Annotated in this window: 55 protein-coding genes and 1 tRNA gene; 37 read left to right on the plus strand and 19 right to left on the minus strand. The window is 62.7% G+C overall.

All coding sequences use genetic code 11. The annotated features are described in order from the left end of the window. Nucleotides 1-463: recombination mediator RecR (gene recR, locus M6D32_RS12960; protein WP_298256687.1), on the plus strand; the 463-nt coding region annotated here is incomplete at its 5' end. A gap of 23 nt (nucleotides 464-486) precedes the next feature. Further along, nucleotides 487-930: a hypothetical protein gene (locus tag M6D32_RS12965; RefSeq protein ID WP_298256688.1), complete on the plus strand. Its 444-nt coding sequence runs from the start codon at nucleotides 487-489 to the stop codon at nucleotides 928-930. Nucleotides 931-935: 5 nt separating this feature from the next. Here the strand turns inward: M6D32_RS12965 and M6D32_RS12970 are convergent, their stop codons facing one another. Both M6D32_RS12970 and rmuC read right to left on the minus strand, forming a co-directional pair. Next, the gene (locus M6D32_RS12970) at nucleotides 936-2,294 is read right to left on the minus strand and encodes an MFS transporter (RefSeq protein ID WP_298256689.1); all 1,359 of its coding nucleotides are present in this window, start codon (nucleotides 2,292-2,294) and stop codon (nucleotides 936-938) included. Between the two features lie 84 nt (nucleotides 2,295-2,378). Continuing rightward, nucleotides 2,379-3,584, minus strand: a complete 1,206-nt coding sequence (gene rmuC / locus M6D32_RS12975) for a DNA recombination protein RmuC (protein WP_298256690.1) — start codon at nucleotides 3,582-3,584, stop codon at nucleotides 2,379-2,381. Between the two features lie 170 nt (nucleotides 3,585-3,754). Between rmuC and def the strand changes: the two genes are divergently transcribed. From def to truA, 3 genes are all read left to right on the plus strand, one after another. Next, entirely contained in the window at nucleotides 3,755-4,282 is a 528-nt protein-coding gene (gene def / locus M6D32_RS12980; protein ID WP_298256693.1) for a peptide deformylase, read from the plus strand. A 151-nt stretch (nucleotides 4,283-4,433) separates the two neighbouring features. Next, the gene (gene fmt, locus M6D32_RS12985) at nucleotides 4,434-5,366 is read left to right on the plus strand and encodes a methionyl-tRNA formyltransferase (RefSeq protein WP_298256695.1); all 933 of its coding nucleotides are present in this window, start codon (nucleotides 4,434-4,436) and stop codon (nucleotides 5,364-5,366) included. Continuing rightward, nucleotides 5,366-6,103 carry a tRNA pseudouridine(38-40) synthase TruA gene (gene truA / locus M6D32_RS12990; protein ID WP_298256697.1) on the plus strand — a complete coding sequence of 246 codons (738 nt, stop codon included), beginning with the start codon at nucleotides 5,366-5,368 and terminating at the stop codon, nucleotides 6,101-6,103. The genes fmt and truA overlap by 1 nt, the downstream gene beginning before the upstream one ends. Here the strand turns inward: truA and dapE are convergent. The 10 genes from dapE to rpmH form a co-directional block, all read right to left on the minus strand. After that, nucleotides 6,097-7,317: a succinyl-diaminopimelate desuccinylase gene (dapE, locus tag M6D32_RS12995; protein ID WP_298256700.1), complete on the minus strand. Its 1,221-nt coding sequence runs from the start codon at nucleotides 7,315-7,317 to the stop codon at nucleotides 6,097-6,099. The two genes, truA and dapE, sit on opposite strands and share 7 nt — an antisense overlap. A gap of 1 nt (nucleotide 7,318) precedes the next feature. Continuing rightward, entirely contained in the window at nucleotides 7,319-8,164 is an 846-nt protein-coding gene (dapD, locus tag M6D32_RS13000; RefSeq protein ID WP_298256702.1) for a 2,3,4,5-tetrahydropyridine-2,6-dicarboxylate N-succinyltransferase, read from the minus strand. A gap of 137 nt (nucleotides 8,165-8,301) precedes the next feature. After that, nucleotides 8,302-9,045, minus strand: a complete 744-nt coding sequence (locus tag M6D32_RS13005) for a pyrimidine 5'-nucleotidase (RefSeq protein WP_298256795.1) — start codon at nucleotides 9,043-9,045, stop codon at nucleotides 8,302-8,304. 2 nt (nucleotides 9,046-9,047) lie between these two features. Next, the gene (locus M6D32_RS13010) at nucleotides 9,048-10,049 is read right to left on the minus strand and encodes a DUF1036 domain-containing protein (RefSeq protein ID WP_298256703.1); all 1,002 of its coding nucleotides are present in this window, start codon (nucleotides 10,047-10,049) and stop codon (nucleotides 9,048-9,050) included. Between the two features lie 80 nt (nucleotides 10,050-10,129). After that, the gene (argB, locus tag M6D32_RS13015) at nucleotides 10,130-11,026 is read right to left on the minus strand and encodes an acetylglutamate kinase (protein ID WP_298256704.1); all 897 of its coding nucleotides are present in this window, start codon (nucleotides 11,024-11,026) and stop codon (nucleotides 10,130-10,132) included. A gap of 206 nt (nucleotides 11,027-11,232) precedes the next feature. After that, nucleotides 11,233-11,610, minus strand: coding sequence for a DUF423 domain-containing protein (locus M6D32_RS13020; RefSeq protein ID WP_298256706.1), 378 nt, complete (start codon nucleotides 11,608-11,610; stop codon nucleotides 11,233-11,235). Beyond that, the gene (gene yihA / locus M6D32_RS13025) at nucleotides 11,611-12,261 is read right to left on the minus strand and encodes a ribosome biogenesis GTP-binding protein YihA/YsxC (protein WP_298256708.1); all 651 of its coding nucleotides are present in this window, start codon (nucleotides 12,259-12,261) and stop codon (nucleotides 11,611-11,613) included. A 322-nt stretch (nucleotides 12,262-12,583) separates the two neighbouring features. Continuing rightward, nucleotides 12,584-14,455, minus strand: coding sequence for a membrane protein insertase YidC (gene yidC, locus M6D32_RS13030; protein ID WP_298256710.1), 1,872 nt, complete (start codon nucleotides 14,453-14,455; stop codon nucleotides 12,584-12,586). 23 nt (nucleotides 14,456-14,478) lie between these two features. Continuing rightward, complete coding sequence (gene rnpA, locus M6D32_RS13035) at nucleotides 14,479-14,838, minus strand: ribonuclease P protein component (RefSeq protein ID WP_298256712.1); 360 nt, start codon at nucleotides 14,836-14,838, stop codon at nucleotides 14,479-14,481. A gap of 189 nt (nucleotides 14,839-15,027) precedes the next feature. Further along, nucleotides 15,028-15,162 carry a 50S ribosomal protein L34 gene (rpmH, locus tag M6D32_RS13040; RefSeq protein WP_008542748.1) on the minus strand — a complete coding sequence of 45 codons (135 nt, stop codon included), beginning with the start codon at nucleotides 15,160-15,162 and terminating at the stop codon, nucleotides 15,028-15,030. Between the two features lie 465 nt (nucleotides 15,163-15,627). On the opposite strand from rpmH, the gene M6D32_RS13045 reads away from it, so the two are divergent. The 5 genes from M6D32_RS13045 (at nucleotide 15,628) to M6D32_RS13065 (ending at nucleotide 18,602) form a co-directional block, all read left to right on the plus strand. Continuing rightward, nucleotides 15,628-17,100: a HAMP domain-containing sensor histidine kinase gene (locus tag M6D32_RS13045; protein ID WP_298256714.1), complete on the plus strand. Its 1,473-nt coding sequence runs from the start codon at nucleotides 15,628-15,630 to the stop codon at nucleotides 17,098-17,100. A gap of 151 nt (nucleotides 17,101-17,251) precedes the next feature. Continuing rightward, a tRNA-Arg gene (locus M6D32_RS13050) sits at nucleotides 17,252-17,328 on the plus strand. A 173-nt stretch (nucleotides 17,329-17,501) separates the two neighbouring features. Beyond that, a complete protein-coding gene (locus M6D32_RS13055) occupies nucleotides 17,502-17,786 on the plus strand; it encodes a type II toxin-antitoxin system RelE/ParE family toxin (protein WP_298256716.1) in 285 nt (94 codons plus the stop codon). Nucleotides 17,787-17,799: 13 nt separating this feature from the next. Further along, complete coding sequence (locus M6D32_RS13060) at nucleotides 17,800-18,108, plus strand: HigA family addiction module antitoxin (protein ID WP_298256718.1); 309 nt, start codon at nucleotides 17,800-17,802, stop codon at nucleotides 18,106-18,108. Between the two features lie 215 nt (nucleotides 18,109-18,323). Beyond that, nucleotides 18,324-18,602: a hypothetical protein gene (locus M6D32_RS13065; RefSeq protein ID WP_298256720.1), complete on the plus strand. Its 279-nt coding sequence runs from the start codon at nucleotides 18,324-18,326 to the stop codon at nucleotides 18,600-18,602. A gap of 1,245 nt (nucleotides 18,603-19,847) precedes the next feature. Here M6D32_RS13065 and M6D32_RS13070 read toward each other — a convergent pair. Then, a complete protein-coding gene (locus tag M6D32_RS13070) occupies nucleotides 19,848-21,095 on the minus strand; it encodes a Tm-1-like ATP-binding domain-containing protein (RefSeq protein ID WP_298256722.1) in 1,248 nt (415 codons plus the stop codon). 25 nt (nucleotides 21,096-21,120) lie between these two features. Then, nucleotides 21,121-21,876 (minus strand): IclR family transcriptional regulator, encoded by a 756-nt coding sequence (locus M6D32_RS13075; RefSeq protein ID WP_298256724.1) that lies wholly within the window; start codon nucleotides 21,874-21,876, stop codon nucleotides 21,121-21,123. Nucleotides 21,877-22,021: 145 nt separating this feature from the next. Between M6D32_RS13075 and M6D32_RS13080 the strand changes: the two genes are divergently transcribed. From M6D32_RS13080 to M6D32_RS13190, 23 genes are all read left to right on the plus strand, one after another. Continuing rightward, nucleotides 22,022-23,419, plus strand: coding sequence for a transaminase (locus M6D32_RS13080; protein WP_298256725.1), 1,398 nt, complete (start codon nucleotides 22,022-22,024; stop codon nucleotides 23,417-23,419). Then, complete coding sequence (locus tag M6D32_RS13085; RefSeq protein WP_298256727.1) at nucleotides 23,416-24,219, plus strand: SDR family oxidoreductase; 804 nt, start codon at nucleotides 23,416-23,418, stop codon at nucleotides 24,217-24,219. Before M6D32_RS13080 ends, M6D32_RS13085 begins: the two co-directional genes overlap by 4 nt. After that, entirely contained in the window at nucleotides 24,216-24,989 is a 774-nt protein-coding gene (locus M6D32_RS13090) for an SDR family oxidoreductase (RefSeq protein WP_298256729.1), read from the plus strand. The genes M6D32_RS13085 and M6D32_RS13090 overlap by 4 nt, the downstream gene beginning before the upstream one ends. A 51-nt stretch (nucleotides 24,990-25,040) precedes the next feature. Next, the gene (locus M6D32_RS13095) at nucleotides 25,041-26,705 is read left to right on the plus strand and encodes an amidohydrolase (protein WP_298256731.1); all 1,665 of its coding nucleotides are present in this window, start codon (nucleotides 25,041-25,043) and stop codon (nucleotides 26,703-26,705) included. Then, complete coding sequence (locus M6D32_RS13100; RefSeq protein ID WP_298256734.1) at nucleotides 26,698-27,801, plus strand: GTP-binding protein; 1,104 nt, start codon at nucleotides 26,698-26,700, stop codon at nucleotides 27,799-27,801. Before M6D32_RS13095 ends, M6D32_RS13100 begins: the two co-directional genes overlap by 8 nt. 37 nt (nucleotides 27,802-27,838) lie before the next feature. Beyond that, nucleotides 27,839-29,017 (plus strand): ABC transporter substrate-binding protein, encoded by a 1,179-nt coding sequence (locus tag M6D32_RS13105; RefSeq protein ID WP_298256736.1) that lies wholly within the window; start codon nucleotides 27,839-27,841, stop codon nucleotides 29,015-29,017. 55 nt (nucleotides 29,018-29,072) lie between these two features. Beyond that, the gene (locus M6D32_RS13110) at nucleotides 29,073-29,942 is read left to right on the plus strand and encodes a branched-chain amino acid ABC transporter permease (RefSeq protein WP_298256797.1); all 870 of its coding nucleotides are present in this window, start codon (nucleotides 29,073-29,075) and stop codon (nucleotides 29,940-29,942) included. Next, a complete protein-coding gene (locus M6D32_RS13115) occupies nucleotides 29,929-31,641 on the plus strand; it encodes an ATP-binding cassette domain-containing protein (protein ID WP_298256738.1) in 1,713 nt (570 codons plus the stop codon). The genes M6D32_RS13110 and M6D32_RS13115 overlap by 14 nt, the downstream gene beginning before the upstream one ends. Then, nucleotides 31,638-32,345 (plus strand): ABC transporter ATP-binding protein, encoded by a 708-nt coding sequence (locus tag M6D32_RS13120; protein ID WP_298256740.1) that lies wholly within the window; start codon nucleotides 31,638-31,640, stop codon nucleotides 32,343-32,345. The genes M6D32_RS13115 and M6D32_RS13120 overlap by 4 nt, the downstream gene beginning before the upstream one ends. A 24-nt stretch (nucleotides 32,346-32,369) precedes the next feature. Next, nucleotides 32,370-33,746, plus strand: a complete 1,377-nt coding sequence (locus tag M6D32_RS13125) for an aminotransferase class III-fold pyridoxal phosphate-dependent enzyme (RefSeq protein ID WP_298256742.1) — start codon at nucleotides 32,370-32,372, stop codon at nucleotides 33,744-33,746. Further along, complete coding sequence (locus tag M6D32_RS13130; protein ID WP_298256744.1) at nucleotides 33,743-34,408, plus strand: HAD-IA family hydrolase; 666 nt, start codon at nucleotides 33,743-33,745, stop codon at nucleotides 34,406-34,408. Before M6D32_RS13125 ends, M6D32_RS13130 begins: the two co-directional genes overlap by 4 nt. A gap of 188 nt (nucleotides 34,409-34,596) precedes the next feature. Beyond that, nucleotides 34,597-35,754 carry a transporter substrate-binding domain-containing protein gene (locus tag M6D32_RS13135; protein WP_298256747.1) on the plus strand — a complete coding sequence of 386 codons (1,158 nt, stop codon included), beginning with the start codon at nucleotides 34,597-34,599 and terminating at the stop codon, nucleotides 35,752-35,754. Next, nucleotides 35,751-36,392 (plus strand): ANTAR domain-containing protein, encoded by a 642-nt coding sequence (locus M6D32_RS13140; protein ID WP_298256748.1) that lies wholly within the window; start codon nucleotides 35,751-35,753, stop codon nucleotides 36,390-36,392. The genes M6D32_RS13135 and M6D32_RS13140 overlap by 4 nt, the downstream gene beginning before the upstream one ends. A 127-nt stretch (nucleotides 36,393-36,519) precedes the next feature. After that, nucleotides 36,520-37,770 (plus strand): transporter substrate-binding domain-containing protein, encoded by a 1,251-nt coding sequence (locus M6D32_RS13145; protein ID WP_298256750.1) that lies wholly within the window; start codon nucleotides 36,520-36,522, stop codon nucleotides 37,768-37,770. A gap of 12 nt (nucleotides 37,771-37,782) precedes the next feature. Continuing rightward, complete coding sequence (gene urtB / locus M6D32_RS13150; protein WP_298256752.1) at nucleotides 37,783-38,706, plus strand: urea ABC transporter permease subunit UrtB; 924 nt, start codon at nucleotides 37,783-37,785, stop codon at nucleotides 38,704-38,706. Between the two features lie 13 nt (nucleotides 38,707-38,719). Further along, entirely contained in the window at nucleotides 38,720-39,859 is a 1,140-nt protein-coding gene (gene urtC, locus M6D32_RS13155; protein ID WP_298256754.1) for an urea ABC transporter permease subunit UrtC, read from the plus strand. Beyond that, entirely contained in the window at nucleotides 39,856-40,608 is a 753-nt protein-coding gene (gene urtD, locus M6D32_RS13160) for an urea ABC transporter ATP-binding protein UrtD (protein ID WP_298256756.1), read from the plus strand. The genes urtC and urtD overlap by 4 nt, the downstream gene beginning before the upstream one ends. Continuing rightward, nucleotides 40,601-41,293, plus strand: coding sequence for an urea ABC transporter ATP-binding subunit UrtE (urtE, locus tag M6D32_RS13165; protein WP_298256758.1), 693 nt, complete (start codon nucleotides 40,601-40,603; stop codon nucleotides 41,291-41,293). Before urtD ends, urtE begins: the two co-directional genes overlap by 8 nt. Before the next feature lie 39 nt (nucleotides 41,294-41,332). Next, a complete protein-coding gene (locus tag M6D32_RS13170) occupies nucleotides 41,333-42,370 on the plus strand; it encodes an aliphatic amidase (RefSeq protein WP_298256760.1) in 1,038 nt (345 codons plus the stop codon). A 99-nt stretch (nucleotides 42,371-42,469) separates the two neighbouring features. Then, on the plus strand, nucleotides 42,470-43,807 hold the full coding sequence (locus M6D32_RS13175; protein ID WP_298256763.1) for a cytosine permease: 1,338 nt from the start codon (nucleotides 42,470-42,472) through the stop codon (nucleotides 43,805-43,807). A 403-nt stretch (nucleotides 43,808-44,210) separates the two neighbouring features. Further along, complete coding sequence (locus M6D32_RS13180) at nucleotides 44,211-45,230, plus strand: alpha/beta fold hydrolase (RefSeq protein WP_298256765.1); 1,020 nt, start codon at nucleotides 44,211-44,213, stop codon at nucleotides 45,228-45,230. A 46-nt stretch (nucleotides 45,231-45,276) separates the two neighbouring features. Next, nucleotides 45,277-46,089, plus strand: coding sequence for a CbbQ/NirQ/NorQ/GpvN family protein (locus M6D32_RS13185; RefSeq protein ID WP_298256767.1), 813 nt, complete (start codon nucleotides 45,277-45,279; stop codon nucleotides 46,087-46,089). A gap of 13 nt (nucleotides 46,090-46,102) precedes the next feature. Then, complete coding sequence (locus M6D32_RS13190) at nucleotides 46,103-48,397, plus strand: nitric oxide reductase activation protein NorD (RefSeq protein ID WP_298256769.1); 2,295 nt, start codon at nucleotides 46,103-46,105, stop codon at nucleotides 48,395-48,397. Between the two features lie 64 nt (nucleotides 48,398-48,461). Here M6D32_RS13190 and M6D32_RS13195 read toward each other — a convergent pair whose 3' ends face one another. After that, complete coding sequence (locus M6D32_RS13195; RefSeq protein WP_298256771.1) at nucleotides 48,462-48,812, minus strand: type II toxin-antitoxin system PemK/MazF family toxin; 351 nt, start codon at nucleotides 48,810-48,812, stop codon at nucleotides 48,462-48,464. Beyond that, nucleotides 48,809-49,048: an antitoxin MazE family protein gene (locus tag M6D32_RS13200; protein WP_298256773.1), complete on the minus strand. Its 240-nt coding sequence runs from the start codon at nucleotides 49,046-49,048 to the stop codon at nucleotides 48,809-48,811. Before M6D32_RS13200 ends, M6D32_RS13195 begins: the two co-directional genes overlap by 4 nt. 426 nt (nucleotides 49,049-49,474) lie before the next feature. Between M6D32_RS13200 and M6D32_RS13205 the strand changes: the two genes are divergently transcribed. Together M6D32_RS13205 and M6D32_RS13210 are read left to right on the plus strand one after the other, a co-directional pair. After that, nucleotides 49,475-51,073, plus strand: a complete 1,599-nt coding sequence (locus M6D32_RS13205; RefSeq protein WP_298256775.1) for a hypothetical protein — start codon at nucleotides 49,475-49,477, stop codon at nucleotides 51,071-51,073. Nucleotides 51,074-51,367: 294 nt separating this feature from the next. Beyond that, complete coding sequence (locus tag M6D32_RS13210) at nucleotides 51,368-51,772, plus strand: VOC family protein (protein WP_298256777.1); 405 nt, start codon at nucleotides 51,368-51,370, stop codon at nucleotides 51,770-51,772. Nucleotides 51,773-51,802: 30 nt separating this feature from the next. Here M6D32_RS13210 and M6D32_RS13215 read toward each other — a convergent pair whose 3' ends face one another. The 3 genes from M6D32_RS13215 to M6D32_RS13225 all read right to left on the minus strand — a co-directional run bounded on the left by M6D32_RS13215 (nucleotide 51,803) and on the right by M6D32_RS13225 (nucleotide 53,720). Continuing rightward, a complete protein-coding gene (locus M6D32_RS13215) occupies nucleotides 51,803-52,114 on the minus strand; it encodes a hypothetical protein (protein WP_298256779.1) in 312 nt (103 codons plus the stop codon). Between the two features lie 199 nt (nucleotides 52,115-52,313). Further along, nucleotides 52,314-52,517, minus strand: a complete 204-nt coding sequence (locus M6D32_RS13220) for a type II toxin-antitoxin system VapB family antitoxin (RefSeq protein ID WP_298256781.1) — start codon at nucleotides 52,515-52,517, stop codon at nucleotides 52,314-52,316. Between the two features lie 255 nt (nucleotides 52,518-52,772). Continuing rightward, nucleotides 52,773-53,720, minus strand: a complete 948-nt coding sequence (locus M6D32_RS13225) for a sensor domain-containing diguanylate cyclase (protein WP_298256783.1) — start codon at nucleotides 53,718-53,720, stop codon at nucleotides 52,773-52,775. 480 nt (nucleotides 53,721-54,200) lie between these two features. Between M6D32_RS13225 and serA the strand changes: the two genes are divergently transcribed. Together serA and M6D32_RS13235 are read left to right on the plus strand one after the other, a co-directional pair. After that, on the plus strand, nucleotides 54,201-55,436 hold the full coding sequence (serA, locus tag M6D32_RS13230) for a phosphoglycerate dehydrogenase (RefSeq protein WP_298256785.1): 1,236 nt from the start codon (nucleotides 54,201-54,203) through the stop codon (nucleotides 55,434-55,436). 123 nt (nucleotides 55,437-55,559) lie between these two features. Continuing rightward, complete coding sequence (locus tag M6D32_RS13235; RefSeq protein ID WP_298256787.1) at nucleotides 55,560-55,787, plus strand: hypothetical protein; 228 nt, start codon at nucleotides 55,560-55,562, stop codon at nucleotides 55,785-55,787. Nucleotides 55,788-55,976 lie beyond the last annotated feature (189 nt).

Below are 55,976 nucleotides of genomic sequence, written 5' to 3' on the forward strand. Positions count from 1 at the left end.
CGCATTGCAGGTCGCGATCGACAAGATCCAGGTCTGCAAGACTTGCGGCAATATCGACACCCAGAACCCCTGCACGGTGTGCACCGACCCGCGGCGCGATCACTCGATCATCGTGGTGGTGGCCGACGTCGCCGATCTCTGGGCGCTCGAGCGCGCCAACGCCACGAGCGGCCTCTATCACGTGCTCGGCGCGACGCTGTCGCCGCTCGACGGCGTCGGTCCGCAAGACCTCACCATCGATGTGCTGATCAAGCGCGCCCATGATCCACAAGTCAGCGAGATCATCCTGGCGCTGAATGCGACGGTCGACGGCCAGACCACCGCGCACTACATTACCGACCTCCTGCAGGAAGCCAATGTCAGGGTCACGCGGCTAGCCCACGGCGTGCCGGTTGGCGGCGAGCTCGATTATCTCGATGAGGGCACGTTGTCCGCGGCGATGCGGCAGCGAACGCTGTTTTAGCCAGACACACGGGACACGATCGAATGACGAAACGAGGATTCGGCAAACAGCTGACTTTGGCCGTGATGATGATGGCAACATTGCCGATCCAGGCGGGGCAGGCTCAGCAGGATCAGCCCGCGGCCGAAAGTACCAACAAAGTTGGCACGCTCATCAAAGCCGGCGATATCCTGTCGGGTCAGCTGAACGCCCTGCGTGCGCATGGCGCCAAGAAGGGCAAGCGCACGGCGATCTATCAGCTCACCAGCGAGCCTCACCGGCTGCCGCCGCCGAATGGACTTTGCAACCTCGAAACCGGACCCGAGACGTTCCAGATCGTTACCAGCAGCGACGCCGATGCCGCGAGGCTGAAAGCATTTGTCGGCAAGGAAATCTCGCTGAAGGTCGACGATGTCGTCTGCGCCCAGGATGCCGGCCAGATGAGCGAGGCAATTGTAAGCAAGTGGAGCGTGGTGACGAAGCGGTAGTTGGACTAAACCTTGATCGGTCCGAGCGCCTTGAAATGCTCGCGCCGCTGCAGGTAAACCAGCAGGATCAGGCTCGGCAGCGCGACAAAAACACAAATCGCAAAAAACAGCGGCCATCCGGTCGCCTTCGCGATGTAGCCCGCGCTCGCGGAAAGATAGGTGCGGCCAACCGCCGCGAGCGCGGTGAGCAGCGCATATTGGGTCGCGGTGTGCAGCGGATTGCGGCACAGCGCCGAGAGGTAGGCGACAAAGATCACGGTGCCGATCGCGCTGGTGAAATTCTCTGCGGTAATGGCCAGCACCAGCGCCCAGTGGTTGACGCCGACCAGCGCAAGCCAGGAGAAGGAGAGATTGGCGATCGCCTGGAGCAGGCCGCCAATCCACAGGCTCGCCGCCAACGAATAGCGCCGCGCCACGTAGCCGCCGGCAAAACCACCGATCAGCGTGGCGGCGAGCCCGACACCCTTGACGATCGCGGCATAGTCGTTGCGGGAAAAGCCGAGGTCGATCACGAACGGCGCGGTCATGGAGCCGGAAAAGGCGTCGGTGAATTTGAACAGCACCACAAACGCCAATGCGGCGAGCGCGTCCCTGCGCAGGATAAATTCGGAGAGCGCGCCTGAGGCGGCATGGACGACGCGTGCGAAGCCTGTCTCAGCGCTGGTCGCAGCTTCCGCGCGAACGGATGGCGCCGGTTCGGTGGCGGCAAGCGCAGTCACCGCGCCGATCAGCACCAGCGCCGCCATGGTCACATAGCCCCATGTCCAGGCCGATGAGCGAGCGATCCCACCGCCCTCATAGGCGCTGACGAGAAACAGTGCACCGGCAGTCGAGACCAGCATGCCGATCCGGTAGGCCGCGACATAGCCGGCCATGCCGGCGGCCTGTTCGCTTTCGGAGAGGCTTTCGACGCGAAAGGCGTCGACCACGATGTCCTGGGTCGAGGACATCGCCGCCACCAGCAGCGCCGCGAATGCGACAAAGGCGGGCGAGCGCGCGGGATCGGCGAGCGCCAGCAGCAGGATCGAAGCGATCAGAAGAAATTGCGAACACAGGAGCCAGCCGCGGCGTCGGCCGAACGCCCGCGTGAGAAACGGCAGATGCAGTGCATCGACCAGAGGCGCCCACAAGAACTTCAGCGTATAGGGTGTGCCGACCAGCGCAAACAGCCCGATGGTGCCGAGATCGACGCCGGCTTCGCGCATCCAGATCAAAAGCGTCGATCCCGACAGCGCCAGCGGCAGGCCAGACGAAAAGCCGAGCAGCATCACGATCAGAACGCGAGGCTGCAGGTAGACGGCAAGGCCATCTCGCCAGGAGGGAGGTGCGGAGGATGATCTTGTTCCCGATACGTCTGAGGTCATTGGACCTTGCCAGCAGGTCGATGGAGGGCTGTCGTCGCCCGGTCAAGCCGGGCGATGACCGGGCCATTTGTGGAGAAGTAATAACTACTCCCCGGCCTGAAGCTTGCGCGGAAGCGGGAACAGTTCTGGAGTGCCGGTTTTGACAAGGCGCGGCGGTTCGGCCGGCGCCTCCTTGCTGAAGTCGAGTTCCTCGATGCGGCCGGCGCGCTTTTCAATCTTGTCGGCGGAAATCAGGATCTGCCGGACGTCTTCGTTGACGTCGGTAAAGTGCTTTTGCAGCTTCAGCACGCGATCGCGCAGCCGGGTGAGATCGTCGCCAAGATTGAGCACCTCGGTGCGGATCTGGTCGGCGGCATCGCGCATCCGCGCGTCTTTGAGGATCTGCTGCATCACCTGGATCGCGAGCATCAACAGCGACGGCGACACCAGCACGACGCGGGCGCGATAGGCTTTCTGGATCACATCGTCGAAGCGGTCATGGATTTCGGCATAGACCGATTCCGACGGCACGAACATCAGCGCCGTATCCTGGGTCTCGCCGGTGATCAGGTATTTTTCCGCGATGTCGCTGACATGCTTCATCACGTCATTGCGCAGGCGCTGGGTGGCAATCTTCTTTTCGTCGTCCGTGCGCGCGTCATGCAGCGCGGTGATCGCTTCCAGCGGGAATTTCGCGTCGATGCAAAGCGGCCGTTGGTCGGGTAAAAACACGACACAGTCCGGCCGCTTGCCGGTCGAAAGCGTGTGCTGGAATTCGTAGGCCCCCTTCGGCATGCCGTCCTGGACGATCGCTTCCATGCGCGCCTGTCCGAAGGCCCCGCGCGATTGCTTGTTGGCGAGCACGTCGCGCAGCGTCGTTACCTGCGACGTCAGGTCGGTGAGATTCTTGTGCGCGTTGTCGATGATGCCAAGCCGTTCATGCAGCACGCGGAGCGAATCCATGGTGTTGCGCGTGGTCTGCTCCATGGATTGACCGACGCGATGCGTCACCGAATCGAGCCGCTCGGTGACAGCGCGGGCCATGTCGGCCTGCCGCCCCGCCAGGGCCTGCCCCATGGCGTCAACGCGGCCCGACGCCTCGCTCTGCGCGCGCAACATTTCGCCAAAGCGCTCTTCCAGTTCATCGGCGCGCTGGGCCTGGGCCTGTGCCAGTTCCAGCCCGCGCCGGCCGGATCGCGCGATCACGACGGCGATGGCGAGCAGCATCAGGAGGGCAAGCGCGCCAAACCCGATCAGCGCCTCGCCGCTGTGGACCGGCACAGTGCCGATCATGAAAAGGATCTCGTTCATGCCGCTGTTGTAGCCGATTCGGTCCTGAATTCGAACGAAGGGGGAACATTTATGGTTAATCCCCGGTAAATTTTTATGGTTAATGCTTTCATAACAATCATGGTTAAGAGCGGGTAAACGCCGGCCTGCCCGCATTGACCCCCATAAATGAACCGCCTAAATCGCCCGCCATGGCAATTCGAGAGATCATCATCCTTCCCGACAAGCAGCTGCGCCTGGTCTCGAAACCGATCGAGAAGGTCACGCCCGAGATCCGCAAACTGGCCGACGACATGTTCGAGACCATGTATGACGCGCCGGGCATCGGCTTGGCTGCGATCCAGGTCGCGCAGCCGCTGCGGCTGATCACGATGGATCTTGCGAAGAAAAACGATGAAGGCGAGGTCGACTCGAAGCCGCGCGTCTTCATCAATCCCGAGATCATTTCGTCCTCGGAAGAGACCTCGGTCTATGAAGAGGGATGCCTGTCGATCCCGGAATATTACGAGGAGGTCGAGCGCCCGGCGAAGGTACGTATTCGCTTTATCGATCTCGACGGCAAGCTGCACGAAGAGAATGCCGAAGGAATTTACGCCACCTGCATCCAGCACGAGATCGACCATCTCAACGGAGTCCTGTTCGTGGATTATCTGTCGAAGCTCAAGCGCGACCGCGTGCTGAAGAAATTTACCAAGGCCGCCAAGCGCACCGAGGAGTAGTGATCATGATCTGCACGTCTTGCTCGATCTGCTCTCTCCCCCCTTGTGGGGGAGAGGTGGAGAGGGGGGTACGGCGAGCACTGCGATCGGGTTTCACCCCCCTCCCTGGCCCTCCCCCACAAGGGGGGAGGGAACGTGCCGAGCGTGTGTCATGTCGCTTCGTTTAGTCTTCATGGGGACGCCGCAATTCGCGGTGCCGACGCTGCGCGTGCTTCATGACGAGCACGAAATTGTGGCGATCTACACGCGCGCGCCGAAGCCAGGCGGCCGCCGTGGCTTGGAATTACAGCCTACGCATGTCGAGCTGGAAGCGCGTCACTTTGGCATCCCGTTGAAGACCCCGAGCACCCTAAGGACGCCAGAGGCGCTCGATGAGTTTCGCGCATTTCATGCGGATGCGGCGGTTGTTGTTGCCTATGGGATGATACTGCCGAAGCCCATTTTGGATGCTACTAAATTGGGATGCTTCAATCTTCACGCTTCATTATTGCCGCGTTGGCGTGGCGCTGCGCCGATTGAGCGTGCCATCATGTCGGGCGACGCCGAGACTGGCGTGACGGTGATGAAGATGAACGTTGGCCTCGACACTGGCGACATCGCTTCGGCTGAATCAGTCGAGATCACAGACGAAACGACTGAAGTAAGGCTGCGCAGCTATCTGGCGGGCGCCGGTGCAAGGCTCATGAGGGACGCGATGCGTGCCCTGGAACGCGGTACGCTGCAATTTACGCCGCAGCCAAGCGAAGGTGTCACCTACGCCGCCAAGATCAACAAGGCTGAGGCGCGCGTTGTCTGGAACAAGCCGGCCGGCGAAATCCTGCGCCAGATTCACGCGTTCTCGCCATTTCCCGGTGCATGGTGTGAGATGTCGCTCGATGGCTCAACCCAACGAGTCAAGATCTTGCTTTGCGAGATCGCCGAAGGCTCCGGCGCGCCGGGTGCCGTGCTCGATGACCGTCTGACAATCGCCTGCCAACAAGGTGCTATCCGTGTGCTCGAATTGCAGCGGGCCGGCAAGCAGCCGATGAAGGCGGAAGAATTCTTGCGCGGCACGCAGCTGAAGCTGCCAGTGCGGCTAAGCTGATGCCCCGCTACAAGCTGACAATCGAATATGACGGCGCGCCCTTTAGCGGCTGGCAGATTCAGGAGAATGGCCCGTCCGTGCAGGGTGCGCTTGAGGCCGCGGTCAAGGCGATTTGCGGTGAACAGGTGCGCGTGCACGGCGCCGGCCGCACCGATGCCGGCGTGCATGCTCTTGCTCAAGTGGCGCATTGCGACATCGCCAGGCATTTCGTGCCCGGTCGGTTTCGCGACGGGCTCAACGCGCACCTGAGACCCCATCCGATCGGCGTGCTGTCGGCGGACATCGTGCCTGACGATTTCGAGGCCAGATTTTCGGCGAAGAAGCGCCACTACCGTTACCGGATCAGGAATACCCGCGCCAATCTTGCGCTCGACATCGGCCGCGTCTGGCGCCTGCCGAGGCCGCTGGATGCCGACGCCATGCACGCGGCGGCGCAACGCCTGGTCGGCAAGCACGATTTCACGACCTTTCGCGATACCGAATGTCAGGCGAAGTCGCCGGTGCGAACGCTCGATCAGCTCGACGTCGTGAGGCGTGGCGATGAGGTCGACATCCTGACCTCGGCGCGCTCGTTCCTGCATAGCCAGGTGCGCTCGATGGTGGGTTCGCTGGTGTGGGTCGGCGAGGGGCGCTGGAGCGCCGATGACCTCGCCGCGGCGCTTGGTGCTTGCAACCGCACCGCGTGCGGGCCCGTTGCTCCGCCGGACGGGCTCTATCTGGTAAGGGTGGACTACTGAACGTCGCCGCCACCTCGCCCCGCTTGCGGGGAGAGGGAGCAAAGAATCACTCCAAAATACCGATCCAGTATCCCGCGATAGATTTTGGTCAACTTCTCCAGATCGGTTACCGGCGTTCGCTCGTCGATCTGATGCATGGTCTGGCCGACGAGGCCGAACTCGATCACCGGGCAGTACTGCGAGATGAAGCGCGCGTCGGAGGTGCCGCCGCTCGTGCTCAATTCCGGTTTGCGGTCGGTGATTTCCTCGATCGCCGCCATGGCAAGGTCGGTGAACGCTCCGGGTTTGGTCACGAACACGTTCGAGTTCGACGGTTCCCAGACAATGCGCGCCTTGATGCGGTTGCCGTTTGCCTTCGCAAGCCGTGCCTCGACCAGTTCGCGCAAGCTTGCTTGTGTGTGCAGATCGTTGAAGCGGATATTGAACCTGGCTCGGGCCTGGCCGGGGATCACGTTGCTGGCGAGATTGCCGACATCGACCGAAGTGAATTCGAGATTCGAAGGCTGAAACTGGGCGCTGCCGTGGTCGAGCGGTTCGTCGCTCAACGCCACGATCAGGCGCGAAATATCCGGCACCGGGTTGGAGGCGCGGTGCGGATAGGCGACGTGGCCCTGAATGCCTTCGACATGGAGCGTGCCCGACTGCGAGCCGCGGCGGCCGATCTTGATGCAATCGCCAAGCGTCTCGACATTCGAGGGCTCGCCGAGCACGCAATGATCGAATTTTTCGCCGCGCGCGGCGGCCCATTGCAACAGCTTGATCGTGCCATTGACGGCAACGTCTTCCTCGTCGCCGGTGATCAGAAACGAGATCGATCCTTTGCCGTCTTGTCGCGGCTTCCCGCCGTGGTCGGCGAGGTATTGCAGCGCCGCGGCGACGCTGCAGGCAATGCCGCCTTTCATGTCGACGGTGCCGCGGCCGTAGAGAAAGCCGTCTTTCACTTCGCCGGAAAAGGCGCCGACCGTCCAGGCCTTCTCATCGCCGGGCGGCACCACGTCGGTATGGCCGGCAAAGGCGATATGCGGCCCTTCGTGGCCGATGCGCGCATAAAGATTGTCGATATCGGCGGTGCCGGCTTCACCGAAGGTGATCCGGTGGGTTTCGAAACCGGCCGCTTTCAGCAGGTTCTCCAGCACGCCGAGCGCGCCGGCATCGGCTGGCGTGATCGAGGGGCAGCGGACGAGATCGCGGGCGATCGAGAGGGCGTCTGCCACGTCAATCCCGCAGCAATTCGTTGATGCTGGTCTTGGCGCGGGTGCGCTCGTCGACGCGCTTGACGATGACGGCACAGGCGGTCGCCGGGCCCGGCTGGCCGTTCCTGAGCGGTTTGGGCGGCAGGGTGCCGGGCACCACGACGGCATATTCCGGCACTTCACCGACAAACGTCTCGCCGGTTTCGCGGTCGACGATCTTGGTCGAGGCGCCGAGGAAGACACCCATCGCCAGCACCGCGCCTTTGCGCACGATCACGCCTTCAGCAACTTCCGAGCGCGCGCCGATGAAGCAATCGTCCTCGACAATCACGGGCTCCGCCTGCAACGGCTCCAGCACGCCGCCGATGCCGACGCCGCCGGAGATATGCACGCGCTTGCCGATCTGGGCGCAGGAGCCGACCGTCGACCAGGTGTCGATCATGGTCGCTTCATCGACATAGGCGCCGAGATTGACGAAGGACGGCATCAGAACCACGTTCTTCGCAATGAAGGCCGAACGGCGCACGATCGCGCCCGGCACGGCGCGGAAGCCGGCGTCGCGAAAACGGTTCTCGCCCCAGCCGTCGAATTTCGACGGCACCTTGTCCCACCAGGACGCCTTGCCGGGCCCACCGGCGATCGCGGCCATGTCGTTCAGGCGGAACGACAGCAGCACCGCCTTTTTCAGCCACTGATGCACTTTCCATTTGCCGTTTCCCTCGCGCTCGGCCACGCGCGCCTCGCCCTTGTCGAGCAATTCGAGCGCGTGATCGACGGCATCGCGGACCTCGCCTTTGGTCGCGCTGGAAATACCTTCGCGGGCATCGAACGCGGCGTTGATGGTGGTTTCAAGAGCGGCAGCGGACATCGTGTTTCCTTGGGAAAGGCGGTTGGAAGCGGCTTTTTCGGAATTTGGGGGATGAGAGTCAACCCTCGTCGTCCCTGCGAAAGCAGGAACCCCTACCGCGGAATCTCTCGATTCGCACGGACGGGCGGGGATACGTCTCACGACTCAGGTCGGTGTTTATGGGCCCCTGCTTTCGCAGGGGCGACGAGCAAATCTTTCGCCAACTGCTGCAAAAATCCCGTCAGATTGTCGGTGACGTGATCGACATAGGGATCGTCGCGCCCTTCAAGCTCCCAGTCCTCGCGCACGACCTCTTTTGACCCATCGGGCACGACCAATATGGTGGTCATGCCGAGTTCGTGCGGGACGACGAGGTTGCGCGCCAGATCCTCGAACATCGCGGCTTTGGCCGGATCGACGTCGTGACGCGCAAGGAACTTGTCGTAGGTCTGCGGCGCTGGTTTCGGTTCGAGGTCGGCGGCGATGATATCGAACACCGCTTCGAAGTGTTCGCCAATGCCGAGCCGGTTCAGGACGGCCTCGGCATGGTCGGTCGAACCGTTGGTGAGGATCAGCTTGCGGCCGGGCAGCCTGGCGATCGCGGCGCCCATCGCCGGGTTAGGCTCCAGCGGCGAGTGATCGATCTGATGTACATAGGCAAGATAGTCGTCGGCGTGCACGCCATGTTCGGTCATCATCCCGCGCATGCTGGTGCCGTAGCGGCGGTAATAGTCCTTCTGGATGACGCGCGCCTCTTCCGGCGAAACTTCTAGATAAGCGCCGATGAATTCGCCGATGCGCTGGTCCACCTGCTGCCACAGATTGACGTGGTGCGGGTAGAGCGTGTTGTCGAGATCGAAAACCCAGGTTTCGATATGGGTAAAGGCGCGCTTTGCGGTCATCGTCATGGCAGCGCAAAGCGCAGCGTCTTGCCGCCGCTTGACAGATCGACGGCGGCAAACCCGGTCGTGGCGAAACCCCGGTTGCCGCATTCGCCCTGTTCGCCGGTTTCGAATTTGCTGTCGCGCGTGCAGAGTTGGCTATCGCCGCCCCAGTTCACCGGCTTGTCCTTGAAACGGATGGTGCGGTTATCGGCGTCGACTGCTTCCGCGAAGCTGAAGATTCGCTTGGGCTGGCCGGTCACATCGGGATGCAGGCACTTGCCGGGCTCAATCCGATACCAGCCGCGGCTCATCACCGTCTTGCCGTCGTCGGTGCCAAATGCGGCCATCACCCTGTGCGGCGTGTCATTGCACCAGGTCAATCCCGTGGGGGAGGGGGCCTGCACCGCCTCGACCATGGTGGTGAAAAAATTCGGTGACTGTGCGACATCCGCCGACAGTCCGCGGCTCTTCAGGAATGCGGCGAGGGCTGCCTGCGTTTTCGGACCGTCGACGCCATCGATGGGCGATGCGTCGTACCCGCCAATGCCGAGCAGCCGTTGAATCCCGGCGAGCCGCGCCTGGTCGTCGTCATACTCGCTGTCCTCGGCGAGATAGGCCACCAGATTGCCGTCATCGGCCTTGGTCGGGTTGATCTGGGTGAAGGGCGCCGGCGTCTGTCCAGGCCGGCACTGGCGGGCAGCGGCGACGACGAAATTGTTCGGGGCGACGCAGAGCGTATCGCTGCCGTTCTGCGGCAGTGGCGAGGCGCCATAAACGGGAAGCGCGTGGGCGTTGAGCAGGATCCGATCGGCGGTCAGCGTTCCCTGCAAGACCACGCGGCACATCGCCGGATCAATGCGAAACCATCCACGCGTCGCGGTTGCGGATTTATCGTCGATGCCGATCGCCGCCTCGATCACATAGCTCATGCGGTTGCAGAGTTTCAGGTCGGCTGACGCGGGACGCCGCGAGGCCAAAAGGAGCAGTGCGGCGGCAACAAGCGTCGCGAGAATTGGATTCAAGCGCGAGGACCGAAGCAGCCTCGAACCCTTTTGGTCACGCCCGCGCATGACGGCCTTCTCTCGCGTCGCCGCTTGCGTCATCACTTGTGGATCAGCGTGCCCGTGCCCTGATTGGTGAACAGCTCGAGCAACACTGCGTGCGGCTGCTTGCCGTCGATGATGACCACGCCCTGCACGCCCTGCTCGAGCGCATAGATGCAGGTCTCCACCTTCGGAATCATGCCGCCCGAGATCGTGCCGTCGGCGATCAGCTTGCGCGCATCCGTGACCGAAAGCTCGGGGATCAGCTTTTTCGATTTGTCGAGCACGCCGGGCACGTCGGTCAACAGCAATAGCCGCTTGGCTTTCAGCGCGCCGGCGACTGCGCCCGCAAAGGTATCGGCATTGACGTTGAAGGTCTGCCCGGTCTTCGACGTCGCAAGCGGCGCCAGCACCGGGATCAGCTCATAGCCGATGATCTGGTTCAACAGCGTCAGATCGACCTTTTCCGGTTCGCCGACAAAGCCGAGATCGACGACCTTTTCGATATGCGAATCCGGGTCGACCATGGTGCGCGTCGCCTTCGACGCCGTCACCATGTTGCCGTCCTTGCCGCAGAGGCCGACGGCCTTGCCGCCGGCTTCGTTGATGTAGCCGACCAGCTGCTTGTTGATCGAACCCGCCAGCACCATCTCGACGATCTCGATGGTCGCGGCATCGGTGATGCGCAGGCCGGCGGCGAATTCCGACTGGATGCCGAGCCGCTTCAGCATGGTCGCGATCTGCGGTCCGCCGCCATGCACCACCACCGGATTGATGGCCGTCTGCTCCAAGAGCACGATGTCGCGGGCGAAGGCCTTGGCGACGTCCTCGGCGCCCATGGCGTGGCCGCCATATTTGATGACGATGGTTTCATCGTCATATTCCTGCATGTGCGGCAACGCTTCCGACAGGATGCGGGCCTGATCGAGCGGGGTGATGGAGGACGCGTCGGTCATGAAGCGGGTCTCGCGGATGCGGATATCGGGCCGGGTTCTATCCGATTGCAGCGCGGGGCGCAAAGTGGCTCCGGTGGAATGTTCTCGTGCCCCGGACGCAGCGCAACGCCATAAGCGCGTTCACGCGCGTCTTCGGCACGCGATGGCGGTGCGCTGCTGATCCGGGGTCCCGACCAACGCCGCACCGCGTCCGGGACACGAGATGTTCAATGCCGGCGCGGCCAGGCGGCCGCGACCGCCAGCACCAGCCAGCTCACGATCAGGAGCGTGCCCCCGGTTGGTGCGGCCATCGGAAACAGGCTGTGCCCGGCAAAGTGCCGCGAGGTGAGATCACCGGCGAACAGCGCGGAGGCGACCACAAAGCCGAACGCGGCGGCAAGTCCGCCTTTGGCGTCAACGACGCTGCGCTCGGTCAGGGCGGTGACGGCGAGCACGGCGGCTGCGTGGAAGAGCAGCATCGAGGAAGCCGGCACGAGCCGCGCCGCATCGCTTTGATGGGCGGCCACCGCTGCCAGGATCACGCCGTCGGCGCCCATGATGCCGGCGAGGATGACGAGGATACGAAACAGACGAAAATCCCTCATTCACTGGCGCTCCCGAAGAAGGCGCGCCATCGCGGCGCGCAGTTCGGCAATTCCGCTCGCCGTTTCCGACGATGTCGCGATCACCTCCGGGAATGCGGCCGGGTGTTTGGCGAGCGCTGCCTTGATCTCGTTGATACGGCTTTCGAGTTCGGCGGGTTTAACCTGATCGGCCTTGGTCAGGACCACCTGATAGCTGACGGCGGATCGGTCGAGCGTCTTGAACAGGTCGAGATCGACCTCCTTGAGGCCATGCCGGGCGTCGATCAGCACGTAGACCCGCGCGAGATTGCTCCGACCCTGGAGGTATTTGTGAATCAGCGCCGTCCAGGCGGCGACCTTGGCCTTGGGTGCCGAGGCGTAGCCGTAGCCGGGCATATCGACGAGCCGCAGGCCGGCGTCTTCGGGGCCGTCGAAAAAGATCAATTCCTGGGTGCGGCCCGGCGTGCTCGAGGTGCGCGCGAGCGCGTTGCGGCCGGTGAGTGCGTTGATCAAGCTCGATTTGCCGACATTGGAGCGGCCGGCGAAAGCGATTTCCACACCGGCCATCGGCGGCAGGGTCTCGATCGTGGGCGATGCCCAGATGAACCGGAAGTCGCCGGCGAATAATTTGCGGCCCTGTTCAATCAGCTTCGCATCGGGTTCGGCGGTCATGCGAAGCGTCCAACTGTCTCTAAAGTCATTCCGGGGCGATGCATAGCATCGAACTATGGTGTGCAGTTGCACACCAGAGAATCTCGAGATTCCGGGTCTGGTGCTAGTGGAGTGGATTTGACATTCGCTCCCCGCCTAGCCGCAAGTTCGTTAAGCGAATGTCAAATCCAAAACTCCACTAGAATCTTGAATTTGCTAGTGGTCCTTTGATTCTAACATTCGCAAAAGTGCCTCCTGAGATGGGATGCGAATGTTAGAATCGGACCACTAGCGCACCATCCCGGAATGACGCAGGCGGATTGCTCACGCAATCCACCCAGCGTCACGTTTTCGATTCGGCCTTCTTCGAGGCGAAGATCGACTTCAGATTGTCGAACAATTCCACCTTCACGCCATTGCGGCGCATGATCAGGCTTTGCTGCAGGACAGAAAGCGTGTTGTTCCAGGCCCAGTAGATCACGAGGCCCGCCGGGAAGCCCGCCAGCATGAACGTGAAGATCACCGGCATCCAGCCGAAGATCATCGCCTGGGTCGGATCGGGCGGTGTCGGGTTCAGCTTGAACTGGAACCACATCGTGCAGCCCATGATCAGCGGCCATATCCCGAGCGCGAGGTAGTGCCCGAATACGGGCAGCTGGGTCGGATCGTAGTGCAGGAGGCCGAACAACGTGAAAATGTTGGTCGGATCCGGCGCCGACAAATCCTTGATCCAGCCGTAGAACGGGGCGTGCCGCATTTCGATGGTGACGAACAGCACCTTGTAGAGCGAGAAGAACACCGGAATCTGCAAGGCGACGGGAAGACAACCGGCGATCGGGTTGATCTTCTCCTTCTTGTAGATCTCCATCATCTCCTGCTGCTGCTTCACCTTGTCGTCGGGATAGCGCTCCTTCAGCGCGGCCAGCTGCGGCTGCACCGATTTCATCTTGGCCATCGAGGCGTAGGACTTGTTGGCGAGCGGGAAGAAGGCGAGCTTGACCAGCACCGTCACCAGCAGGATCGCGATGCCGAAATTGCCGAACAGGTGAAAGAAGAAGTCCAGCGCCAGGAACATCGGCTTGGTGATGAAATAAAAATACCCCCAATCGATCATGAGATCGAAGTGGTTGAGTCCAAGCTCCCGGTTGTAGCCACCGAAGCCGCCGATCGGGAAATTGAGACCGACGACGCTGGCTTCCTTGGCGCCGGCAAACAGCCGCGTGTTGGCGCTGCCGGTGCCGCCGATGGCAATCGTCTGCGGGTCTTCAAGATAGTCGGTCTGGTAGGTTCGGACGCCGTTGACGACGTTGGACGAATAGCGCGCCTGCAAATGCGCGCCGGTGTCCGGCAATAGCGCAGACGCCCAGTATTTGTCGGTGATGCCGAGCCAGCCGTCGGTCGCCTTGAAGCTCACCGACTTGGCGTCGTCGATTTTCTTGTAGGTGTATTCCTGCAGGCCATGCTCGCCGAGATAGCCGATCAGGCCTTCGTGCAGGATGTAATAGCCGGAGACCTTTGGCGCGCCGTGGCGCGAGATCAGCGCGAATGGATAGAGCGTGACCGGCGCGCCGCCGACATTGGCCACGTCGTCCTTGATCGTGAAGACATAGCGGTCGTCCATTGAAATCGTGCGGCGGAACGCGAGGCCGTCGCCATTATCATATTTCAGCGTGACCGGATGGCTCGGCGTCAGGCTGCCGGCGCCGTCCTGCTGCCAGACCGTGTTCTGGTCGGGCACCCTGGCAGAAGAACCGTTTCCCGCGACCCAGCCGAATTCCGCGTAGTAAGGCTCTTCCGAGCCCGACGGCGAATAGAGCACGATCGCCGGCGACTTCGGATCGACGGTTTCGCGGAACTGCACCAGCGACAGGTCGTCGATGCGCGCGCCCTTCAGCGAGATGCTGCCGGAAAGGCGGGGGCTCTCGATCTGCACGCGGGGCGTGGCGGCAATCGCCGCTTCGCGGCTGACCGGCGCGGCCGAGCTCGATTGAGCCGAAGCCGGCGCATTGGCTGAAGGTACATTGGCCGACGGCGACGGCGTACTCGTTTGCGGGGCGGTCGAACTGCCGGCCTCCGGCTTCGTCGTCTGGCTTTGCTGCGCTTGCTGAGCGGCGCGCTGCTTTTCCATCTGCGGGAGGTTGAAGAAGTATTGCCAGCCGAGCAGCACGAGGCCGGAAAGAATGACGGCGAGGATGGTATTGCGATTGTCGGTCATCGGTCAGGTCTCGTCATTCTTTGTCAGTTGCCGCGCGCGGTTTGGAGCGGTTTGGAGATGTGCCGGTCAAGGCGCTGCAGCGCCTGGCGCAGATCCCCGAGCATGTTGGCGAAATCGGAAGTCAGGGCGGCCCGCCGCCCGATTAGCACATAGTCACTGTGCGGGTGCAGCGAAACCGCGGGCAGCCGTCTCACCAATTCGCGAAGCCGGCGCCGGATCCGATTGCGTTCGGTCGCGGTTCCATTCTTCTTGGTGACGGTGAAGCCAACGCGGATCGGGCCATCGTCATCGCGGCGGCGCCGCTGCACGACGAAAGCGGTAGCGCTCACCCGCGCGCCATTGGCAACGGCGAGGAAGTCCGCCCGCTGCCTTAGCCGATCCATGGTGAGATCTCTTTGAGTGAGCGGCTCAGTGTGGTGGATTTGACATTCGATTCAGTCCTACGGCGAGTCCTCAAATCGAATGTCAAATCCAAAACCACACTAGAATCCGATATTTGCTAGTGTCCCTTTGGTTCTGACATTCGTAAGCGAGGGCGCCGCGACATAAATACGAATGTCGGAACCGGGACACTAGGCGCTCAGGCGCTTGCGGCCGCGCGCGCGGCGTGCGGCGAGGACTTTGCGGCCGCCGGCCGTGGCCAGGCGTGCGCGGAAGCCATGGCGGCGCTTGCGCACCAGTTTAGAGGGTTGATAAGTCCGCTTCACGGCTCGTTCTCCGCTGACAATTTGCCTGCTAGGCCGACAATTTGCCTGATTAATGAGGTATGTCCGCCGATGCGGGCCGGTCCGGGAACGCGGACCATTTCCGGCCGAAACAGGCCGACCGGCTAGGGCCGGACCATCGCGCACAATTGGCGCGGCTTATAAGGGAGGCCCCCCTTTTCGTCAATGCGGCGCGGCAGCCGAAGAGGGGTTCTTTGAAGGAGCGGATTCGGCCCGAATAATTCAATGGCTGCGGTGTATTAACTCAGGAGAAGCGCGGGTCCTGGGCTGGGCCGTCAACCGGACTTCGGTCCGGCCGAAGCTGATGGCTTCCTGCCTCCGAACCGTGTCTTGGCTGATGCGACCGATTTCGCGGCTATTCCTGCGGAAACACTGTTATTAAACCTTGATTTGACGGCCTCGCGCGCAGGGTCCAAATAGAAAAAAGTCGAGATTCCGAAGGTAGTTATGGCGCCAGCGAGCGACGACCAGTCAGGTCCGGATGGGGCCCCTTTGCGGGTCAGGCTGCCGCGCAGGCTCGGCCTGTCCGGCAAGCTGCTGCTGTTGACCATTCCGCTGGTGATGATCGCGGAAGTGCTGATCTATGTGCCTTCGATGGCGAACTACTGGACGAACCGGCTCAATGCCCGCCTGGCATCGGCCAATACAGCCGCGCTGGTTCTAGATGCGGCGCCGTCGGGAATGGTGCCGGACACGCTGGCGCGGCAAATCCTCGACAGCATCGGGGCGCGGGCCGTCGCCATCAAGCTCGGCCAGCAGCGGCGGCTACTCGCCAGCACTGGGTTGACGCGGGCAATCGACCACGACATCGACATGCGGACGTTGACGCCCTGGACCTCCATCGTCACCTCCTTCGAGATGATGTTCGAGACCGGCAACCAGGCGATCCGCATCGTTGGGCCGCCGCCCGGCGGCGGGCAGTTCATCGAGGTGGTGGTCGACGAGCAGCCGCTACGCAAGTCGATGTACCGGTTTTCCCGCAATCTGCTTTTCGTCTCGCTGGCGATTGCGATACTGACCGCGGCGCTGGTCTATCTGGCGTTGCATTTCCTGTTCGTGCGGCCGATGCGGCGCCTCACCGAAAGCCTCGTCAGTTTCCATGAGAATCCGGAAAGCTCGGCCCGGATCATCGTGCCATCGAATCGTAGCGACGAGATCGGCGTGGCAGAGCGCGAACTGTCGGACATGCAGCGCGACCTCGTCTCGATGCTGCATCAAAAGAGCCGGCTTGCCGCGCTCGGTCTTGCGGTGTCGAAGATCAACCACGATTTGCGCAACCTGCTGGCGTCATCGCAATTGCTGTCGGACCAGCTGGCAAGCGTGCCCGATCCACGGGTCCAGCGTTTCGCGCCGAAGCTGATGCGCTCGCTCGAGCGCGCCATCGCGTTCTGCCAGTCGACGCTGTCCTATGGACGCGCGCAGGAGGCCGCGCCGGACCGGCGGATGATCATGATCGAGCCGGTCGTGGTCGAGGTGCGCGAATCCGCAGGCCTCGCCGCGGACACTTCGATCACCTGGATCAGTGCGATCGAGCGAGGCCTGGTGGCCGACGCCGATCCCGACCAGCTGTTTCGCATTCTGCTGAACCTGGTGCGTAATGCCGAGCAGGCGCTGGAGGGGCGGCCGGCGACGCAGATCCGCATTACCGGCCGGCGCGAAGGCGCGGTCGCCATCATCGAGGTTTCCGATACCGGTCCCGGCATTCCGCCCGCGACTCGCGAGAGCTTGTTCAAGGCGTTCCAGACCTCGGGCAGGCCCGGCGGCAGCGGGCTGGGGCTGGCGATTGCCGCCGAACTCGTGGGTGCCCATGGCGGCGAAATTCACCTCGTCGAGGGAACCATCGGCGCGACGTTCCGGATTACCATCCCGGACCGGCCGGTCGAGCTTTTGAGCATCCGCAACGAGCGCGCCCGGGCGTAAGGGTTCGTTCACCACGTGTTTCGGCCCGGCCAGGACCTTGCCAATTCGGTGCGGAGCGGGTAGCAAGTGCGCTCTTTCGCGAGCCTCGCAAACAGGTTTGCAGCGGCCATTGGCGGACCTCCGCGGGGTCCGATGATTTTTGCGAAAAAACGCGCCCGTAGCTCAGCTGGATAGAGCATCAGACTACGAATCTGAGGGTCGGACGTTCGAATCGTTCCGGGCGCGCCATTCTACGCCAGGGCACGCTACGATGTGCCGCACCCCGCCGGACCGTCCATTCGTGCGCCACTCTTGGCAAAGCGCGCCGCAGGTTTTTTTCGGCGCCGCGAGAACTGAGGACGGCCGACTGAGCGGCAGGAAGACAGTTGCATTTGGTATCATGATATGATACACAGCGCGTAATGATCAGAAGCTTCCGGGGACCGTTCGCAGAGTTGATCTTCGCGCTGCGACGCGTTCCGAAGGGGTTTCCGACCGACGTCGCCAAGGTCGCCCGCCGAAAACTGGTGCAGTTGAACAACGCCACAAGGCTTGGTGATCTTGTGGCGCCGCCGGGCAACCGCCTGGAAGCTTTGCGAGGGGACTTTGCTGGCAAGCATTCGATCCGAATAAATGATCAGTGGCGGATCGTATTCCGGTGGAGAGATCAGGGGCCGGAAGAAGTCGAGATCATCGATTATCATTGAAAGGTGCGCTACCGTGGCCAAGAAACTCCCCCCCGTTCATCCCGGCGAGGTCCTGCGCGAGGAATTCCTGCGCCCCTTGAGCCTCTCTCCTTACGCGGTGGCTCGTGCTGTCGGCGTGCCGCGCACGCGAATCGAGCGGCTGGCCAATGAGCAAACCCCGGTAACTGCCGATACCGCCCTGCGGCTCGGCAGATTCTTCGGCACCTCCGCCGCGTTCTGGATGGGCATCCAGACGCAGTATGATCTTGAACGGGCAGAGGACGAACTGGGCACTACGCTGCGCAAGATCGCGCCGGCGCGCGAAGCTAAACCTGCAGCCTGACCGACAACCGACCTGCAGAGGCGTATCCGAGGCCGACGGTGAATGGCAATCGGCGGCGTCATCGTGGGTTCGGAAGCCCTCGCGCAGCCGCGAGCGCCAGATCATAGCGCTACGGCGAAAGAGTAGTGCCCGTCTTCATCGGCCGTGGCGCGCCACTCCGCAAATCTACCGCTTCTGGCGCTTAGGATGCTCTCGGCGAAGGAGCTGATACGGTAATGGCCATTTCCCCAGGTGTCGCACTGATCGTATTGCTCGCCCTTGGGCTCATCTTTCTTGCTTTGGTCGGCCTTGTTTATATGATCGTAGGATTCTTCCCGTCGTCGCCGTCTGGCGATCCTCAATCCTTTCCCTCTGATGAGCGCTCTCCATCCACGCAAAACGATGCTTCAACTCGGCATATTCCTTCGCAAGTCAACCGGTGGCTCTTAGCGTTTTTAACGGGCGTGATCTGGTTCTTACTTTGGGTGATATTTACGGTTATGGAAGCCCGGTGACACGCGGCAGCGAAATATTTCGGCTGAAGCTTTTGGATACGCGAGCGTTTCGGTTGTGGGCCTCGCCGTAGTAATTTGGTGCGCCGTCTGGCTTGGGAGGCGGTTCGTCCGAGGCAAAAGAATCCTCTAAGACAAAGACAAGTGTCTCGTTCGAGGTCCGGATTTAGCCCTCAAGCGACGTCGGGCTCCGAAATGATCTGCTTATTGGGGTAGAGCGGAAGACATCGACCGGCGTTCAAAACGGCGCTTGTGACCATTGCAGACATTTGGATCGCTTTTAGCTTAAAGTTGGGGCTGTCTTAATTTGTTAAGCGGGCCGAAGGTACGGTTGCTTTCGGAGATCGGCCAATGAGATTTCAGAGACCAAAAAAGAGCGGCGACGCGCTTGCTATTGCGGTGCTCGTGATCAGTGGGCTTTTTCTGCTTCTTGTCGCACTGCTCCCCACCCCAAAGGGGCGATTTAACTGGGGCTTTGGCCCGCAATGGGACTGCGGGAATAGTAATCCCATCGATATGTCTTGCCAGCTCAAGCGATAAGGCCGCCGCGGGAACCGGACCACCCACTCGCGGTAGAGGAGTTTCAAAAAGGCGTAGTGCTGGATCGCAAAGCATCGCAGCCTCGCCAATTGGAGCGCATCGCGGGCTGAGGCATCATAGCGCCACGGCGAACGAGTAGTGCCCATCTTCATCGGCCGTGGCGCGCCAGTCAGATCAAGCGCTTACGGAAGTTCACCGTTTGAGCCGCGCAAACCAAAACGGTTTCTCAAACGGTTTTGTCGCAGGGATCCAACTTTCATAACTTTAGTCGACCTCAGGGGCCAACCGAGATCATAGTGCGAGTGCCCCCGGCAGGCTCATAACCTGGACGGTCACAGACTCAAATCCTATCCCCGCAACCACTTTCGTCATAGTTCAATCTCCGTCCCGGTTTAGCTGCCGGGGCGGTTCCCGGGACGCCATCACAGGGGTTCTACTTTCTTTCGCGTGGTTCTCGCGAATTGGGGGCCGGTGGCCGCCGAAAGGCGACGGCGACATCAAGCAATTAGGAATTTGCGAGTTGAGACGTGGCGTCCGAAGGGCCGCTCACTGAGTGGTGGGGCCAAAGGCTTTCAAGTATTTGGCCGAGATCGTGACGAGAACACGGGGACTTATGTTACAGTTCTGTGCGCGTTTCGAGCTTCAGCACTACAGCTTCGGCGGGTTGGATATCGGGGCGACGGCCTCTTGCACGAATATTTCCTGCCCCTACACGCGTCCCCTCCGCACGAGGCCGCTCGTGACCCAATCGTCGAGGACTTCGAGTGCGGTCTCGGCGAAGGCTACGTCATTGATATGCGCGTCGAGCTCGATCAGCCGGACATTTGCGATTGGCACACGCCGCGTCTCGTCCAGGAACGCGGCAAGCGCCTGCGGTGCGTGCATGGGTTCGCCCTCGCGGTCCCATCCCTCGATGCCCTGTCGAGGAACGATGTAGACGGTTGGGCCTGTGCCAAGCGACAGCTTCTCGGCAATGTGGCGCGCGACACGGCGGCGTTCGTCGCCGGTCGCACTGACGGATGCTAGCAGGCGATTGTGGGCGTGGTAATTTCGCCCCTCGTCACCCCACCGGTTCTCGCGCCAGGTCGGAAAGTCGATCATGTCGATGGCGCCGGGCGCTACGATCTGCGGCGTGCCGCGACGTCCGGCGCCCTGGAGCCGGTCCGCGCCGGCGGTGACGATCGAGCCGGCGCAGTGGTTGGCAAGTTCCTGCAGACTGAAATCCATGACTGCGGCGAAGGCGCCGCTGGCTGCCAACGTCTCGAATGCGCGCCCGCCCATGCCGGTGGTGTGGAACACCGCGATGTCGTAGCCCCGCGCCTCGAGCGCGGGCAGCAGGTATTCCATGTAGCGCAAGCAACTCTTGCCGAGCGATGTCATGCCGATCAGCGGGCGATTGCCGGCAGGCCTGCGCGCCACCCGGCAGGCGCCAACGACGGCGCCCGCCGCCTGAGCGAGCGACGAGCGGCAGATGTCGTTGAGGCCATAGAGGCCGCCGGCCCACAGGATCATCATCAGGTCGGGCGACACGCGCTCCGGCGGAATCAGATGCGAGTAGGCGATCGTGGAGACGATGAATTTCGGGAAGCCGAGCGGCAGCGCCGAGGCCACATCAAGCGCAAGATCGGTGCCCATCGTGCCACCGAGCGCGAGCATGCCGTCGATCCGCCCTTCCACGCGGTATCGGCTCGCGAGCCGGGCCGCGCCTTCCGCCATCCTGGCCATTGCGAGGTTTTCGTCGCCGAGTTCCGCGATCTCGGGGAGGGTGGAATTCGCGGCGGCGGCAACCGCGTCGTTGGGGATTTCCGCCTTCAGAGTCCCGCGCGCGAGGATGCCGATATCCATGAATACGGCTTCGGCGCCGGCCTGCAGGATACAATCTCTGAGGAATGCAAGTTCTGGCGATTTGGTATCGGCCGTTCCAATCAGCAGGATTCGGGGTCTTGTCGTCGTCATCGCATATCCGCTTCCGGTTGGGATTTCACGCGGCGGCGAGCCGCCCGCCAAGCGCCGCGGAGATTCGCTGTGCCGCGCTGCGAGCCTCGGCGCCGTGGCGCGCGATGGCAGCCTCGTCCGCCCGCACTGCGGGGCTCGCGATGGAAATTGCACCGACGGCGCTGCCGCCCGGGCCGATGATCGGGGCCGCGACGCTGACGACGCCGTCCTCGAAGCCCTGGTCGCTGAACGCATAGCCAAGTTTCAATGCAGCCTCGATCGACTTCCGCAGCTGGCTGGCCGTCGTCAGCGATTTCGAGGTCATGCGAGGCAGCGGACCTCGCAGGACGGCGGTAAGAAAGTGCTGGGTTGCTGCGGAAAGGAAGGCAATACCCGACGCAGTGCAATGGAACGGCAGCCTCTGCCCGACGGCCACGCTGACCCGGTTGGCGTGCGGACTCTCACGGACGAGTACGCTCGATAGAACGTCGCCCGCGATCTGTGACACGTGGACAGTCTCTTCGCACTGTTGTGAAAGCGCCTCGACCAGCGGGCGCGCGATATCGAGCAGCGGAAGCGCGGCCTCGCGAATGCGCGCAAGGCGAACCAGCGCCGCACCCAGGCGGTAGCGTCGGCTCTCCGGATCCTGCTCGATGAAGCCTTTCGCGGCGAGCGCGACCAGCAGCCGTCGCGTCGTTGCTTTGTCATGGCCGGACAGGCGAGCCATGTCGACGAGGCCGATTTCGGGCGCCGCGGTTTCGAAATGATCCAGCAGCGATAGCGCTTTGACGACCGTGCTCATGGACGCGGAATGCCTCCCACCCTGCGTAGCCCGCGGGAACCGCGGCGACAAAAGACTTGACTCGATCGTGGCGGCTTTGCAAGTCTATAGTTGAAATATAGGTTCATATAATGAACCTATCTGGGAGATGCAACAAGGCGGTGGCATGGATCGCACGTTGAGCCGCATCGACGAGAGCGCGGTCGATCGTATGATCGATCGCGAACAGGCTCGCTTCCGCGAGATGCATCCGCGATCGGCCGAGGCTTGGGCGCGCGGCCGTGAACACTTTCTCTATGGCGGGCCTTCGCATTGGATGCGCCGCTGGGCCGGCGGCTTTCCGGTCTATGTCGCGAGCGCGAAGGGTGCGCGTCTGACCGATCTCGATGGGCGGACCTATGTCGATTTCTGTCTCGGCGATACCGGCGGCATGTGTGGCCACGGTCCAGAAGCCGTCACGACGGCGGTTGCGCGGCAGCTTGCCAACGGCGCCTCCACCATGTTGCCGACGGAGGACAGCCTCTGGGTCGGCGAGGAGCTCGCGCGACGCTTTGCGCTGCCGTATTGGACGCTGACGACTTCGGCGACTGACGCCAACCGCGCCGCGATCCGTATCGCGCGCATGATTACCGGCCGCAACAAGGTGCTCGTGTTTTCCGGTTGCTATCACGGCGGCGTGGAAGAAGCCCATGTGCAACTCGTCAACGGCAAAGCGCAATTGCGCAACATGATCCATCCGAACGGCGTCGATCACACGCGGGTTTCGCGCGTCGTGGAATTCAACGACCCCGCGGCGCTGGAAGCGGCACTGGCGCACTGCGACGTCGCCTGCGTGCTTACCGAGCCCGCGATGACCAATTTCGGCATGATCCCGCCGCAGCCGGGCTTTCACGCGGCGCTGCGGGCCGCGACCAGGAAAGCCGGCGCGCTGCTCATTATCGACGAGACCCATACGATCTCCTGCGGCATCGGGGGCTATACGCGCGAGCACGGGCTGGAGCCCGATATGATCACGCTCGGCAAGGCGATCGCGGGCGGTGTGCCGTGCGGTGCGCTCGGTGTTTCCGCCGAGGTGGCCGAGCGCATGTGGAAGGTCGTGCCGATGCTGAATCCGAAGGCTCGGCAGAGTGCCCACCTCGGCATGGGCGGAACCCTTGCCGGCAATGCGCTCACGGTCGCGGCGATGCGCGCGGTGCTCGCCGAGGTGCTCACGCCATCGGCTTATGCCGGCATGATTGCGCGGGCGCGGAAGCTCGCGACGGGCGCGCGGCGGGCGATCGAAAAACTCGGATTGTCCTGGCACGTCACAGAGATCGGAGCACGCTGCGAGATCATGTTCGGAGCTGTGCCGCCGCGCGATGGCGCGGACGCCGCGGCGATGCGCCAGGGCGGTCTCGAGACCTGGCTCCATGTTTTCTATCTGAATGAAGGCGTGCTGGTGACGCCGTTCCACACCATGTTTCTGATGTGCCCGGCGACCACGGATGCGGATGTCGAACGACACGACGACGTGTTCGGCCGCTTTGTCGAGACGGCGATGGCGGAAGGTGCGGTGAGGCCATGACTGGCCGCTCGCACTTTGATCTCTCCGGCCAGCGCGCGCTCGTGACGGGCGCCGGTCGCGGTATCGGGGCGGCGATCGTGACGCGGCTGGCGGAAGCCGGCGCCGAGATCGTTGCAGCTAACCGCACGGTTTCGCATGTAGAGGCGCTCGCGGCCGAGCTCGGCGCGCGCGGGCTCAAGGTCCGCCCCGAAAAGTTCGACGATCTTTCCCGCCGCGGTCTTGCGTCGCTGGTGGATCGTGTCGCCGCCGGGGGCGGGCTCGACATTCTCGTCCACAATGCCGGAGGATGCCCATGGTGCTCGCTCGAGGCGCTCGATGAGGCCACGCTCGATGCCACGCTATCACTCAACCTCAATACCTGTTTCTGGCTGACGCAGGCCGTGATCCCGCACATGCGCCGGCGCCGCGGCGGGCGCATTCTTATCACCTCGTCAGTCACGGGTCCGCGCGCGGCCATGGTCGGCGCTTCGCATTATGCGGCAGCCAAGGCGGGGGTGAACGGCTTCATCCGCAGCGCGGCGCTCGAACTGGCGCGTGACGCGATTACGGTCAACGGCGTCGAACCCGGCTTCATCGCCAAGCCCGGGCGCGGTGCCCTGGGCAGCGACGACGCGATGGCGCGAATCGCCGACGACCTACCGCTCGGCCGCATGGGCGAGGCCGACGACGTTGCCTTCGCGATGCTTTATCTCGCCTCGCGCGAAGCCAAATATGTGACTGGGCAAACGATCATTGTCGACGGCGGCGCACTGCTGCCCGAGACGGGCTGGGCGATGGATCGCGCGAGGGCCGTGCCATGACGGGACGGCTCGTGGGAAAAACGGCATTGGTGACCGGAGCCGCAACCGGGATCGGCCGTGCGGTCGCCGAGCGCTTCGCGGTCGAAGGTGCGAAAGTCGTGTTGTTCGGCCTCGACGGCGAGGCGCTCGAGGCTGTGTCGCGGGCCTGCGGCGGCCTTGCCGTTGAGGGAGACGTGACGCGCACGGCCGATATCGCGAGGGCGATTGCAGCCTGCGGCGGCACTCTCGACATCGTCGTCAACGCCGCGGGCGTCATCGCATTGGATGCTCCCGCGCGCATGGCCGACGAGACGTGGCGACGTGTCTTCTCGGTCAACGTCGACGGGCCGATGGCGGTCTGCCGCGCGGCGTTACCATCGCTGATCGCAGCGCGAGGCTGCATCGTCAACGTTGCTTCCGTCGCCGCCTTCAACGCATCGCCGAACACGGCGAGCTACGCCGCCAGTAAGTCGGCGCTTGTCTCCTACACCCGATCGATCGCTCATGCGCATGGGGCAGACGGCGTGCGCGCCAACTGCGTCGCGCCCGGCTGGGTGCGCACGCCGATGAGCGAGATGGAGATGCGCCTCGCCGCCGATGCCAGCGGCTCGACGGCGGAAGCCGAGTTCGCTGCGCTCGCCGCGCGCATCGCGCTCGGCCGCATTGCTGCGGCCGCCGAGATCGCCGCCTGCTGTTTGTTCCTCGCCTCCGAGGACGCCTCCTTCGTCACAGGAGCGGTGCTGATCGCCGATGGCGGCGGCCGCTCGCCTGTGGCGGGAAAGGCGGCGTGACGTGATGACCTTCCCACCCGCTTCCTTCGAGCACTCACCGGATATCCCGCGATGAAAGCCTCTTTCGCCGACCTCGTCCTGCGCAACGGCCGCATCTACACGGTGGATCGCAACCGCTCATGGGCAAGCGCCGTTGCTGTCCGCAATGGCCGCTACGTCGCGGTCGGGGACGATGCCGCTATCGAACCACACAAGGGGCCGTCCACGCACGTCGTCGATTTGCGGGGGCGCATGGCGATGCCCGGCATCACGGACATCCATACGCATATGCTGATGGGCGGGCAGGCCGAGCTGTTCGATCTCAACTTCCGTTCATCCCTCGGCGTCGACCAGATTTGCGCGGCGGTCCGCGCCTGGGCGGAAAAAGCCGCGCCCGGCGCCTGGATCGTCGGAGCGCAATGGGGCACGGACAAATTGCCGGCGCTCAATACCGCGGCTGCGCTTGCCAAGCTCGACGAGGCTTCGCTCGGCCATCCGGTGTTGCTGCGCGACGACAGCCATCACAATCGCTGGTGCAGTTCGGAAGCCCTGCGCCGCTGCGGCGTGACATCGGACACACCGAACCCAGCCAACGGGGAAATCGGTCGTGATCCCGCGACCGGGGCCCTGACCGGCATGATGATCGAAGCCGCATCGGGGATCGTCGAGCGGATCATGGGCGAGTCCGGCCATTATACGGCGGAAATGGATCAGGCGGCGATGGCGCGGTCGATCGACACGCTCAATTCCTTCGGCGTCACCTCGTTTTTAGAGGCCGCGTCGATGAAGCCGATCATGGCGGCGCTCAAAGGGCTTGACGACCGCGGCGCGCTGAGTGCGTGGGCCGGCTGCTCCATGCCGGCGGTCGAGCCGGCCTTCATGTTCGGGGTCTCGGGCGACGAACTCATCGGCATCCGAGAGCAGTTCCGCAGCCGGCACGTGAAGCCGGACTTCGTGAAATTTTTTCTCGATGGTGTGCCGGGCTTTAAGACCGCCGCTTTTCACGAGCCTTACGCGGCCGACCCGATCCGCGGCTGCTGCTTTCGTGGCTCGACCCTGATGACCGTGCCCGATCTCATTCGCTGGCTCGGCAAATGCGAGAAGCTTGGCCTCAGCGTGAAGATCCATTGCGCAGGCGACGCCGCGGTGACGCAGGCGCTCGACGCCATCGACGTGGTGCGCAGCTTCAATGGCCCGACCCATCTGACGCATCAGATCGCCCATGCGAGCTACATCACGCCGGCCGACGTGAGGCGCTTCGGAGAGCTGGGCGTCGTCGCCGATCTCTCGCCGATCATCTGGTATCCCACCTTCTTTCTTGAAGGCCACAAGGTCGCAATGGGCAAGGAGCGCGCCGAACGGTTCTGGCCGAACCGCGATCTGCTCGAGGCCGGTGCGCTGATGAGCGGCGGCTCGGACTGGCCGGTCATTCCCAATCCTGATCCCTGGAACGGGATCGAGGGCATGGTGACCCGGCGCAATCCGTCGGGCGAATTCGGCGACAGCACGCTATGGCCCGAGCAGGCGCTGGATCTCGCGACGACGCTGGAAATCTACACCATCAACGGCGCGCGGACGCTGCAACTCGGCGGCGTGACAGGCTCGGTCGAAATCGGAAAGTCCGCCGATCTGATCGTGCTCGACCGCAACCTGTTTGAAATCGCGGCGAACGAAATTGCCGACACGAAGGTAATGACGACCTATTTCGAGGGACAAGCCGTCTATGAACGTGCCTGATGCAGGTCGGTTGCGGCCGGTGACAGTGCTGACCGGGTTCCTCGGCAGCGGCAAGACGACGACGCTTGCTCGTCTCCTGAAGACATCCGAATTCGCCGGCACGGTCGCGATCATCAATGAATTCGGCGAGATCGGGCTCGATCACCTGTTGATCGAAACCAGCGAAGAACGCTTCGCGCTGCTCGACAACGGCTGCGTTTGCTGCACGGTGCGTGATGATCTCGTGGAGACATTGCTCCGGCTGATTGCGCGAGCGGACGCCGGCGAGCTTCCCGATTTTCGCCGTGTGGTGGTCGAGACGACTGGCCTTGCGGATCCTGCGCCGATCCTGCACGCGCTGATGGCGGAGGAGCGGCTGGCGAGATGTTACCGGATCGACGGCGTGCTTGCAACGGTCGACGCGGTCAACGGCCTGGCGACGCTCAACGCGCACCGCGAAGCGGTCAAGCAGGTCGCGGTTGCCGACCGCCTCTTGCTGACGAAGACCGACATCGCAGGCGAGGGGGCGCAAACGCCGCTGCTCTCCCGTCTCGCGACGCTCAATCCCACCGCGCTCGTCATTCATTCGCGGGAAGGCGATGCGCCGGCGTCCGCCTTGACCGGGCTGGAGCTCGATGCAGCGCATGCCGGGCCTGGAGAGATCGTCGGCTGGTTCGAGCGTGCCGCGCGTGCGGCCGAACAACCGCACTTCCGGGCGGAAGCGCATATTGAAAGCTGCCGCAATCCCGATTGCGCCGATCCCCGACACGGCCTGCAACATGACAAGGACATCTCTACCTTCTCGATTATTATCGATCGTCCGGTCGCCTGGGGCGCATTCAAGCAGTGGCTCGAATACCTCGCGCTCCTGAAGGGCGAAGACCTGCTCCGCTTCAAGGGCCTGGTTCACGTCGCGGAGCGGCCCGACACTCCGATCGTCGTGCATGGCGTTCAGCATGTGTTTCATCCGCCGTGCGAACTCGCCGCCTGGCCGAGCGCGGACCGGCGCACGCGCCTCGTCTTCATCACGCGCGGCATTCGGCGCGCCACCATCGAGGATACGCTTTCGAAATTCGCCGCGATTGATCTCGCGCGGATGCGCAGGCCAGCCGCCTGACGCTCGTTCCAAAAAAATTAAACGGAGGGAACCCAAGATGTCACTGAAACCAACTGCAGTCCTGCTCGCGAGCGGTCTCGCGGCCGCCACATGGTCCGGAGCGGCGTTTGCCGCGGGGCCCACTTGCCCGGACGGTTCGATCAAGCTCGGCGCGATATCGACCATCACCGGCCCGGCTGACTTCAGCGAAGTGCCGAAAGCCGCGAAGACGATGTATGACGCGGTCAACCGCGCCGGTGGCGTCAATGGCTGCAAGATCGACTACGAAATTGCCGACGACAAGGCCGACCCGCAGGTGGCAGCCCAAGCTGCACGCGACTTCATCGACAACAAGAAGGTGGTCGCGATGACAGGGGGCGCCAGCCTGTTGGAATGCGCCGTCAACGCCCCGACTTACAAGCGCGCCAATGTGATGTCCGTGCACGGACTCGGTGTCGATCCCGTCTGCTTCAATTCACCGAATATCGCTCCGGTCAACGTCGGTCCTTACACGCTGACGACGGCCATGGGGTTGTTCGCCACCAACAAGCTGAAGGTGAAGAATCTGTGCGCGATGTTCATTATCATCGGCGGCACGCAGGAGGCGTACAAGGCCGCCATCGCGCGATGGGAGCAGCTCACCGGCCAGAAGGCCAAGCTCGTCGACCTGACCGTTCCGATCTCCGGCGACTATACGCCCTTCGTCATCAAGGCGCGCGATGCAGGCTGTGACGCGGTCATCAGCAATGCGATCGAGCCGGGCGTCGTCGCCTGGGTCAAGACCGCGGATGCGCAGAAGATCGGCGGCATCAACTGGCTGTTCCTGGCGCCGGGTTACACCGTCGAAGTCGCCAAGACGCTCGCCGACAGCAAGCAACCGATCTATGCCGGCACCGAATGGGAGCCCTATACCGATCGGAATTCGCCTGCCAACAAGGACTGGATTGCGGCGATGAACGCGGGCAAGCGTCCGCTCACGGCGTTTTCGCAAGGCGGTTACCTCTCTGCTGAAGTGATGCTCGACGTCATCAAGAGTATCGACGGACCGGTCACGCGCGACAGCATAAACAAGGCACTCGCCTCGATGAAGCCCAAGTCCTATCCGCTGGCAGGCTCACCCTATGTGTTCGGGACCGCCGACAGGCATGCCCCGATGCAATCGACCAAGGTGGTCAAGCTCGAGAAGGGCGCCTGGACGGTCGAGACCAAGGACTGGCTCGTCGTTCCGGCAAAGTAAGCAGTCTCAAGGCATGCCGGGCGGTCAAGCCCGCCCGGCGATTTCCGGATTGATGATGAACCTTTATCTCACCGCAGCCGTGGCCGGACTTGCCGCAGGAGGCGCTTATGCGCTGCTCGGCGTCTGTGCGGTCTTTACCTATCGACTCGTTTCGGTCGTCAACTTCGTCGGTGCGGCGATCGGCGCGGCGGGCGCGTTCGCGTTCGCGATGCTGGTCGAGCAAGGGCTGCCCATCGGCGTCGGCGCGCTGGCAGGCGTCATCGTTGGCGCTGCTGTCGGTATCGGCGTCGGCGCGATCGTTACGAAATGGTTCGCGGAGTCACCGGCATCCACCAAGGCCGCGGTCGCGGTCGCGCTTTTGGTCGGCCTCGCGGCGATCGGTCTTCGCATCACCGGCGGCCAGCACCCGCATGACTTTCCGGAACTGATCCGCGGCTCGGCGTTTCGCCTCGCAGGTGTCGAAGTGACCAACGCCTCGGTTGCGACCCTTGCCCTTGCTGTGCTGTTCACGCTGGCGGCCAATCTGTTTCTCGATCGCTCGCATACCGGCCTGCAATTGCGCGCGCTCTCCGAGCGCCCCGTCGCGGCGGAATTGATCGGCATCCCGGTCCATGTACTTTCGCTCTGGGTCTGGGGTGTCGGGGGCGCTGCGACGGCGCTCGCGCTGATCATTATCGCGCCGCAACGCGCGCCAAACTTCCTCGCCTTGAGCCTGCTGGTCGTACCCGCGCTCGCTGCGGCCCTGATCGGGTTCTTCCGCAATTTCTGGGTGACGCTGGTCGGTGGCGTCGCGATGGGTATGATCGAGGGCCTGGCCAGCGTCATCCCAGGTCTCGGGGAATATCGGACTGCACTGCCCTTCCTTGTCATTCTCGCGGTGCTGCTCTGGTCGCAGAGGGGGGCCCGTTGGGATGATGCGCGCTAGCCTCCGCTCGGCCGCCACGGTGGCCATTGCCACGCTCGTAGTCGGTGGCGTCGCCGCCGGCGTGCTGCCGGGCTATTGGATCTACCTCGCGACCGCGGTGCTGATCACCGCGGTGAACCTGCTCAGCATCGGCATCGTCGAGGGTCGCACGGGCATGATCTCGCTGTGCCAGCTCTCGTTCGCCGGTGTTGGCGCCTGGACGGTCGGCTACCTCAACGTAGCCGGCGCGCCCGGCGGCTTGCCGCTTTGGATCCTGATCGGCGGTCTTGCCGCCATGCCGTTCGGCATTGCGATCGGGCTGCCGGCGTTGCGGCTGCGCGGCATCAATCTGGCGATCGTCACGCTCGGCTTCGCGAGCGCATTCGACGCGATCCTTGCTGCCAATACTTTCCCCGGCCAGACTCAGTTCCTGCAAGTGCCGCGCCCGTATGGCTTCGACAGCGACGAGGGCTATTTCCTGTTCGTACTGATCGTCTTTGTGCTGATCGCAGCGGCGCTCGAGTTGCTTGCCGGCGCACGCCTCGGCTCGTCCTGGCTCGCGATCCGGCATTCCGAGCGCGCCGCGGCGGCGCATGGCGTCGGCATTCCCTCGGCCAAGCTGCGCGCCTTCGCGATCAGCGCGTTTATCGCAGGTGTCGCGGGCGGATTGCTTGCCGGCTATCTCGGCACACTTGTGGCGGACAATTTCACGATGTTCGGCTCGCTTTCGCTGTTCGCTGTCGCCACCATGGCCGGTGCGCAATATGCCGAAGGTGCAATCATTGGCGGCGCGCTCGTGACGCTGTTCCCCGAATTGCTGCGCCGCCTCAATCTGCCGCAGGATCTGGGCAACGTGCTGTTTGCGGTCGGCGCCGTGCAGGCGCTCTCGACCGGCGAGACGATCAGCGAGAGCCTGCGGCGCGTGCGGGGACGCCTGCTGCGGCGCCGCGCAACGGAGACGGTCGTGCTCAACCGAGCCGATCTGCCGCGGCGCCGCGACCATGGCGCCGCGCCGGCGCTCACCGTGCGCGATCTCTCCGTGTGCTACGGCGCTGTGGTCGCACTCGATGATGTGGATTTCGACGTGCCGGCTGGCTCGGTCGTCGGCCTGATCGGGCCCAACGGAGCGGGCAAGTCGACCCTGATCGACGCGGTGACCGGCTTCCTGCCATCCTATGAGGGCTCCATCGAGTTGCAGGGGAAGGCGCTCGAGGGCCTGCTTGCGCACAAGCGGGCCCAGCTCGGCGTGCGCCGTACCTGGCAGACGAACCGCATCGCGCCGGACTTGTCGGTCGGCGCCTATCTGATGCTTGCATCAGGCGGCCTCACCACCGCGCAGTTGCGCGCCGCGCTGGCGTGGATCGGTCGCCTCGATCCCGACCAGAAGGTCGCCAAGATCGATGCGGCCACGCGGCGCATCCTTGACGTCGCAGGAGTCGTTGCTGCGCGCCCCGCGCTCGCGCTGCTTGACGAGCCGGCGGCCGGCCAGTCGTACGACGAGGCGCTACGGCTCGCCGCGCGCATTGCAGAAATACCGGCAGTGTTCGGCTCCGCGGTGCTGCTGGTCGACCACGACATGGACCTGGTACGCGCGGCCTGCGCGTCCGTCACCGTGCTCGACTTCGGTAGAGTAATCGCTTCCGGCCCGACCGCGAAGGTGCTCGAGCTTCCGGCCGTGAAGACCGCTTATCTCGGCGTCGACGAAACGGTGGCCGCATGAGCGCACTCAGGGTCGCCGACGTCCATATCAACCGCGCGGGCCTGCCGGTGATACGCGGCGTCAGTCTCGTCGTCGAGCCCGGCAGCGTGAGCGTGCTGCTCGGCACCAACGGCTCCGGCAAGACTACGCTGCTGGAAGGGCTTTCCGGCATCACGCCGATCGCCGGCGGGGCCATCGAGCTTCACTGCGAAGCCATTCATGGATTGCGCCCAGGCCTGCGTGCGCGCAAGGGGTTGGCTCATGTCGAACAGGGCCGCACCGTCTTCCGCACGCTAACCACCGATGAAAATTTGCGCGCCGCGTCGCGCGAGGCCGATCTCGCCGCGGCCTATGCGCTGTTTCCTGAACTCGAGAGACGCAAGGACGTGCGCGCCGGCCTACTCTCCGGCGGGGAGCAGCAGATGCTCGTCATCGCCCGCGCGTTGCTGACCCGACCCAAAACCATCATGATCGACGAAATGTCGGCTGGTCTTGCGCCTGTCATCGTCGGCCGCTTGATGAGCGCGGTGCGCAGGCTTGCCGAGCAGGGACAGGCGGTCCTGCTCGTCGAGCAGTTCGCCGCGCTCGCGCTGTCGATTGGCGACCGCGCCTACGTGCTGCGCCGGGGGCGCCTGGTTTACGACGGTCCTTGCGCGGCGCTTGCACAGTCGCACGACCTGCTGCACAGACTTTATCTTGGCGACTCCTCCGCTTCGCAAACCTGATCGACTTCGAAACGAGCTTGTCCAATGAGCAAGAGAGCGACATCCAACTTCCTGCGCGAGAACAACGCGCGCCAGGTGTGGCATCCAATGGCGCATCCCAATGAGATGGAGGGAACGCCACCGCGCATCATCGTCTCCGGCGAGGGGGTCTACGTCACCGACATCGACGGCCGCCGCGCCGTCGATGCCGTCGGCGGGCTCTGGAATGTCAATCTGGGCTACTCCAATGAAGCCATCAAGCAGGCGATCGCCGAGCAGCTGGCCGAGCTTCCCTATTACTCGGCCTTCCGCGGCACGACGCATCCGCGCCTGATCGAGCTCGGCCACAGGTTGATCGAAATCCTCAAGCCGGAAGGCGCACGTCGCGCATTCTTTACTTCGGGCGGATCGGATTCCGTGGAGTCCGCGCTGCGCATCGTCCGTCAGTACTGGAAGGTGCGCGGGCAGGCGGACCGCGTCAAATTCCTTGCGCTGAAGAAAGGCTACCATGGCACGCATTTCGGCGCTGCTTCGGTCAACGGCAATTCCAATTTCCGCCGCGCGTATGAGCCGCTGCTGCCGGGCGTCCATCACCTGCCGACACCGTTTTCATATCGAAATCCGTTCAATGAGGAGAACCCGGCGCGGCTTGCCGAGCTCTGCCTTGCCGCGATCGAGGACGAAATCAAGTTCCAGGGCGCCGACACCATTGCGGCCTTCATTGCCGAGCCGGTGCAGGGTGCGGGCGGCGTCATCGTGTTTCCGAACGGTTACTTTGCGTCGTTGAAGGCATTGCTCGACCGCTACGACATTCCGCTGATCGCAGATGAGGTCGTCACTGCCTTCGGGCGTGCTGGCGAGTGGTTCGGCGTGCGGCTCGACGGCGTCAAGCCCGATGTCATGTGCATCGCCAAGGCGATCACCTCGGGCTATTTCCCGTTCGGCGCTTGCGTGGTCGGCGAGAAGATCGAAAGCGCGTTCAAGGCGAACAAGGACGCGCTGGGCGCGATTTACCACGGCTACACCTATTCGGGGCATCCGGTCGGATGCGCCGCGGCGCTCGCCTGCCTGGACGAAACCTTCGCGCGCGATCTTCCCGGCAATGCAAGAACGCAGGGCGATTATCTGCTTGAGGCGTTCCGTGGTCTCGCGCGCAAGCACGATGTGCTGGGGGACGTTCGCGGCAAGGGCCTGATGATCGGCCTCGAGCTCGTCGCCGATCGCGCCAGCAAGACGCCGGCCGGAAAGAATTACATGACAGCGATCGCTGCACGCAGCTACGACGCAGGGGCGATGATCCGGACCTCCGGCAATGTCATCATTCTCTCGCCGCCGCTCATCCTTTCTCGCGAGGAGGCCAAACAGATCGTCGAGGCCGTCGGCGTGGCGATCGAGAGTACTAGCATGAGTCCAGCGCAATGAACGGACCTTGCACGGGATTGCTGCTCGATTTCGGCGGCGTGATCTCGGTCACGTTGTTCGAGCGCCACATTGTCTCGGAACAAGCGCTCGGCCTTCCCGTCGGCGCGCTGACGTGGCGCGGGCCGTTCGATCCCGCGGGCGACCAGCTCTGGGCCGACATGATCGACGACAAGATCGCCGAGCGCGAATACTGGGCGTGTCGCGCGGCCGAGGTCGGCAGGCTCTTCGGCGAGGACTGGGACATGCAAACGTTGATCCGCCGCACCCGCGGGCCGGACGCAAACCGTCACATTCGTGCCGAGGCAGAGCGAACGATCCGGCGCGCCAAGGCAGCCGGCCGGCGAGTCGGCATTCTCTCCAACGAGCTCGAGCTGTTCTATGGCCGCGACACCGTCGAGCAACTCGAAATACTGAAAGAGATCGATTCCATCGTTGATGCAACCCACACGCATATTTTGAAGCCGGACCCTCGCGCCTATAAATTGGGCTGCGAGGCGCTCGGCCTCTCGCCCGATCAGGTTCTGTTCATCGACGACCAGTCGCGAAACGTCGACGGCGCCGGTCGCGCCGGACTCGAGGCGCTGCAGTTTGACGTTACACGACCCGCTTTGAGCTTCGCCGAAGCGGAGAGGCGGCTCGGATTGGAAGGCCGCGGTGCCTGAGTTGTTGCCACATCATTCCCATCCAAATGTTTGCGGCGGCAGCGAACACGCGCGCGCTTCACCGACGGTTCCGGGATTCGTCCTTGTCGAGGTGCAGACGACGTGCAATTCTTGTTTTCAGCCGGAAGCCCGATCAAGAGTGACATAGCTAAACCCTCCTGTCCTTTCCACGACTTCGAGGCTCCATCATGTCGAACCTTATGCAGCGTACGACCGCCCCCTGGCGCATCGGAGTGCTGTTCTCGCGGACCGGCTTCATGTCAGTGATTGAGGAAACCCAATATCAGGGAACCTTGCTTGCGATCGAAGAGATCAACGCTGCCGGCGGCGTCTGCGGCCGGGAACTGGTCCCCGTGTCCTATGATCCTGGTTCCGACTCGGCTGCCTACGGGCATTATGCCAAGCGGCTGATGATCGAAGATGAGGTCAATACCATCTTTGGCTGCTACACGTCGTCGAGCCGCAAGGCCGTGTTGCCGGTGGTGGAGCGGCTGAATGGCCTGCTGTGGTATCCGACGCTTTATGAGGGCTTCGAGACTTCGCCAAATGTCATCTACACCGGTGCCTCGCCCAACCAGAATAGTCTCGCGTTGTGTCGCTACCTGATGGATACATATGGTAGTCGTTTCTACTTCGTCGGGTCGGATTATATCTATCCGCGCGAATCCAATCGGGTTATGCGTGAAGTCCTCAAGGCCAATGGCGGATCGGTCGTGGGCGAGCGCTATGTCAATGTTCACGCGCGTTGGCAGGATTTCCTGCCGATCGTCCAGGACATCGGAAGACTGAGGCCCGACGTGATCTTCTCCACCGTGGTCGGAGAAGCCACGGTCTTTCTCTACCGGGCGTATGCGAATGTGGGGCTCGACCCGCGAAAGATGCCGATCGCGAGCCTGACAACCACGGAAGCAGAGATCGCCGCCATGGGCTTCGACGTTGGTGAGGGTCACATCACGGCGGCGTCCTATTTCCAGGGTATCGCGGGCGAGACCAACAACTGCTTCGTCAACCGCTTCAAGAAGCGGTTTGGCGGCGATGTCTCGACCAACATGTGCGTCGAGGCGTCCTACTTTCAGCTCCATCTCTTTGCGAAGGCGCTTGAGCAGGCCAATACGCTCGATACCGAGGTTCTCAGAGCGATGGTGCTGGGCACGACGTTTGACGCGCCGCAGGGCGCGGTCACCGTCAATCCAATGACCGGACATGCCGATCTCTGGACGCGCATTGGTCGCGCCAACCGGAGCGGCCAATTCGATGTCATCCATCAATCGAGGGAAGCGGTGCACGCGGATCCGTTTCTCATTGGATACGGACGCGCGACCGCCCAGGCAGGAAACGCCCTATGAACGACGTCATGCGCAAGCCTGCGAGCAGCCGGGAAACCTCAGGTCGCAAGACCATGGTGCAGGAATTTGCCGATCTGACCGCCGTGATCCTCGCGCCGCTGGATGATCAGGCGAGCCTTCTGCTACGGGAATTGCAACGCTACCGGATGCGTGCGCGGCAGGTTTGGCCGATGCCGACAACAGTGCCGGGCGATGCCGACGTCGTTTATTGCGAATATTGTCCGGACCTCGCCCGGCGCTTGCCCTGGATTCCCGGCGATGCGCGATCGGCGCTTGTTGTGATCGTGCCGGCGACGGAGCCGATTCAGGCAGATGCGTTGTCCCATGCGACGCCAAACGCCGTGTTGTCTCGTCCCTTTACACCAAACGCCGTGCTGTCGAGTCTGGTGCTGGCGCGAAGCCAGTTCGGATATGAGCGGCGACTGCGCAGCAAGATCGAGAGACTCGACGAGAACCTGCGCTCGATGCGTACCGTCGAGCGCGCGAAAGCGATCTTGATGGCGACGCGACAGATGCCGGAGACCGAAGCGTACGGCTTTATTCGTCGACAAGCGATGGATCGTCGTGTGTCTGCAAGCGCCGTCGCCGCAGCAATTGTTGACTCCTTCGAATTGCTTGGCTACGATCCTCAACACTGATCCCCAATAGCGGGGACCGGCGGCGAGAGCGCCGCCAACGACACAACCGGCAACAAAGCCCTCCCAATGCTCGCGTCAGCGCGCATCGGGAGGGCTTTTTTTGTTTTTCATTCCAGGAGCATGAGAAATGAGTATTTCGCGGCGGACATTGATGAGAAATGCGGCGGCGCTTGGTGCGTTTGCCGGAACCGGCTTTCCGCACATCTGGATCAAGAACGCGGATCTCGCACGCGCAGCCGCGGGCGAGATCAAGGTTGGCGTCCTGTTTTCACTGACAGGCACGACCGCGATCATCGAGGAATCGCTCAACAAGGCGACGATCCTCGCGATCGAGGAGATCAACGCCGCCGGCGGCATCAAGGGCAGCAAGATCGTGCCGATCGTGGAAGATCCGGCCTCCGATCCCGCGACCTTCTCCGAGAAGGCGCGCAAGCTCGTGGTTGGCGACAAGTGCGTCAGCGTGTTTGGCTCCTACACCTCCGCAAGCCGCAAGGCGGTGCTGCCGGTGTTCGAACGCCAGAACAATCTCTACTGGTATCCGACCCTGTACGAGGGCCGCGAGTGCTCGAAGAACGTGGTCTATACCGGCGCCGTCCCGAATCAGCAGCAGGATGAGTTCGTTCCCTGGCTGATCAAGAAGTTCGGCAAGAAATTTTACCTGATCGGCTCGAACTACATCTATCCGAAGGAAGAAAACAACTACTGCAAGAAGCTGCTGGCGAAATATGGCGGCGAGGTCGTCGCGGAAGAGTATGTCCCGCTTGGCCACTCCGAATTCTCCTCGGTCATCAACAAGATTCGATCGACCCAGCCGAACGTGATCTTTTCGACGGTGGTCGGCGATTCCGTGGTGGCGCTGCACCGGCAATATCGCGCCGCCGGACTCGATCCTGAGAAGATGCCGATGGCGAGCCTCACCACCTCGGAGAACGAGGTGGCGGCGATGGGCGGCGAGGCCGCCGCCGGCCACTTCACCTCCGCACCGTATTTCCAGGTTCACAAATCACCCGAGAACGAGAAGTTCGTCGCCGCCTATCGCAAGCGCTGGGGCGCGGACAAGGTCACGCATTTCGTTTCCGAAGCCTGCTATTTCCAGACCTATCTGTTCAAGCAGGCGGTGGAGAAACTTGCAGCGAGCGACATCACCCCGCCGAACATCCGCGACGCCGTGAAGGGACAAGAGACCGTTGCCCCGCAAGGCAGGGTGCGTATCGAGCCCGAGAACCTGCACACCTGGTTGTGGCCGAAGATCGCGCAGGCCAAGTCGAACGGCCAGTTCGAGATTCTGGTCGAGGCCAAGGAGTGGCTGAAGCCGCTGCCCTATGCAGCCTATCCCGGGCAGGTCTGCACCGAAAAGGGGCTCGTCGAGAAGAGCTGACGACGGGAGCGAATGAGGGCCGCCGGCAAGCGTTTTGCGGGCGGCCGCTCTCACGGAGATTCGCGCGTGGACCAATTCATCGAACAAATCATCACCGGGCTAAGTATTGGATCAATCCTGCTGCTCGTCGCAATGGGTCTGTCGATCATCTACGGTTCGATGGGCATCATCAATCTCGCCCATGGCGAGTTCGTCATGCTTGGCGCCTACACCGCGTGGCTGCTCCAGAGCCATTTCGGTCTCGGATTGCTTGCGAGCCTGGTTCCGATCTTCATCGTCGTCGCGGCGGTCGGGTGGATCATTGAGCGCTATGTGCTGAGCCTGCTCAACAACCGGCCGCTCGATACCATTCTCGCCACCTGGGGTGTGGGCATCATGCTGCAGCAGAGCGTTCGCCTGATGGTGGGCAGCGAGCTGCGCTATGTTCAAATGCCGCCATCGCTGTCGGACAGTACGGACGTACTGGGATTCTCGGTGTCATCCTATCGAGTGTTCCTTTTCTTCGTGGCCATCGCGCTGTTTGCGGTCACATGGCTGCTGATGAACCGAACCACAGTCGGCATGAAGCTGCGCGCAATCATGCAGGATCGTTCGGTTGCGGCTTCGTTCGGTATCAATGCAAAGCGGGTCTATGCCCTGACCTTCGCCTACGGCGCGGGCCTTGCGGGACTGGCCGGCGCGCTGGTGTCCCCGCTCAAAAGCGTCTCACCCGACATGGGTACCGGCTACGTGGTGGACGCCTTCATGGTGGTGGTGCTCGGCGGCGTACAGAGCCTCGCCGGCACGGTCGCCAGCGCCTTCTTCCTCGGCGAACTCTCCGGGGCCATCGCCTTCTTGCAGAACGACACCGTCGCGAAGGCGATTGTGCTTCTGGCCATCGTCGTGCTCATCCGTTTCCGCCCCGAAGGTCTCTTCGCCACACGCGTACGCACCTGAAATCAGATCGACGATGACATCGAAGACCTCGCCTCACAACGGAATCCCCCAGCTTAGCGCGCAGATCGCGCCGCTGCTGCTGGTTTGCGCACTGGTGTTCGCGCTTCCGTTGATCCTCAACAACGACTTCCTGCTCAACAAGATCGCGCGCTACCTGGTGCTCGGGATTCTCACTGTGTCGCTGGCGCTGTCGTGGGGTTATGGCGGCATCCTGAATCTGGGCCAGGCCATGAGCTTCGGCATCGGCTCCTATGCCATGGCGATGGCGCTGAAGCTGAAGACGATACCGGTTCACACCGGTTCGGGTGGACTGCCCGATTTCATGGTGTGGAACAACGTGGCGCAGCTGCCGTGGTTCTGGATGCCGTTCAAGTCGCTCGGTTTTGCGCTCGTGGCCGGCGTGCTGGCGCCGGCGCTCGTGGCCGCCGCGCTCGGCTGGTTCGTCTTCCGCAGCCGCGTCACCGGCGTCTACGTGTCGATCATCACGCTCGCCACCATGGTGGTGCTGAATCTCGTGATCATCGATCAGCAGAGCTACACCGGCGGCTTCAACGGCATCACTGATCTCGCCCAGCTCGAGTTGTTCGGTGTCGCCTTCGATGCCTATGGCCGTGCCACCTACTATCTCGTGGCCGGCTGCGTGATGCTGAGCCTGCTGGTTGCCTTCGCCTTCACTCACACCAAGGCCGGGCTCGTGGTGCAGGCGATCCGCGACCATGAAAGCCGCGTGCGCTACTTCGGCTACGACGTCGCTGCCTATCAGATATTCGTGTTCGCGCTGTCCGCCGCGATCGCGGGCCTTGCCGGGATGCTCTACACGATCGTGATGGAGTTCGCGTCGCCGACCTTCCTTGGCGTGCAAATCTCGCTGTCGGTGGTGGTGTGGTGTGCGGTTGGCGGTCGCCAAAGCCTCGTTGGCGCGTTTCTCGGCGCAGTACTGGTGGCCGGCATGCAGGGCGCGCTCTCTGAATCCGCGGCCTTCCTTGAAACCTGGACACTGGTGATGGGCGCGCTGTTCGTCCTGGTTGTCTTGTTCCTGCCGAAGGGACTTGCCGGCCTTGCGCAAGGTGTTTGGCGCGCGATCGCGCAGCGCCGACAGGCCACACAAGAGGTAGCCGGAACCGTCGGCCAGACCAGGGAGGGCAGCGCATGACCAGACACCTCCACCTGCGCGACATCTCCGTCTCCTTCAACGGTTTCAAGGCGCTCGACGGCCTCAACATGAGCGTAGGCAAGGGCGAGTTGCGCTGCCTGATCGGCCCCAATGGCGCCGGCAAGACCACGGCGCTCGACATCATCTGCGGCAAGGTCAAGCCGAGCGCCGGCTCGGTCAGCTTCGACGGCGTGACGCTTGAGGACATGGAAGAGCACCAGATCGCCCGCGTCGGCGTCGGCCGCAAGTTCCAGGTGCCGAGTGTGTTCCGCGATCTCACGGTGGCTGAGAACCTCGAGGTCGCGCGAGCGCGGCGTCCCGGCGTGTGGGCCAATCTCCGCTGGGACGCTCGCCGCGCCGGACGCGAGGACATCGAGCGCCTCGCCCAACTCGTCGGCCTTGCCGAACAGCTGGAGCAGTCGGCGGCCCATCTGTCGCACGGGCAGACCCAATGGCTCGAGATCGGAATGCTGGTCGCCCAGGACGCCGAGCTGATTCTGATGGACGAACCGACCGCCGGGATGACCGCGCACGAGACACGCAAGACCGCCGAGTTGTTTGTCCGGCTCAAAGGCCGGCACACGCTGGTGGTGGTCGAGCATGACATGGGCTTCGTCAAGGCGATCGGCGACGTTATCTCGGTGATGCATCTTGGTCAGTTGCTGGCGGAAGGCACCGCAGCGGAAGTGGAAGCGCATCCCGATGTGCGCCGCGCCTATCTCGGATCGGGAGGCATCACCAATGCTTGAGTTGGCCGATCTTGACGCGTTCTACGGCAACAGCCGCACGCTTCAGGGCATCAACCTCACGGTCGCGTCCGGCGAATTTCTCTCGGTGCTTGGTCGCAACGGCGTCGGCAAGACGACGCTGATGCGCAGCATTCTCGGCCTGATGGATCGCATCACCGGCCGGCTTGTTCTTGATGGGACCGACATCTCGGCCTTGCGCACCCATCAGCGGGCCAAAGCCGGCATCGCCTATGTGCCGCAGGGGCGAGGCGTCCTGCCGCGCTTCACGGTCCGCGAGAACCTGACGCTTGGCACCTTCGCGGCCAAGTCCCCCAACGGCATCGAGGAGTGGGTGATCGAGCTCTTTCCCATGCTGAGGGACTTCCTTAATCGGCACGGGGGCAACCTCTCCGGCGGACAGCAGCAGCAGCTTGCGATCGCGCGGGCGCTGCTGGCGCAGCCGAAGGTCATGCTGCTCGACGAGCCCACCGAAGGCATTCAACCCAACATCGTGGAGCAGATCGAGGATGTGATCACCCGGCTCAATCGCGAGCGCGGCATCACGGTGATCCTGGTCGAGCAGAACGTCGCGTTCGCACGGCGCGCCTCCCATCGATTTGCATTGCTTGAGAAGGGACGGGTGGTCGCCAGGGGTGCGATCGCGGAACTCACGGACGAACTCGTCCAGCGGCACATGGCTGTCTAGCGGGAACTAACAACGTTCAATTGAAAGGGAGTCGAACAAATGTTGCACGGAGACATATCGAGCAGCAAGGACACGGTCGGCGTCGCCGTGGTCAACTACAAGATGCCGCGGCTGCACACCAAGGCCGAGGTGCTGGATAATGCCCGCAACATCGCCAAGATGGTCGAGGGCATGAAGCTCGGCCTGCCGGGAATGGATCTTGTCGTCTTTCCTGAATATTCGACCCACGGCATCATGTACGACTCCAAGGAGATGTACGAGACGGCATCCTCGGTGCCGGGTGAGGAAACCAGGATATTCGCCGACGCCTGCCGCAAGGCAAGGGTCTGGGGCGTCTTCTCGCTGACTGGTGAGCGCCATGAGGAGCATCCGAACAAGGCGCCCTACAACACGCTGATACTCATGAACGACAAGGGCGAGATCGTTCAGAAGTATCGCAAGATCATGCCATGGGTCCCGATCGAGGGCTGGTATCCTGGCGACTGCACCTATGTCTCGGACGGGCCGAAGGGACTGAAGATCAGCCTGATCATCTGCGACGACGGCAACTATCCGGAGATCTGGCGCGATTGCGCGATGCGGGGCGCCGAACTGATCATCCGCTGCCAGGGCTACATGTACCCGGCGAAGGAGCAGCAGATCCAGATCTCGAAATCGATGGCGTGGGCGAACAACTGCTACGTAGCAGTCGCGAACGCTTCGGGATTCGACGGCGTCTATTCCTACTTCGGGCATTCGGCACTGATCGGATTCGATGGACGGACGCTCGGCGAGTGCGGCACCGAGGAGAACGGCATCCAGTACGCCCAGTTGTCGGTGTCGTTGATCCGCGATGCGCGCCGCAACATGCAGTCGCAGAACCATCTCTTCAAGCTGATGCATCGCGGCTATACCGGCCTCATCAATTCCGGCGACGGCGACCGCGGCCACGCCGTCTGTCCCTACACCTTCTACAAGAACTGGATCTCGGACCCGGAGGGCACGCGCGAAATGGTCGAAGCCATGACGCGTCCGGTGGTCGGGACCGAGGAATGTCCCATCGAGGGGATTCCGAACCAGAAGGCCGCGCATCGCTGATCGGCATAACGGCAGTTCCGGTACGCAGGCTTTGCCTGCGTACCGGAGAGGTTTCGAACGAATGCTCGACAAAGCTCTGGCAAAATATGGGAGGCTGACGTGAATAGCGAGACGAATGCGGGTGTCGCTGTGCGGCACAACGAGGAGAAGATCGACGAAATTTTCGGACACGAATACGAACACGAGCCTGTTCCAGCGGCTGCGCGGCGTAGCCTGTTTTCGGTGACGATGGTCTGGATCGGCTTTCCGATGATCATTACCGGCGCCATGACGGGTTCGATACTGGTGCTGGGCATGGGGTTCAAGAACGCCCTGGTCGCAATGATCATCGGCAATCTCATCATGTTCGCCTATGTCGGTTCGCTCGGTTTGATCGGCACCCGGCGCGGCATGAACTTTGCGTTGATCGCCAGCATCGTGTTTGGCAAGAACGGCTATGTGCTGGCCTCCGGCCTGCTGTCGACGCTGCTTCTGGGCTGGTACGCGGTGCAGACCGGCATTACAGGGGCTCTGATCAGCTCGACGTTCGGGCTCAACTACATAGCGATGACAGTCGTCGCCGGGCTGCTTTACATCGCGATCACCTTCGTCGGCGTCAGGGGGCTGCACTGGATCGGGATGGCTTCGGTGCCGCTCTTTGTCATTCTGGGAATCTGGGCCGCCTATGATGCAGCAACCACGACGACGGCTTCCGCAATCTTCAACTACGCGGGTAATAACGGCACGGCGACGACGTCGATGGGGGTCGGCTTGACGGTGGTGATCGCGCTGTTCATCGACGCCGGCACAGTGACGTCCGATTTCAATCGGTGGGCGGCGACACCGACCGCCTCGCTCGTATCGACCTTCAGCGCCTTCCCGTTCGCCAATCTGATTGCGATGCTGGTCGGCGGCGTGATGACGGCGGCGCTGGCCGTTCCCAATGCCAATCCGTTCGGCGCCGACAACATGTTCGGCTACATGAACGGCAAGCATATCGCATGGCTGAGCGTCCTGGCGTTCATTTTCCTCTACGCCAATCTAGGCTCGGTGTGCTCTCACTGCCTCTATAATGCCGCGACCGGCTGGTCGCGGATCCTGGGCACTCACATGAGGATCATGGCGATTGTGCTGGGTGCGTGCGGCATCGTCGTAGCCGCCGGCAACGTGTGGGCATTCTTCATCCAGTGGCTTTCCCTACTCGGCATTCTCGTGCCGCCGATCGGGGCGATCATCCTGATCGATCAGTACGTCCTTCGGCGAAACGCCAGCATCAGCGCCGACTGGAGGCCGCAGCCATTCATTGCCTGGGCGATCGGATCGCTTTGCGCGTTTCTCGTCGAGTTCTGGCTTCCGGGCCTTTCGACTGCCATCTCGGCCGCGGTCGTTGGTGGCGTCGTTTATTACGGCCTCGGCATCGCCGCCGGCGCGGACGAGAAGGCGCCGAGGGCCGCATGACTAGCGCGGCGAATTTGAAGTTCCGATCAGTTTCGCCGCGAGTTCGTTATGGGAACTTCAAATTCAAAGCCGCTACTCAAAACAATAAGTTGCTAGAGCTCCTTTGATTCCGAAGTTCGCATCGGAGGGGCCGCAATAGCTTGCGAACTTCAGAATCGGAGCTCTAGTGGTCCGATTCCAACATTCGCGCCCCTTCCCTGCATCCACTTTTGCGAATGTTAGAATCCAGGGATCACCAGCAAATTTAGGATTCTAGTGAAGTTTAGGATTTGACATTCGCTATTTGAAATTGCGGCCGGGTGGGTAGCGAATGTGAAATCCACTCCACTAGACGAGATGACCGGCTCGGCCTGCTGGGACAGCACAGGCCGGGCTTTTCCTCAAGCAAAAGGACTGCCAAACCATGAGCCTAGATTACGAAATCTACGATCTCGGGGACGTCAAGCTGCAGAGGGGCGCGACCTTGCGTGGCTGCAAGCTCGCCTACAAGACCTTCGGCCAGCTCAATGCGGCCAGGGACAATGTCATCGTCTACCCCACCTGGTACTCCGGCCAGCACTACGACAACGAATGGCTGGTCGGGCCGGGCAAGGCGCTCGATCCCGCGAAATACTTCATCATCATTCCGAATATGCTGGGCAACGGCCTGTCATCGTCGCCCAGCAACACGCCGGAGCCGTATAACGGGCCGCGCTTTCCCCAGGTCACGGCCTACGACAATGTGCGCGCGCAGCATCGGCTCATCACCGAAAAATTCGGTATCAAGCATATCCGCCTCGTCGTCGGCTGGTCGATGGGCGCGTTGCAGACCTTCCACTGGGGAGCGTTGTATCCGGACATGATGGACCTGCTGGCGCCGTTCTGCGGCTCGGCCAAGTGCTCGCGCCACAATTTCGTGTTCCTGGAGGGTGTCAAGGCCGCGCTTACCGCCGATGCTGCCTGGAAGGAGGGTTGGTACACCGAGAAGCCGGCGCGCGGGCTTCGCGCGGCGGCGCGCGTTTATGCCGGATGGGGTTTCTCGCAGGCGTTCTACCGCCAGCAGCTCGACATCAAGACCCTCGGTTACTCGTCGCTGGAGGATTTCCTGGTGGCCTTCTGGGAAGGCTTCTTCCTGCCGAAGGACCCGAACAACCTGCTAGCCATGCTGTGGACATGGCAGAACGGCGACATCAGCGACAACGAAATCTACAAGAAGGATTTCAAGGCGGCGCTCGGCGCGATCAAGGCGAGGTCGTTCGTCATGCCAGGCCAGACCGATCTCTACTTCCCGCCGGAAGATAGCGAGTTCGAGGTCGCGCATATGCCGAACGCGAAGTTCGTGCCGGTGCCGTCTGTGTGGGGTCATTTCGCCGGCGGTCCCGGCACCAACCCCGTCGACGTCGCCTTCATCGACACCAGGCTGAAGGAATTGCTGGCCTCGTGATGGCCAGCCATCGCGCGCCCCCGTCACCTGCAGAAAGACCGCGAGATTGTCCAGTCCTCCGTTGCTGCTTGACCAATACCTGATCCCCGACGAGCCATACTATCGGCCCCTGAAGGACGAAGTCGAACTGTTCAGCGCCGCCTATGCCAGCCGGATGCCGGTGATGCTGAAGGGGCCGACCGGTTGCGGCAAGACCCGCTTTATCGAGTACATGGCCTGGCGGCTTGGCCGATCGCTGATCACGGTGGCGTGCCACGAGGACATGACAGCGGCGGACCTGGTCGGTCGCTGGCTGCTCGATCCCGAAGGCACCGTGTGGAGTGACGGACCGCTTTCCACCGCGGTCCGTCACGGTGCGATCTGCTATCTCGACGAGATCGTCGAGGCCCGTCAGGACACCACGGTCGTGATCCATCCACTGACCGACGACCGTCGGGTGCTGCCGCTCGAGAAACGCGGCGAGTTGATCCATGCGCATTCGGATTTCCAGTTGGTGATCTCCTACAACCCCGGCTATCAGAGCGCGATCAAGGATCTCAAGGAATCCACCAAGCAACGGTTCGCGGCGCTCGATTTCGGCTACCCGGACCACTCCGCGGAAGTAGAGGTGGTGGCGCGCGAGGCCGGCATCGACCCCAGGATCGCTGACCTCCTCGTCAAGGTGGCGTCGCACAGCCGCCAGCTGAAAGGCCAGGGCCTTGACGAGGGCGCATCGACCCGGATGCTCGTCAACGCCGGCCGGCTGATCGGATGCGGCATCGATCTGAAGGGGGCGTGCGAGACCACAATTGTCGTGCCCTTGACTGACGATCCGGATACCAGGAACACGTTGCGCGACGTGATCTCAGCCTGTGCCTAACGGGATGACGCGGGTGACCGTCGCACGAATCTCTTCGCTCCAAGGCATCCGGTCCGGACGCCGGCTTGCGGCACGGTTGCGCGGACATGAACACGTATTCAAGGCCGCGCAGGCGGCGCAGGCATCGTTGCAGCGGCGGCCCGAATGGATCCACCGGCTCGCCGCCTGGGACGACGCGGTGCATGACCTGTTCGAAGCCAATCTCGGAGACGCTGTCGTCCTGAACTTCCTGCGGCTATCGGAGCAATGGCCGGCACAGCGGGCCGCCGACGATCTCCTCGCCGTTTGCCTTACCGTCAGGGAAATCGGATGCGGTGCCGGCAGCCGCGTCGCGCATGCGCTGCTGGCGGTAATGCCGCGGATTCTCTCAAGGCTCGCGACCGCCGACGCATTGATGACCCTGTTTGCCGCGTTCCGGCAATTGGTTGAGGCGGCGCCGGAATCGACTGGCCTTGTCGTCGGCCGGCTGGAACAGCTCCTGCGCCATGGTGATGCCGCCGATATTTCGGCGTGGATCTCGGCCGGCCTGCGGGCCGCCGGCGGCCGTGCCGCGCGCCGCCGGGCCTATTTCGCGCTCGACGACGCGCTCTCAGTGCGCCTGCTGTTCGGGCGCAGTGGCGCGGGGGACGATTTCTCGCGATTGGAAAAGCGGCTCGCTGCGACCACGCTCGCGCTGTGGAACAGGAGGGTGCGCTTCCGCAAGCTTGCGTTCGCACAGCTGCCCCCGGTGCCGCGACGGACCTCGCTCGCAGCGGGATTCATTGGGATGCCTGGGGGGTTTCCCGGTTTCGAAGGCGATCGTTCGGACAAGCTCTATCTGGCTGCATCGGCGCATGCGGGCGCGCACCTGGTTCATTCGAGCGTTCGCTTTCCGGTTGGGCGGCTGAAGCCGCTACAGCTCGCATTGGTCTCGCTGATTGAGGACGCCCGGGTCGAGACGCTGGCACTTCGCGACATGCCCGGCTTGCGCCGGCTCTGGCTGCCGTTTCACACGGCGGCGCCGTCGTCTCAGGCCACGGTGGCGGCACTGATGATGCGGCTGTCGCGCGCGTTGATCGATCCCGGCTATGAGGATCCGGATGCGTGGGTGGCGAAAGGTCGCGTGTCGTTCGCGGCGGCGGCCGATCGATGCAGCGATCCCGCGATTAGCCGCGAGATCGGCGGACTGCTGGGTAACGACATCGGGCAGATGCGGCTTCAGTTCAACGCCAAAAGCTACGTCGTCGAACCGGTGTATCGTGATGACAATCTGGCATTGTGGGATTTCGGCGACCAGCCGGACGAGCCGACCGAGGAGATCGAGCTTCCGGTGGACTCGGTGCGCCTTGAGCGGCGCGAGGAGACCGGGGCTGCCTTGGATGATACGGCGCGGCCTGACCAAACGATGCGTGCGCGCGCACGCAGCGTCAACTTGCTCGACGGCTTTCCGGTCGCGACGTATCCGGAGTGGGACTACGCGGCGAGGATCGAGCGGCCGGACTGGACCACAATTCTCGAGGCCGACGCGGCTGCCTCGGCAGCGCCCGACATGATGTCGCTTGACGATGACGCGGCGCGGCGCGCGACCACGGTGACGCGCGATGCCTCGATCGGCCGCCGGGTCCGCTACAAGGGCCAGCGCGACGGCGACTCGCTGGACATCGACGCGGCGATTGCACTGACGATAGAGCGCCGGGTCGGGCGCGCCGCCGAGCCGCGGGTCTATTTGCGTGACGCGCCGGGGCCCCGCGACCTTGCCATCCTGCTGCTGTTGGATCTGTCGCAATCGACCGCGGACCGGGACCGTCAGGGCCGGTCGGTTCTTGACGTCGAACGCAAGGCGGCGGCGATCATGACGGCGGCGGTGGAGGCCGCCGGCGATGCAATCGCCGTCCATGGATTCAGTTCCGACGGACGCGAGCACGTTCGCTATCTGCACATCAAGAGCTTTGAGGAGCGAATGGATGCCGTCGCGCGCTCGCGCCTTGCGAGCCTTGCCAGCAGTCATTCTACCCGGCTCGGATCGGCGCTTCGGCACGCCGGCAGCTATCTCGCGATGCAGCGTGCGTTCCGCAAGGCGCTGCTGGTGCTGACAGACGGAGAGCCGTCGGATGTTGACGTGAGCGACCCGCACTATCTCGCTGAGGACGCGCGGCGCGCTGTTCAGCAACTGCGCCGCGGCGGTATCGATACCTTCGCGTTCGGAATAGGCGGCGGCCCGCTTTCTCAACTCGATCGGATATTCGGCGAACGGCGCGCGCTGCGGGTGTCGCGCATCGAGGTGTTGCCCCGACGTCTGGTGCAGCTCTACGGGGAATTAAAGAAGTAGTGCTACGCAATAATCAAGCGATCAAATAGTAATAACTTTGGCGATATGTACGTCTCGTTACAGCTCATGCCTTCTTGATTCCCGAAGACGTTGCCAGTCCAAGGAATACGAGCACGGCCCGATTGAGGCGTAGGATATCCTCGTCGTCCAGACGCCCGATATGCGCACCGACCTTGGATTTCGGGACGGTAGTTACCTTGTCCACCATGAGTTGGCATGGGATGCGTAATCCATTGCGCTCATTCGGCTCGACAGGAAGCCGGAACAGAGGTGCGTCCGTGTCGTCGGTCGTGAACGCGCAGATCGTGATGGATTCAGTCCCGTCGAAACTGTCATCCTGAAGGATGACGACGGGCCGTGCCTTGCCCGCATAGTCCTTGCCGCCCGCGACGGTCCAGATGTCGCCGCGTCTCATTCATGCCCATCCGCTTCGTCAATGGATGTGGATACTGCGTCGATGAACGCCTGATCCTCGTGTGCACGGGAGCTTGCGGCCACGGCCAGCGACTGACGACGCGCCTCCGAGCGGAACGCAGGCGCGCGCACATCCGGGACCCAAATCTGGATGGGACGCAGTCCTTGCCGGCGCAGCCTTTCGCGATGCTCGCGAACTTTCACACGTGAGGGCTTCAGCTTTGGTGCAGACGCCATGGCAATTCTCCGGGATCGGTTACATGTAACCTAATATGGGTGAGGCTATTGACCAAGCCCCCCTTCATCGGATTGCGGGGGTTATTATAATTATATAATAATTTCAATTACATAAGAGTTCGAAGTTTTATTCTGAGTGGCGCGCCATTGTACGATTTTGCACGGTGCAGGACGATTTCACCGCGGTCAGCCCTACGACACCGCCGAATCGTCTCGCGCATCGCGAGCGTTCACGAATAGCGCATCGTGACGAGCAAGCGCACGGGATGCGCGCAAAGTTCCCCGACGGGCCGGGTGGGTGTTATTCGCAGCCGCGAGAGCTTGCCCATACTAGGACACGCGTCTGCGCAGTGGACTGCCGCGACTCTGACAAGACTGAGACATGATCCCCCCGCTAACATCGGATGATTCGTGGAGGTGGCATTGATGACCAGAGCCCAACCAAAGTCTTCACCGACGGATGACCACGCGAGACAGATCGCGCGCGCACTATCCAAGGGCCGGCCGCCCCCGTTCAGCGCCGACCTCGATGAATACTGCGTAAGCTCCCCGCGCGAAATCTTCGCGGCTTTTGCGGGCGCGGCCCGCCACATGCCCCCGGCCGGCAAGGACGAGGTGCTCGCTATCGGTTATCTGTTTCTGCTGCAACGGCTCCTCGAGCATCTGCGTTATCGAACCGATCGCGGCTATGCGGACGCGGCCAAGCTGATCGCGGATTTTCAGGCCGACGTCCTCGGACGGGTTGAGGCAGGACAGATCGATGCACGCATGCTCGCCTTCGTGGGAGGAGCGCTGCACCAATCGAAGATTCCAGCATCGCCAGAGCTTGCCGCGGCGTCAGCCAGACACGCCATCGATGTGGACGAGAGCCGGCCGCTTCCGGCTGACGTCCGCGCCGCGCTCGGCGGCATCATCGAGGCCTGCGGCGGCGATCCATTTGTGGTTGTCGGCTCGCTGATAGAAAACAGCCATGCCATGCCGGTGGAAACCCGCCGCTCCCTGGCAGGAGCCATGGCGCTCGCCGGGATCCCTGAAGCCCGCGCCGCCGCGGTTCTGTTCCTGCTCGATCCGGAATCAGCCATTCGCCGCGCGGTTGCCGGAGCGCTTGACCAGGTTGCCGCCTCGCTGACGCCGACGGATGTTCGGCGGCTGATTGCGATGCGCAATTGGCGACCGGAGGCCGAGCGAGCCGAGGTCGATGCTGTCATCCGCAAGGCGCGGGCGGCGGGGATCGATTGCGCGCAATGGGAGGCGGGCAGCATCGAAGCAGTTGTCGCCACGGCCATCGACGGTGCCGCAACGCAGGGCTTCCTGCTTGTGTCGCCGGCCGGACGGAAGAAGCGAATCTCGTCGGTCCTGACCAAAGGTGGGATTGCAGATGCCTGGAGCGTCGAGCCGGAGTCGCGCCGCCGGATCGAGGCGACGCTGGCCAGCGCAACGATGAGCGCCCCCACGCTCACAGTGTCGCGCCCGTATCTCGACCGCAGTGTGGCGCACCATCTGGCGCTCAGCACCGAAAAAGGGGACGCGCCGCCGTTGGGCCTGCTCCAGGTGGCCGAGACAATCGGCGGTGCCGACTGGCAACCGGCGCGGATGGTCTTCAACGAGGCTCTCGCCGGGCTGATCGCCGAGGTCCCGAAGGCGATGTGCGAGCCTGCGACGCTCGCCTCGGTGCTGCGCATGAGCGACCAACTCGCCGACATCGAGGTCATTGAAGAATCCTGGTTCGAGGACGATCCGCAGGTCGCGCAAGCAGTGAAGCGCGGACGCGGTGGTAATCGCGAAAAGCTTGCCAGCTATCTCTTGCAGAGCCTCATGGCGCGGAGCCGTGACAGATGGGGCGAGATCGTTCTGCGTACGGCCCTATGGATGCGCGAGGCTCCTCTGGAGGCCGATCTGTGCTGGCGCGAGCTTGTGCTCGTTGCGAAAGCGCTCGCCGACGGACGGGATATGACCGAGATCGGATTGATGCGCGATATCGCACTGCGGACGATCGCGGCGCTCGGAAGCGCTGGGCGAATGTGAGGGCGCCAGCGTCACTCCGATCGGGCGTAGCACGAGATCGCACGCCATCGTAGAGCTACAGGTTGGCGCGAACGCCGGGCTACCGCATCATAGGGCAATCGCGAAGCAGTAGTGCCCATCTTCATCGGCCGTGGCGCGCCATTTCGCCAGAGCACGCTGCGCCACTCCTGGGCGCTCTTGCCGTCCTCCATTTTCTGTGAGCGGCCTCCTTTCGACGTCATTTCATCGTCACATTCAGCGAGCGTCCAGCTGACGCAGCAGATGAGCGCATGAAGACCACGAAAGGAGAACGGTATGCTAAGGGACGCGAAAGTGGCAACCCGCCTTCCAGCCAAAGATCTGAATCGCGCGCGGGCATTCTACTCGGAGAAACTTGGGCTCGATCCGGTCGAACAGCGCGCGGGCGGGCTCCGTTATGTCTGCGCGGCCGGAGAGTTTGCAATCTTCGTCTCGGGCGGAGTGCAATCCGGCATGCACACGCAAATGGGCTGGGAAGTCGACGACATCGAGGCAACCGTGCGCGAGCTTCGCGCGCGGGGAGTCAAGTTCGAGGAGTATGACCTGCCCGGCCTCAGGACAGTCGATGGAATTGCAGAAATTGCAGGGAACTATCCCAGCAAGGGTACCGGTGAGCGGGGCGCGTGGTTCCACGACAGTGAAGGAAACTTGTTGGGAATCGGGCAGCCGGTTCGGGCCTGACGATTTGGCTCGGCCGCGGTTGGCAAGTCTTCATGTCGGATCACGGAATTGATCCATCAGCCGCCATGGAGATCGTCGCTGGATGGCCCACGACGAACAGAAAATTTGTCGTCGATTGCGCGTAGCGCAATATCGCAGGACGTCGCACATCGTCCTGTGGCGGCGCGTCCTCGACTGTCGCGTCATCGGATAGAAATCGCTGTCGTTGTGGAGCAGCGGCCTGCGGTTCTCGATACACCAGGTGCCGATCAGCAAGTCGATGGTCTTGCGGACAGTGACGCCGCGCTTGCGCAAAGAGCGGAAATTATGGGCCGCAGAGACCGCGATCCCGTTACCCGCCATTGACACAATTTCGAAGCGCCCCAGCGGAGCCTCGACTTCCCCGGCCGCCCGCTCGCTTTTCCAGGCCTTGCAGCACTTCGCAAAAGCATCAAATCCCCAATGATGATCTCGTTGGTTCCGAGGACCGCGCGCAGGCGTCGAACGTGGGGCGCATTGCGGCCGTTGAGGAAGTCGATCCATACGTTACCATCAACGACGATCACGCGGTCCCTCGCCCTTTGCGGTTGCGGGCGAGGTTGCCGCGCCAGCGGTATTTGCCGAAGGCCGCACCGACATCCCGCTGCAGTCGCAGCCTGATCATCAAACGAAGCGCCTGTTCTCCCGTCTGCTTCTTGGTTGCCTGCCCGGAAGCCTTCTGAGCTTCTGCCATCAGCGTATCGTCGATCTCGATATTGGTGCGCATTGGCGGCGCTCCGTTCTATGTGTATAATTTAACTATATGACACACATTCGCTTTTCCCGCAGCAGTCGCAGAATAAAGCGGCGAAATATACAACCGCGAATTCTTGGCAAAGGACGGCGGCAGTTTGCACGTGCGCGTCTCGCGTAAGGAACTGTGAGATCAGCCTCGGCATTCGTCCGCTCCGCCCATCGGACCGAATACTGAAGAACAAGGAAGCCTACACAACGACGCTCCTGCGGCTTTCTCCGCAACCCGCTAAGCCGCCCGGCTATGCCCCTCGTCGCCGAACAGATGGACCTTGTTGCGGCCGGCGGTCTTCGCATCGTAGAGCGCGATGTCGGCTTCGGCGAACAATTCGGTGATCCGCCGGCGATGCGGGCGGCCGACGAGAGCGGCTCCAATCGAGGCGCCGACCTCGATGCGAAGACCGTTCCAGAAAAGCGGCTGGCTCAACATCACGACGGTCTGCTGCAGCACGCGCGCGATCCGGGCAGGATTTGTCGGAGCACGCAAGATGATCGCGAATTCGTCGCCGCCGAGCCGGCCGATCAGGCCGGCATTGTGGAATGCCCGCTGCAGGCGTCCCGCGACCTCGCACAGACATGCGTCTCCGGCCGAATGGCCGAACGTATCGTTGAGTTCCTTGAAATGATCGAGGTCGATCAGGACGAGGGCTGACGCGAAGCCGTGATTCAGGCTGTCGCCGACCACCTCGCTATAACGGGCCTGGAAAACGAATCGATTGGCGAGCCCGGTGAGCGGATCGGTTTCCGCTTGCTGTCGCAGGCTCTCGATGGCTTGCCGGTCGGAGGTGATGTCCTGTTTGGAGCCGAAGATCCGCACCGGCCGTCCGGCTTCTCTTACCATGTCGATCGAAAGGCGCATCCAGCGCCTTTCACCGCGCCAGGTTCTGATCTCGGCATCGAGCGTTACCGCGCGACCGCTCCGGATCACCTCGGCACGAGCGAGTTCCATGTTGCGCCGCGATTCGTCGACATAGAGGTCGACGATGCTCGCGCGCCGCAGCGGGTTGCCCATCGGATAGCCGAAGATGTCGTAGACGCCCGGAGTCCAGGTCAGGCGCTCGGTCTCGAGTTCACATTCCCAGGCGCCGATGCGAGCGATATTCAGGGCCTGATCATAGAGGCGCAGGCGAACCGCGTCCGACTGAGACGTAAGCGCATGGCCTGCTTCATCTCTCATCGATGATCCGGCATCATTTCGGGATCTTGCCCATGTGTCCAAGAACTAGGGCTGCCGTGTTAACGAACTCTATACGTCCGCCGGCGCCCGGACGCCGAGGCGCAGAATTCTGGCGGCGTTTTTCAGGAAGAAGCGGGATGCAGTTGAACTGGCCACGACCGCAGCATGCCCGCGGACTGAAGCCCGCTTTCGGCGGCTGCGCCGGTCAGCCGGCCGGTCCAGCCGAAGCGATACGAGGCAGCGAGATTGAATTCGTTCGAGCTTCCAGCATTCGTTGCTGTTGATTTCTGTCCGCCTTGCCGGAGCGAAAGGCCGTCGACGTAGTTATCCGAGGTATACTGGATACCGCAGCGCGGCTGGCGCGTTTCGGCTTAGTCGCCGAAAGCTGAAAGGAAGCGCCGCTACACTGGAACGAATCAACCCTTCTCACTAAGAACGGCCCGTCAACCCGTCCCCGGGCTGCCAATCATCGGAAGCGCCATGCCGACCGCGAACGCCGAAACAGCAAAACTCCTGCTCCTGGAAAACGTCAACGACAGCGCGGTCGAACTGCTCCGCAGTTCCGGCTTTCCGGATATCGAGCGGCTGTCGAAGGCGCTGGATGGAGATGCCCTTCGTGCTGCCGTCAAGGGCGTTTCGGTGCTGGGGATCCGGTCCAGGACGTCGTTGACGCAGGAAGTGTTGACGGCGGCCGATCGCCTGATCGCGGTGGGCTGTTTCAGCGTGGGAACGAACCAGGTCGATCTCGAGGCGGCCCGAAAATGCGGCATTCCCGTCTTCAACGCGCCGTTTTCAAATACACGCAGCGTCGCCGAACTTGTTATCGGCGAAATCGTCATGCTGCTTCGGCAGATCTTTCCGCGGTCGGTCTCGGCGCATGATGGCGGCTGGGAAAAATCTGCAGCCGGCAGCCGTGAGGTGCGCGGCCGGACGCTCGGCATCATCGGCTACGGCAACATCGGCTCCCAGCTATCGACGCTTGCTGAAGCGATGGGAATGCGTGTCATCTACTTTGATCGCACCGACAAGCTCCGTCACGGCAATACGGAGCCGGTGGATCGGCTCGAGATGCTGCTGGCGCAAAGCGACGTGGTCAGCCTGCATGTTCCGGAGACCCCGGAAACGCACAACATGATTGGCGCGCAAGAACTGCGAGCGATGAAGCCCGGCGCCTTGCTGATCAACAACAGCCGCGGCACGGTGGTCGATCTGGACGCGCTCGCGGCCGCGCTTGCCGACGGACACCTCGCGGGCGCGGCGGTCGATGTCTTTCCCGTCGAGCCTTCGTCAAATTCGGAGCGCTTCCAGAGCCCGATTCAGGGCCTCAAGAACGTGATCCTGACGCCGCACATCGGCGGCTCAACCGAAGAGGCGCAGGATCGAATCGGCAGGGAAGTCGCACGCAAGCTGGTCGACTATATCATCAATGGATCCACCATGGGCGCGGTCAATTTTCCGCAAGTGCAGCTTCATGAGCGTGCGCATGGTGTGCGCTTCAGCCACGTTCATCACAATGTGCCGGGAATGCTGAGGCGCCTGAACGAGGTGTTTCTCCAGCGCGACATCAACATCGCGGCACAATATCTCGAGACCGACAGCGAGATTGGCTATGTCGTGCTCGACCTGGATCTGGTTGGCCACGACTGCGGCGAACTGCTGCAAGAAATCCGCGGCCTCGACGGTACGATCAGCGCAAGGCTCGTCTACCAGCACTGAACCAACGACGGTGCCCGCAGGCGTTTTCCGTTTCCGATCGGCGTTGCGTCATCCATCATTCTCGCTAGGATTGTACCTGCACCGGTGAATTTCACCGGGCGGAAAAATAGTCCGGGAGGGATGATGAAGATCTTGGGCAGCGTTGCCGTTGCGGCAATTTTGTCGGTAAGCGGTCCATTCGCTCGCGCCGAGGAAACCGTGATGTTCCCGGATGTGAGCGGCAAGATGGTTCGTATTCCGATCGCACACACCTACGAACAGTGCCGCAAGAATGGTCGTCATCTCCACTACCCCGACGCCGATAGCCACGCCTGGTGCTCCCAGCATTGCGACGGCAAGATCTGCAAGTAGCCAGTTTCCATCTGGGGTCGGCGGCGTGGGCGCAAGCCTGTGTGGGTGAAGATCGCCAGTACCGCCGATCTGAAGTCCCTGCACCACAAGCGTCGAATTCGATCAGGGACTTCAGATCGATAAAGCGGTACTAGAATCAATAAGTTTGTGAGTAGCCCATGACTTTCCGAAGTTCGTGAAGGCGGGCGC

The sequence above is a fragment of the Bradyrhizobium sp. genome (assembly GCF_027307225.1).
Classification (GTDB): Bacteria; Pseudomonadota; Alphaproteobacteria; order Rhizobiales; family Xanthobacteraceae; genus Bradyrhizobium.

What these genes read in the sequence shown, in the direction of transcription:
- M6D32_RS13055 (WP_298256716.1), top strand. Translation starts at nt 17,502, where the DNA reads ATGATCAGAAGCTTCCGGGGACCGTTCGCAGAGTTGATCTTCGCGCTG.
- M6D32_RS13120 (WP_298256740.1), top strand. Translation starts at nt 31,638, where the DNA reads ATGAGCGCACTCAGGGTCGCCGACGTCCATATCAACCGCGCGGGCCTG.
- M6D32_RS13170 (WP_298256760.1), top strand. Translation starts at nt 41,333, where the DNA reads ATGTTGCACGGAGACATATCGAGCAGCAAGGACACGGTCGGCGTCGCC.
- M6D32_RS13085 (WP_298256727.1), top strand. Translation starts at nt 23,416, where the DNA reads ATGACTGGCCGCTCGCACTTTGATCTCTCCGGCCAGCGCGCGCTCGTG.
- M6D32_RS12965 (WP_298256688.1), top strand. Translation starts at nt 487, where the DNA reads ATGACGAAACGAGGATTCGGCAAACAGCTGACTTTGGCCGTGATGATG.
- rmuC (WP_298256690.1), bottom strand. Translation starts at nt 3,584, where the DNA reads ATGAACGAGATCCTTTTCATGATCGGCACTGTGCCGGTCCACAGCGGC.
- M6D32_RS13210 (WP_298256777.1), top strand. Translation starts at nt 51,368, where the DNA reads ATGCTAAGGGACGCGAAAGTGGCAACCCGCCTTCCAGCCAAAGATCTG.
- M6D32_RS13195 (WP_298256771.1), bottom strand. Translation starts at nt 48,812, where the DNA reads ATGAGACGCGGCGACATCTGGACCGTCGCGGGCGGCAAGGACTATGCG.
- M6D32_RS13005 (WP_298256795.1), bottom strand. Translation starts at nt 9,045, where the DNA reads ATGACCGCAAAGCGCGCCTTTACCCATATCGAAACCTGGGTTTTCGAT.
- M6D32_RS13225 (WP_298256783.1), bottom strand. Translation starts at nt 53,720, where the DNA reads ATGAGAGATGAAGCAGGCCATGCGCTTACGTCTCAGTCGGACGCGGTT.
- M6D32_RS13205 (WP_298256775.1), top strand. Translation starts at nt 49,475, where the DNA reads ATGACCAGAGCCCAACCAAAGTCTTCACCGACGGATGACCACGCGAGA.
- urtB (WP_298256752.1), top strand. Translation starts at nt 37,783, where the DNA reads ATGAGGGCCGCCGGCAAGCGTTTTGCGGGCGGCCGCTCTCACGGAGAT.
- def (WP_298256693.1), top strand. Translation starts at nt 3,755, where the DNA reads ATGGCAATTCGAGAGATCATCATCCTTCCCGACAAGCAGCTGCGCCTG.
- M6D32_RS13220 (WP_298256781.1), bottom strand. Translation starts at nt 52,517, where the DNA reads ATGCGCACCAATATCGAGATCGACGATACGCTGATGGCAGAAGCTCAG.
- yidC (WP_298256710.1), bottom strand. Translation starts at nt 14,455, where the DNA reads ATGACCGACAATCGCAATACCATCCTCGCCGTCATTCTTTCCGGCCTC.
- truA (WP_298256697.1), top strand. Translation starts at nt 5,366, where the DNA reads ATGCCCCGCTACAAGCTGACAATCGAATATGACGGCGCGCCCTTTAGC.
- M6D32_RS13125 (WP_298256742.1), top strand. Translation starts at nt 32,370, where the DNA reads ATGAGCAAGAGAGCGACATCCAACTTCCTGCGCGAGAACAACGCGCGC.
- M6D32_RS13235 (WP_298256787.1), top strand. Translation starts at nt 55,560, where the DNA reads ATGAAGATCTTGGGCAGCGTTGCCGTTGCGGCAATTTTGTCGGTAAGC.
- yihA (WP_298256708.1), bottom strand. Translation starts at nt 12,261, where the DNA reads ATGACCGCCGAACCCGATGCGAAGCTGATTGAACAGGGCCGCAAATTA.
- argB (WP_298256704.1), bottom strand. Translation starts at nt 11,026, where the DNA reads ATGACCGACGCGTCCTCCATCACCCCGCTCGATCAGGCCCGCATCCTG.
- M6D32_RS13105 (WP_298256736.1), top strand. Translation starts at nt 27,839, where the DNA reads ATGTCACTGAAACCAACTGCAGTCCTGCTCGCGAGCGGTCTCGCGGCC.
- urtC (WP_298256754.1), top strand. Translation starts at nt 38,720, where the DNA reads ATGACATCGAAGACCTCGCCTCACAACGGAATCCCCCAGCTTAGCGCG.
- rnpA (WP_298256712.1), bottom strand. Translation starts at nt 14,838, where the DNA reads ATGGATCGGCTAAGGCAGCGGGCGGACTTCCTCGCCGTTGCCAATGGC.
- M6D32_RS13145 (WP_298256750.1), top strand. Translation starts at nt 36,520, where the DNA reads ATGAGTATTTCGCGGCGGACATTGATGAGAAATGCGGCGGCGCTTGGT.
- M6D32_RS13215 (WP_298256779.1), bottom strand. Translation starts at nt 52,114, where the DNA reads ATGGCGGGTAACGGGATCGCGGTCTCTGCGGCCCATAATTTCCGCTCT.
- M6D32_RS13090 (WP_298256729.1), top strand. Translation starts at nt 24,216, where the DNA reads ATGACGGGACGGCTCGTGGGAAAAACGGCATTGGTGACCGGAGCCGCA.
- M6D32_RS13135 (WP_298256747.1), top strand. Translation starts at nt 34,597, where the DNA reads ATGTCGAACCTTATGCAGCGTACGACCGCCCCCTGGCGCATCGGAGTG.
- M6D32_RS13130 (WP_298256744.1), top strand. Translation starts at nt 33,743, where the DNA reads ATGAACGGACCTTGCACGGGATTGCTGCTCGATTTCGGCGGCGTGATC.
- M6D32_RS13200 (WP_298256773.1), bottom strand. Translation starts at nt 49,048, where the DNA reads ATGGCGTCTGCACCAAAGCTGAAGCCCTCACGTGTGAAAGTTCGCGAG.
- M6D32_RS13065 (WP_298256720.1), top strand. Translation starts at nt 18,324, where the DNA reads ATGGCCATTTCCCCAGGTGTCGCACTGATCGTATTGCTCGCCCTTGGG.
- serA (WP_298256785.1), top strand. Translation starts at nt 54,201, where the DNA reads ATGCCGACCGCGAACGCCGAAACAGCAAAACTCCTGCTCCTGGAAAAC.
- M6D32_RS13045 (WP_298256714.1), top strand. Translation starts at nt 15,628, where the DNA reads ATGGCGCCAGCGAGCGACGACCAGTCAGGTCCGGATGGGGCCCCTTTG.
- M6D32_RS13070 (WP_298256722.1), bottom strand. Translation starts at nt 21,095, where the DNA reads ATGACGACGACAAGACCCCGAATCCTGCTGATTGGAACGGCCGATACC.
- M6D32_RS13075 (WP_298256724.1), bottom strand. Translation starts at nt 21,876, where the DNA reads ATGAGCACGGTCGTCAAAGCGCTATCGCTGCTGGATCATTTCGAAACC.
- M6D32_RS13110 (WP_298256797.1), top strand. Translation starts at nt 29,073, where the DNA reads ATGAACCTTTATCTCACCGCAGCCGTGGCCGGACTTGCCGCAGGAGGC.
- M6D32_RS13180 (WP_298256765.1), top strand. Translation starts at nt 44,211, where the DNA reads ATGAGCCTAGATTACGAAATCTACGATCTCGGGGACGTCAAGCTGCAG.
- urtE (WP_298256758.1), top strand. Translation starts at nt 40,601, where the DNA reads ATGCTTGAGTTGGCCGATCTTGACGCGTTCTACGGCAACAGCCGCACG.
- M6D32_RS13115 (WP_298256738.1), top strand. Translation starts at nt 29,929, where the DNA reads ATGATGCGCGCTAGCCTCCGCTCGGCCGCCACGGTGGCCATTGCCACG.
- M6D32_RS13020 (WP_298256706.1), bottom strand. Translation starts at nt 11,610, where the DNA reads ATGAGGGATTTTCGTCTGTTTCGTATCCTCGTCATCCTCGCCGGCATC.
- dapD (WP_298256702.1), bottom strand. Translation starts at nt 8,164, where the DNA reads ATGTCCGCTGCCGCTCTTGAAACCACCATCAACGCCGCGTTCGATGCC.
- fmt (WP_298256695.1), top strand. Translation starts at nt 4,434, where the DNA reads ATGTCGCTTCGTTTAGTCTTCATGGGGACGCCGCAATTCGCGGTGCCG.
- urtD (WP_298256756.1), top strand. Translation starts at nt 39,856, where the DNA reads ATGACCAGACACCTCCACCTGCGCGACATCTCCGTCTCCTTCAACGGT.
- M6D32_RS13080 (WP_298256725.1), top strand. Translation starts at nt 22,022, where the DNA reads ATGGATCGCACGTTGAGCCGCATCGACGAGAGCGCGGTCGATCGTATG.
- M6D32_RS13140 (WP_298256748.1), top strand. Translation starts at nt 35,751, where the DNA reads ATGAACGACGTCATGCGCAAGCCTGCGAGCAGCCGGGAAACCTCAGGT.
- M6D32_RS12970 (WP_298256689.1), bottom strand. Translation starts at nt 2,294, where the DNA reads ATGACCTCAGACGTATCGGGAACAAGATCATCCTCCGCACCTCCCTCC.
- M6D32_RS13095 (WP_298256731.1), top strand. Translation starts at nt 25,041, where the DNA reads ATGAAAGCCTCTTTCGCCGACCTCGTCCTGCGCAACGGCCGCATCTAC.